Genomic DNA, 55,537 nt, shown 5'->3' with positions numbered 1-55,537 from the left:
CTGGCCGATTCCGCCGAGACCGGACTGAAGGTCGTGATCGTGGGCGGCTTCGGGGCCGGCAAGACGACCCTCGTCCGTTCGGTGAGCGAGATCCGTCCGCTCAACACGGAGGAGGTGATGACCCAGGCGGGGGTCGGGGTGGACGAGACCGCCGGGCTGACCACGAAGACCACGACCACGGTCGCCTTCGACTTCGGCCGGATCAGCCTCACCGACCGCGTGGTGCTGTACCTGTTCGGCGCTCCGGGCCAGGAGCGGTTCTGGTTCCTCTGGGACCGGCTCTTCTCCGGCACGCTGGGCGCGGTCGTCCTGGTCGACACCCGGCGGATGAGCGAGTCCTGGTACGCCATCGACCGGCTGGAGCACCACCGGACGCCGTTCGTGGTGGCGGTCAACCGGTTCGACGACGACGTCTCCGCGTTCTCGCTGGACGAGATCCGGCAGGCGCTGTCGCTGCCCGGCCATGTACCGCTGATCAACTGCGACGCGCGGGTCCGCTCGTCCGGCAAGAGTGTCCTGATCGCCCTCGTGGACCACCTGTACGAACTGGCGATGGCACGGGAGTTGACGCCATGACCGATCCGTATCCCCCGACGACCGATCCGCAGATCCCCTTCGGTGAAGCCCCCGGATCCCCCGGCCCTCCCGACCCCGTCGGCTCCCTCGGACCCCCCGGGCCCCTCGGAACGCCGGACCCTCTCGGGACCCCCGGCCCGCCGGGCCCGTTCCCGGAGGCCGGGCCGCCGTCCGGCTGCCCGGCCGCGCATCCCGACTCGGTGCCGCTGAGCGGTCTGGAGTACCAGCAGACGCCGTCGCAGCTCTACCGCAGCCTGCGCCGTGAGCACGGCCCGGTCGCGCCGGTGCTGCTCGACGGCGGGATCCCCGCCTGGCTGGTGCTGGGTTACTCCGAGGTCGGCTATGTGACCGGCCACGACGAGCTGTTCGCGCGGGACTCCCGCCGCTGGAACCAGTGGGCCGCGATCCCGCCGGGCTGGCCCCTGCTGCCGTACGTGGGCCATCAGCCGTCCGTGCTGTTCGCCGAGGGCGCCGAGCACCGGCGGCGGGCCGGTGTGATCACGGAGGCGCTGGAGGGGGTCGACCAGTTCGAACTGGCCCAGGACTGCCGGCTGATCGCCGAGGAGCTGATCGACGCGTTCGCGGGCGCCGGGCGGGCCGAGCTGATGGCCGCGTACGCCCACGCGCTGCCGATGCGGGCCGCCGTCCAGATGTGCGGCATGCCGGCCGGGAGCGCCGACACCGACGAGCTGGTGCGGGATCTGCGGGTGTCGCTGGACGCGGCGGAGGGCGACGACCCGGTCTCGGCGTACGTACGGGTGGGCGAGCGCATCGGGCGGATGGTGACGGAGAAGCGGGTACGGCCCGGCTCCGACGTCACCTCACGGATGCTGGGCCACCCGGCGGGGCTGGCGGACGACGAGATCGTGCAGGATCTGATCTCGGTCATCGCGGCGGCGCAGCAGCCGACGGCCAACTGGATCTGCAACACGCTGCGTCTGCTGCTGACCGACGACCGCTTCGCGCTCAATGTGTCGGGCGGGCGGCTGAGTGTCGGGCAGGCGCTCAACGAGGTGCTGTGGCTGGACACCCCGACGCAGAATTTCATCGGCCGGTGGGCGGTCCGCGACACCCAGCTCGGCGGGCGGCACATCCGGGCGGGCGACTGTCTGGTCCTGGGGCTCGCGGCGGCCAACACCGACCCGGGGATCTGGCCCGAGGGCCATGTGGGCGCGGAGAACTCGGCGCATCTGTCGTTCAGCAACGGCGAGCACCGCTGCCCCTATCCGGCGCCGCTGCTGGCCGACGTCGTGGCCCGTACGGCGGTCGAGACGCTGCTGGAGCGGCTGCCGGACGTCGTTCTGGCCGTGGAACCGCACGAGTTGAGATGGCGCCCGTCGATCTGGATGCGGGGACTGACGGCGCTGCCGGTGGAGTTCACGCCCGTGGTGGGGTGAACCCCGTACGGCGGCCGGGGCCCGGCCGCCGTACACCCGCGCACCCCTGCACCCGTGCACCCGTGCCCATGACGCCCCGAGCCGGGGTTGGCCGGCAGCGGCACCGTACGAGCGGGTCAGCCGCTGACCGGGGAGAACTCCACCGGCAGCGACCGGGGACCGCGCGTGAACACCCCGTGCTCGGCCGGTTCGAAACCGTCCGCCAGCCGCAGATCGGGCATGGCGTCGAGGAGTTGCCCCACCCCGGTCCGGACCTCCGCCCTGGCCAGCAGCGCACCCACGCAGAAGTGCCGTCCGAGCGCGAACGCCAGATGGTCGGCGGCTGCGGAGAACGCGGTGGTGGTCGTGAGGTCGTCCCGGAACAGGTTGAAGGTGTCCGGGTCGGTGAAACGGTCGCCGTCCCGGTTGGCGGCGCCGATCAGACAGGTGACGGTGGCGCCCGGCGGGATCGTGCCACCGCTGAGCGTGACCTCCTCGGCGGTCTGCCGCATGATCATGTGCACCGGCGGGGTGTACCGCAGGGTCTCGGCGAACGCCCGGTCGATCAGGCTCCGGTCCTCCCGTACGGCGGCGAGCTGTTCCGGGTGCGTCAGCAGATTGGCGAAGATCGAGGCGATGGCCTTGTCGGTGGTCTCGCCGCCCGCCGCGAGGAGCAGGCTGCAGAACGCCTTGATGTCCTCGTCGCTCATCCGCACCCCGTCGACCTCGGCGGCGCAGAGCGTGGAGAGCAGGTCGTCGCCCGGGTTCTCCCGGCGGGCCCGGATGATCGGGATCATGTACTCGGCGAACTCGGTCCGGGTCCGCGCGCCGGCCGCGGTCACCTCGGGGTCGCCGGAGAGATTGCCGAGGAACGCGATGACGGCGCTGTACCACCGGTGGAAGCGGGCGTGGTCGGCCTTGTCGAGCCCGAGCATGTCGGCGATGACGTCGACGGGGAAGCGGGTCGCGAAGTCGTCCACCAGGTCGGCGCGTCCGGTGTGCCGGAAGGTGTCGATGAGCCGGCGGGCGTTGCTCTCGATGACCGGCAGGAACTTCTTCTCCAGGTCGGTACCCCGGAAGGCGGGCGCGACGAGGGCGCGGCGTACGGCGTGGTCCCGGCCGCTCAGCTGGAGGATCGTCTTCCCGTGCACGGGCTCGACCTGCCAGTGGTAGTTGTCGGTGGTGAACGCCGACGCCCTGTCCTTGAAGGCCCGCTCCACGTCCTCGTACCGCGAGATGAGGTAGCTGCGGGTGGCCTCGTGCCAGATGAGCGGGGCGCTCTCGCGCATCCGGCGGTAGGCGGGATACGGGTTCCCGGCGAACTCGGCCGAGAGGATGTCGGGGACCTGTGGTGCCGTGGACATGGAGCTCCCTCGGTCGATGCGACGGCAACGTGCGGGAGCCACCAGGTTATTGAATGCCCGTCAGTTCCGAGGGGCGGGTTCTGGCCGACCTGCCGCCGGGGCGCGGCGGTCCGTCGCCTACGGTTCCGGTACGCGCGGATCCCGCGCGCGCCGGGCGGACGGAGGAGAGACGGATGACGGATCGGGCGCTGGTCGCGGCGGTGGGCGGGAAGGAGCCGGTGGTGCATCCGGCGGCGTTCGTGGCACCGACGGCGGTGGTGCTGGGCGAGGTCACCCTGGCGGCCGGTGCGAGCGTCTGGTACCACACGGTGCTGCGGGCGGACGGCGGGCCGGTCGTCGTCGGGGCGGACAGCAACATCCAGGACAACTGCACCGTCCATGTCGACCCGGGCCGCCCCGTCACCATCGGCGAGCGCGTGTCGGTGGGTCACAACGCGGTGCTGCACGGCTGCACCGTCGAGGACGACGTGCTGGTCGGCATGGGGGCCACCGTCCTCAACGGGGCGCACATCGGGGCCGGTTCACTCGTCGCGGCCCAGGCGCTGGTGCCGGAGGGCATGCGGGTGCCGCCGGGCTCGCTGGTCGCGGGGGTGCCCGCCCGGGTGAAGCGGGAGCTGACCGAGGAGGAGATCGAGGGCATCAGGCTCAACGCGGCGGTCTATCTGGACCTCGCGGAGCGCCACCGGTCCGTACGCGGATCCGAGCCGGGCTCCTCACCCGGGTCCGTGCCCGGCTCCGAACGCGGGTCCGTGCCCGGTTCGGTGCCCGGCTCCGTGGGCGCGAACGACCGCCCGGCGGGCTGACGCCCGGCGAAGGAGTCTGCGGCGGTGGTCAGTCGGCGACGGTGACGGTGTCGGGACCGGGCGTGCCCGCCCCGGCGGCCGACGCCTGCTCCCGCTCCTCGGCCTGGGTCGCGGCCTTCTTCGCCCGGTTCTTGAGGACCAGCATCGAGGTCAGCCCGACGAGAACGGCGAGGACGAGGCCCAGCCAGGAGAAGCGCTTCAGCCACGCCTCGGCGACGACGCCCACCGAGTAGATCACCGCGGTCGTGCCGCCGGCCCAGAGGATTCCGCCCAGGACGTTGGCGATGAGGAACTTCCAGTACGGCATCCGCAGCACGCCCGCGAGGGGCCCGGCGAAGATCCGCAGCAGCGCGACGAAACGGCCGAAGAAGACCGCCCACATGCCCCACTTCTGGAACGACCGCTCGGCCATGGCGATCTGCGCCTCGCCGAAGTGCTTCGGGAACCGGTTGCCCAGCCAGGTGAGCAGCGGCCGGCCGCCCCGGCGGCCGATGGCGTAGCCGATCGAGTCGCCGATGATCGCGCCGGCGGTGGCGCAGGCGCCGAGGATGTACGGGTCGATGTCGCCGTGCTGCGAGGCGAGCAGCGCCGAGCTGACGAGAACGATCTCGCCCGGCAGTGGGATACCGAGGCTTTCGAGCCCGATGACCACCCCGACCAGCACATAGACGCTGACCGCCGGTACGGTCTCCAGCCATTCCTGGACGTGCACGACCGGTTCCTTTTCTGTCGGATGCGCCGCTGCCCGGCGAGCGCCTTCCAGGCGCTCGCCGGGCAGCCTACCTGGGCGCGGCTCCCCCGGCCGACCGGTGCCGGGCGTCCGCCGACGGGGCATGGCGCGAACCGAGTACCGAGACACGGCCCTTTGTCCGCTTTCCGCCCCGGCGGCGTCGGTGGGTGGGCTGTCGACGGGCCGTACGGCCGGACCCTCCCACCGGCGGGATCAGTTGCGATCCTGCGACAGGGCGGCCGTGGCGGTGCGGGGAAGGCCCCTCTATCGTTACTCGCCATGTGGCCAGGACAGCAGCCGCCCGGGGGCGAGCAGAACCCGCAGGATCCGAATACGAACCCGTACCAGCAGCCGGGGTACCAGCAGCCGAATCCCTATCAGCAGCCGGAGCAACAGCAGCCCGGTCAACCGCAGCAGGGGTATCCGCAGCAGCCCGGCTACCCGCAGCAGCAGGGTTATCCCCAGCAGCCCGGGTACCAGGCGCCCAACCCGTACCAGCAGCCGACCGTGCCCCAGTACGCGGTGCCGGGCGGACCGGGCGGACCGGGCGGCCCCGGTCCCTCGAAGGACGGGAAGAGCACGCGGACGGTCGCGATCGTCGCCGTGGCGGCGGTCGTCGTGGCCGCCGCCGCGACGGGCTTCTTCGTACTGAAGGAGGACGGCGAGAGCGCGAACGTCGCCGACGACCCCAAGACGTCCGCCACCCCGTCGGAGGAACCGGACGCGACGGCCTCGCCCGGGGACAACCCGCGCGACGGTTCGAGTGCGGGCAAGCCGACCGTCGCGGGCTGGAAGGTCGTGACCAACCCCAACCACGGGACGCGGTTCGACGTCCCGGCCGACTGGGCGGTCTCCAAGCCCGGTGTGTTCTACGGCTTCGAGGACGTGAAGAAGGGCGACGGCTCGCCGGCCATCACGTTCTCCGCGCCCGCCTTCCTGAAGGAGAAGTGGTGCGAGCAGGACACCGACCAGGACGGTGAGGTCGAGGACGTCAGCCTGGGCGGCACCGGCTCCAAGGGCGGCAAGGGCGCCAAGGACACGGCGACCGCCGCCAGCAACGAGTCCGGCAGCTGGGTCTGGGCCGCGTACGCCCAGGAGGTCACCGACGCGGAGTCGAAGCGCGCGATCAAGGTCGAGCCGTCCAAGGCGTACACGAGCAAGGCGGGGCTCAAGGGGCACTACTCGACGGCGGCGAGCACGGGTCTGCCGAAGAAGAACAAGTGCGACACCGACGGCAAGTCGATCGCCTTCACCTTCACCAACGCCAAGGGCGACTTCACGACCTGGGTCCTGTTCGGCGCCAAGGGCGTGCCCGACGAGATCCCGGACGCCACGCTGATGAAGATCATGAGCACCGTACGGCTGGCCGAATAGCCCCGTCCCGGCCGGTCGGCCGGCCCGGTGCCCCCGGTGACGCCGGTCGCCGCCGCTCGGGTCCCCCGGGTGCGCGGAAGCTCAGCTCGTCCACGTCGGACTTCGTCGGCCTGGACAGCGGATCCCCCGGGTGCGCGGGGGCTCAGCCGATGCCGAACGCTCCCTCGGGCGGTTCGGGCGACGCCACCGCGCCGTCGTCGCGCACGAGCGGCGCGGCCCCGGTGAACCGCCGCAGGGCCGCGCCGTGTTCGACCCGCGCCGGAAAGGCGTCGGACGCGGTCCGGCGGGCCAGGGCCGCCGTGTCGATCGGCGCGTGCGAGGCGAGGAGTACGGCGTTGCCGAACCGCCGTCCGCGCAGCACCCCCGGCTCGGCGACGAGTGCCAGCTCCTCGAACACCGAGCCGAAGGTGGCCAGTTGGGACCTGAGGAAGGTGAACGGCGCCCCGTCGGCGAGATTGGCCGCGTAGAGCCTGCCGGGGCGCAGCACCCGCTCGGCGAGGCGCGCGTACTCCACGGACGTCAGATGGGCGGGCACCCGTGAGCCGCCGAACACGTCGGCGATCAGCAGATCCGCCGAGCGGGCCGGCGCCGCGGCGAGCCAGTCGCGGGCGTCGGCGCCGTGCACGGTGATCCGGGTGGAGTCCGGGAGCGGCAACTCCTCGGCGACCAGGGCGAGCAGAGCCGTGTCGGCGTCGACCACGTCCTGGACCGATCCGGGCCGGGTGGCCTCCACGTAGCGGGGCAGGGTGAGGGCGCCGCCGCCGAGGTGCAGCACGGTCAGCGGCTCGCCCTCGGGTGCGGCCCGGTCCACGACGTGCCCGAGGCGCCGGGTGTACTCGAATTCGAGATGGGCCGGTTCGTCCAGGTCGACGTAGGACTGGGGTGCGCCGTCGACGGTCAGCAGCCAGGCCCGTTCGCGGTCCACGTCGGGCAGCAGCCGGGCGGTGCCGTGGTCGACGGCGCGTATGACGGGGATGGCTTCGCTCACCGTCCCATTGTGCGGGCCGGTCCGGCGGGCACCGACCGGGCTCGTCTCCCCGTACGACCGGGGCGGCCCCTTCCCTACCTCCGTCTCCCCCGTACGACCGGGGCGGCCCCTTCCGTACGACCGGGTCCGTCTCCCCCGTGCGGAGGAGACGGCCCCGGTGCGTCAGACGACCTCGACGACCGTGCCCGCGCCGACGGTGCGCCCGCCCTCGCGGATCGCGAAGCCGAGCCCGGCCTCCAGCGGCACGTCCCGGCCCAGCTCCACCGTCACGGTGACCGTGTCACCGGGCCGGGCGACGGCCGCCTCGCCGAGGTCGATGTCGCCGACCACGTCCGCCGTCCGGATGTAGAACTGCGGCCGGTAGCCGCTGGTCACCGGTGTCGTACGTCCGCCCTCGTGCGCCGACAGGACGTACACCCGCGCGGTGAAGCGCCTGCGCGGGACGACGCTGTCCGGCGCGGCCACCACATGGCCCCGGCGGATCGCGTCGCGCGGCATGCCGCGCAGCAGCAGCGCCACGTTGTCACCGGCCTCGGCGGACTCCATCGGCTTGCCGAAGGTCTCCAGCGAGGTGACCGTGCTGGCCCGGGGCCCGGAGTCGTCGCCGAGCACCTCGATCCGGTCGCCCACGCGTACCGTGCCGCGCTCGACGGCGCCGGTGACGACCGTGCCGCGCCCGGTGATGGTCAGGACGTTCTCCACCGGGAGCAGGAACGGCGCGTCGGTGTACCGGACCGGGACCGGCACATACGTGTCGACGGCGTCGAGCAGCGCCCGTACGGCCTCGGTCCAGCGCGGGTCGCCCTCCAGGGCGCGGAGCCCGGAGACCCGGACGACGGGGGCGTTGTCCCCGCCGTACCCGTGGGAGTTGAGCAGTTCACGCACCTCCAGTTCGACCAGGTCGGTCAGTTCGTCGTCGCCCGCGTCGGCCTTGTTGAGGGCGACGACGATGTGGTCGACGCCGACCTGGCGGGCGAGCAGCACGTGCTCGGAGGTCTGTGGCATGACCCCGTCGAGCGCGGACACCACGAGGATCGCGCCGTCGAGCTGGGCGGCGCCGGTGACCATGTTCTTGATGTAGTCGGCGTGGCCGGGCATGTCGATGTGCGCGTAGTGCCGGGTGTCCGTCTCGTACTCGACGTGCGCGATGTTGATGGTGATGCCGCGCGCGGCCTCCTCCGGCGCCCGGTCGATGCGGTCGAACGGCACGAAGGTGCCGGTGCCGTGCTCGCTGAGGACCTTGGTGATGGCGGCGGTCAGCGTCGTCTTGCCGTGGTCGACGTGGCCCATGGTGCCGATGTTGAGGTGGGGCTTGGTGCGCACGTATGCCGTCTTGGGCATGGCTGGGTGTGTTCCTTCCCGGAACGCGAAGCGGTGCGGGACCCCGAATCCCTGCCGACCCTCCCCCTGCGGGGTCCGCCGGACGTTCCGGGAAGGGTCAGCTTCGGGCGCCGTCGAGGGGCGCCGGTGCGGCGGCGGCCGCCGCCGCTGCCGCGTGCGCCGCGAGGAAAGCGGCAGCCTTCGGCGCGTCCGCGGCTGCGGACGGCGCTGCGTGGAAGGCGTACCGGACCATGCCGCCGATGATGCCGGACCGGGCGGCGGGGCGTCGACAGGTTATGGGCGGGGGCTCGTGGCCGGGGTCCCGGCGGTCCCGGCCGGGGCTCGCGGACGCGTGGCCGGGGCCCGCAGACGCGCGGCCGGGCTCGGAGTCACGTGGCGGGAGCCTCAGAGGTGCTTGAGGGCCTCGCGTACGGAGAGCGGGGAGAGCCGGTCGCGGGCGCCGGTCACGAACTCCCGTACCGCGTCCGGGTCCGTCTTGGCGTATTCGCGCAGGGCCCAGCCGATCGCCTTGCGGATGAAGAAGTCGGGGTGGCCGGACCGGCGCAGGCAGTGGTCGAAGAGGCGTCCGGTGTCGGTGACTTCTTTGTAGGTGAGCTGGTGCAGCAGGGCGGTGCGGGCGATCCAGAGGTTCTCGTCCCCGATCCAGTCGTCCATGTCGTGCCCCAGCGCCCGGTCGGCGGCGACCAGTCCGCCCGCGACATGGGCGGCCAGCAGGTCCACGGTGTCCCACCAGGGGACGGTGGAGACGAGGTGCCGGACGGCGGGCAGGAAGCCGGAGGACAGCCGCCCGACGTGGCGGCGCAGATAGTCCACGGCGAAGTACTGGTACTCCCGCTCGGGCAGTTCCCAGCAGCGCAGCGCGACAGCCAGGCAGTCCGTCTCGCCCGGCGGCGGCAGTGAGTCGAGCACCTTTCGGGACAGGGCGCGGCGTTCGGGGGTGCGAATACCCAGAAAGGGTGCGATTCCCTTCATGTACGCGGCGGCGCCCTCGGCCCGTCCGAGATCGGCCGCTGTCGGGTAGAGGGCGGTGAGCCGTTCCAGAACGGTGTCGGCGAGCGGGCTGGGCGGCGGTACGAGGGTCATGACGTGCAGGTTAGGCGCCGCCACTGACATACGGCCGGTGTCCGGGGTCCGCTTCCGGAGGGGCCGCTGGGCCGTCCGAGTGGCGCTTGTCTCCCGGCTGTTGACGGCGTCCGGTCCGTGGCGTCGGTTAGTCTCCCCGCATGCTCGACCTTGACGACAGGCCGTCCGCCGGCCTCACGGTCCGCTGTACGAGGGTGCTGCTCTCGCCCTGGTCCAGGCTCTCCCTCCTCGTGCTCCTGCTGGCGTGCGCGGGGGTTTCGGTGCTGGTCTACGAGCCGCAGAGATACATCTCGGCCGGCTGGCCGGAGCTGACCGGCGGCGCCGCCGTCGTGCTGTTCGCCGTGGCGTACGGCGTGGCCACGGCCGCCTTCGTGCCGCGTCCGCTGCTGAATCTCGCGGCGGGCGCCCTGTTCGGCGGCTGGCTCGGTCTTCCGGCGGCGATCGCGGGCACGGTGCTGGGCGCGGGCATCGCCTTCGGGCTCGGGCGCTTCCTGGGTCAGGAGGCGCTGCGTCCGCTGCTGCGGGGCCGCTGGCTGACGGCGGCGGACGGGCAGTTGAGCCGGCACGGGTTCCGGTCGATGATGGCGATCCGGCTGTTCCCCGGTGTGCCCTTCGTGGCCGCCAACTACTGCGCCGCCGTCTCACGGATGGGCTGGGCCCCGTTCCTGCTGGCGACGGGTCTCGGGACGATCCCCAACACGGCGGCGTACGTGGTCGCGGGGAGCGAGGCGGGCTCCCCGACGTCTCCGGCGTTCCTGGTGGCGATGGGGTTCATCGTGCTGACGGGGGCGGGGGCGGCGGTGCTGGCCTGGTTCAAGCGCCACCGGCTGCGTCCGGGACCGGCGGAGCGCGAACCCGCGCAGGAGCGCGAGTGGGAGCCGGTCGCGTGACGGAGGGCCCGGTCGGCGTACGGGCGGCGTGAGCAGCCTGCTCGCGTGGGCAACCGCGTACGCCCGTACGGAAGCGGCGTACGGGATCCCGTTACCGCCCGCGCGCCCGTACCGGACCGTGTCAGGCCCGCCGGGACAGCCCCAGGTCGCCGCCCTCGGGGACCTCGGAGAAGCGGGCCACGTCCGCGTCCGTGACCAGTCCCAGCTCCGCGGGCACCCACTTCGGCGTCCGGTCCTTGTCCACGACCTGGGCCCTGATGCCCTCCACCAGGTCCGGTGTCCGCAGCGCGGCGCAGGACGCGCGGTACTCCGCGTCCAGGACCTCCTCCAGCGTGGCCGTCCCCCGTGCCCGCCGTACCGCCGCCAGCGTGGCCTTGAGCGCGGTGGGCGACTTGGACAGGATCGTCTCCGCCGTCTGCTTCGCCGCCTGGTGCCCGTGGGCGGAGAGCCGGTCCACGATCTCCTCGACGGTGTCCGCCGCGTAACAGCCGTCGATCCACTCGCGGTGGGCGGCCAGCTCCCCCTCGGGCGGGGCCGTGGCGTGGCGCCGTAGGGCCACCGACGCGTCCGTGGTGGCGAGTTCGGCCGCCAGCAGCGGCAGCCGCCCGGAGGGCACCAGGTGGTCGGCGAGTCCGCAGAGCACGGCGTCCGCCGCCCCCACGGCCGCTCCGGTCAGCGCGAGATGCGTGCCGAGTTCACCGGGCGCCCGGGACAGCAGCCAGGTGCCGCCGACGTCCGGGACGAGGCCGATGCCGGTCTCGGGCATGGCGACCCGTGAGCGTTCGGTGACGATCCGGACGCCGCCGTGCGCCGAGACTCCGACGCCGCCGCCCATCACGATGCCGTCCATGAAGGCGACGTACGGCTTGGGGTAGCGCGCGATACGGGCGTTGAGCCGGTACTCGTCGCGCCAGAACGCGGGCGACGCCGTGCCGCCCGTCCGCGCGTCCTCGTGGATCGCCCGGATGTCGCCGCCCGCGCACAGCCCGCGCCCGCCGGCGCCGTCGATGACGACCGTCGTGACGGCGGGGTCGTCCCGCCACGCGGTGAGCGCCGTGTCGAGGCGCCGCACCATGGCGTGGGTGAGGGCGTTGAGCGCGCGCGGCCGGTTGAGCGTGAGCCGTCCCGCGCGCCCGTCACGCCGTACGAGAACCGTCTCGTCCTCCGTAGGAGGCGGTGACCCGGTCATCGGCCCGCTCCCCCGGGGCCGGCCGGCGGGTCCAGTGCCTCGACGATCCGCTCGGCCGCCAGGGTGGCCGTCAACGTGCCCTCCCGGACGGCCTGTTCGAGGGAGGGGGCCAGCGCCCGTACACCGGGATTGCCGCGCAGCCGGTCCAGCAGATGGTCGCGGACCATCGACCAGGTCCAGTCGACCTGCTGGTCGCCGCGCTTGCGGGCGAGCCGGCCGCTGGTGTCGAGGACCTTGCGGTGCTGCTCCAGCCGCTCCCAGACGGCGTCGAGCCCGGTGCCCTCACGGGCGCTGCAACTGAGCACCGGCGGTGTCCAGGCGGCGTCGGCCGGGTGCATCAGCCGCAGCGCGCCGGCGAGTTCACGGGCGGCGGACTTCGCGTCGCGCTCGTGCGGCCCGTCGGCCTTGTTGACGGCGATGAGGTCGGCCAGCTCCAGCACGCCCTTCTTGATGCCCTGGAGCTGGTCGCCGGTGCGGGCGAGGCTCAACAGCAGGAAGGAGTCCACCATGTTGGCGACGGCGGTCTCCGACTGTCCGACGCCGACGGTCTCGACCAGCACCACGTCGAAGCCCGCCGCCTCCATGACGATGATCGTCTCGCGGGTCGCCCTGGCGACACCGCCCAGGGTGCCCGCCGTGGGCGAGGGCCGGACGAACGCCGCCGGGTCGACGGCGAGGCGTTCCATCCGGGTCTTGTCGCCGAGGATGGAGCCGCCGGTCCTGGTGGACGACGGGTCGACGGCGAGGACCGCGACGCGGTGCCCGAGGCCGGTGAGCATCGTGCCGAGGGCGTCGATGAAGGTCGACTTGCCGACTCCCGGCACGCCGCTGATGCCGATCCGGCGCGCCGTGCCGGAGTGCGGCAGCAGCGCGGTCAGCAGCCGCTGGGCCTGTTCCCGGTGGTCGGCCCGGGTGGACTCGACGAGGGTGATGGCGCGCGCGACGGCCGAACGGGAGCCGTCCAGCACGCCCTTGGTGTACGCGTCGATGTCCACGACGCTCCGAGGGGCCACCGGCTCACCGCTCATGACCGAGAGCGGCGGTCAGGGTCGTCAGCAGGTCGAGCGCGGCGTCGGGGATGACCGTGCCGGGCGGGAAGACGGCCGCCGCACCCGCGCGGCGCAGCTCGTCGATGTCGCCGGGCGGGATCACCCCGCCGACGACGATCATGATGTCCTCGCGGCCCTCCGCGGCGAGTTCCTCGCGCAGCGCGGGCACGAGCGTGAGGTGCCCGGCGGCCAGCGACGACACCCCGACGATGTGCACGTCGGCCTCGACGGCCTGCCGCGCGACCTCGCCGGGCGTCTGGAACAGCGGGCCGACGTCGACGTCGAAGCCCAGGTCGGCGAAGGCGGTCGCGATGACCTTCTGACCCCGGTCGTGGCCGTCCTGGCCCATCTTGGCGACCAGGATGCGGGGGCGCCGCCCCTCGGCCGTCTCGAACTCCTCGACGGCGGCCCGGGTCCGCTCGACCGCCGGTGACGTACCGGCCTCGTTCCTGTACACACCGGAGATCGTACGGATCTGGCCGGAGTGGCGCCCGTACACCTTTTCCAGCGCGTCGGAGATCTCGCCGACGGTGGCCATGGCGCGCGCCGCGTCCACGGCGAGGGCCAGCAGATTGCCGTCGAGGCCGGGTGACGAACCGGCCTCGGCGGCGCGGGTGAGGGCGCGCAGCGCGTCCTGGCAGGCGGACTCGTCGCGTTCGTCGCGCAGCCGGCGGAGCTTGGCGATCTGCCGGGTCCGTACGGAGGAGTTGTCGACCGATCGGACCTCGATCCGCTCGTCCGTCTCCACCAGGTACTTGTTGACGCCGATGACCGGCTGGCGCCCGGAGTCGATCCTGGCCTGGGTGCGGGCCGCCGCCTCCTCGATCCGCAGCTTGGGGATGCCCTCCGCGATGGCCCGCGCCATGCCGCCGGCGGCCTCGACCTCCTCGATGTGCTGCCAGGCGCGGCGCGCGAGGTCGTACGTCAGTTTCTCGACGTACGCGCTGCCGCCCCACGGGTCGATGACACGGCAGGTGCCGGACTCCTGCTGGAGCAGGAGCTGGGTGTTGCGGGCGATGCGCGCGGAGAAGTCGGTGGGCAGGGCCAGCGCCTCGTCGAGGGCGTTGGTGTGCAGCGACTGGGTGTGGCCCTGGGTGGCGGCCATGGCCTCGACGCAGGTGCGGGGGACGTTGTTGAAGACGTCCTGCGCGGTGAGCGACCAGCCGGAGGTCTGCGAATGGGTGCGCAGGGACAGGGACTTGGCGTTCTTCGGCTCGAACTTGTTGACGAGCCGGGCCCAGAGGAGCCGTGCGGCGCGCAGTTTCGCGATCTCCATGAAGAAGTTCATGCCGATCGCCCAGAAGAAGGAGAGCCGGGGGGCGAACGCGTCGACGTCGAGGCCCACGTCGAGTCCGGCGCGCAGGTACTCCACGCCGTCGGCGAGGGTGTAGGCGAGTTCCAGGTCGGCCGTCGCCCCGGCCTCCTGGATGTGGTAGCCGGAGATGGAGATGGAGTTGTAGCGCGGCATCTTCCGCGAGGTGTACGCGAAGATGTCGGAGATGATCCGCATCGAGGGCTCGGGCGGATAGATGTAGGTGTTGCGGACCATGAACTCCTTGAGGATGTCGTTCTGGATGGTCCCGGCGAGCTTCTCGGGCGGTACGCCCTGTTCCTCGGCCGCCACGATGTAGAGGGCGAGGACCGGCAGGACGGCGCCGTTCATGGTCATGGAGACGGTCATCCGGTCGAGCGGGATGCCGTCGAAGAGCTGGCGCATGTCGTAGATCGAGTCGATGGCCACCCCGGCCATGCCGACGTCACCGGTCACGCGCGGGTGGTCGCTGTCGTAGCCCCGGTGGGTGGGCAGGTCGAAGGCGACGGAGAGGCCCTTCTGCCCGGCGGCGAGGTTGCGCCGGTAGAAGGCGTTGGACTCCTCGGCGGTGGAGAATCCCGCGTACTGGCGGATCGTCCAGGGCTGGTTGACGTACATCGTGGGGTAGGGGCCGCGCAGGTACGGCGCGATGCCGGGGTAGGTGCCGAGGAAGTCGAGGTCCGCGAGGTCACCGGGGGTGTAGAGCGGTTTGACGTCGATGCCCTCGGGGGTGTTCCAGAGGAGGTCGGCGTCGCTCCTGCCGGTGCTCTCCTTGACGGCGGCGCGCCACTGGTCCTCGTGGGCGCCGGTGGGCGTCGCGGGCCCGAGGTCGATGCCGGTGTAGTCGGGGACGGTCATCGCGCCACTCCCATGTGGTCGAGGGCGGCCGTGAGTACGGCGACGGCGTCGTCGCCCGCGGCGACGAACGCGTCCACTCCGGCCCGGGTGAGGGTCTCGCGCAGGTCGCCGGGGCGCCCCGCGAGGTAGACGCGGGTGGCGCCGGCGGATTTCAGTGCCGCGGCGACCTGTTCGGCCTGTTCGGCGTAGAGCGCGTCGCTGGAGCAGAGGCAGGCGACGGTGGTGCCGGCGCGGGTGAGTGCGTCGGCGGCGGTGGCGGTGTCGACGGTGACCGGGTCGTGCACCGGTTCGATGCCGCCGGACTGGAAGAGGTTCGACGCGAAGGTCGCGCGTGTCGTGTGCGCGGCGGCCGGGCCGAGGGCGGCCAGCAGGACCCGGGGGCGGGCGCCGGTCGCGGCGAGGTGCGCGTCGGAGCGGGCGCGCAGGGCCTCGAAGGCGTCGTCGCGGTGGACGGTGGGCAGTCCGCCGGTCGCGGCCGGGGGCGGTGTGTCGCGGACGACGGGGGTCTCGGCGAGGAGGGGGAACTCGCTGACGCCGGTGACCGGTTCGCGGCGGCGGGCCAGCTTCTCGGAGCGGGCCGCCCAGGTCGCGGCGAGGCGTTCGGCGACGAGGCCGTCGCGCAGCGCGGCGCGCTGGCCGCCGGCCCGTTCGATCTCCTGGAACCAGGCCCAGGCGGCGTGCGCGAGGTCGTCGGTGAGCCGCTCGACGTACCAGGAGCCGCCCGCCGGGTCGATGACCCGGCCGAGGTGGGACTCCTCGATGAGGATGGTCGAGGTGTTGCGGGCGATCCGCCGGGCGAAGGAGTCCGGCAGTCCGAGTGTGTGGTCGAAGGGCAGCACGGTCACGGCGTCGGCGCCGCCGACGCCGGCGGCCAGCGAGGCGACGGTGGTGCGCAGCATGTTCACCCACGGGTCCCGGCGGGTCATCATCACCGGGGAGGTGACGGCGTGCTGGCGCTGGGCGGCGCCGGCGGGTCCGGCCCCGGCGACCTCGGCGACCCGGGCCCAGAGCCGGCGGGCGGCGCGCAGTTTGGCGATGGTGAGGAACTGGTCGGCGGTGGCCGCGTACCGGAACTCCAGCTGGCGGCAGGCCGTTTCGACGGGGAGTCCGGCGGCGTCGAGGTCCCGCAGGGCGGCGACTCCGGCGGCGAGGGAGCAGCCGAGTTCCTGGACGGCGGAGCCGCCGGCCTCGTGGTAGGGCAGCGCGTCGACGACGAGGGCGCGCAGTCCGGGGTACTCCCGGTCGCAGAGCGCGGCGAGTTCGGCCGCGGCGTCCTGGAGGCCGGGGGTCTCCTCGCCGGTACGGGCGAGGCGGCCGAGCGGGTCGGCGCCGAGGGTGCCGCGCGCTTCCGGGCGTGCGACGCCGCGCTCGTCGATCAGGGCGAGCAACGCGCGTGCGGCGTCCGGGAATTCGTCGCCGGCGTCGAGGGCGACGGGGGCGAGGTCGAGGTACACGCCGTCGAGGGCGTCGGCCAGGCCGGAGACGGGTACACCCGCCGCCCCGACCGCCAGCCACAGCGAGGTGGCGCCGCCCGTCAGGTCTTCCAGGACGGCCTCGTTGGTGCGGGCGGCGTCGGTGCGGGCGTGGCGCTGGCGTACGTCCCAGCCGCCGGGCGCGGGGCCGCCGGGGGTGGCGGCCCGGGTGAACGGCGCGAAGCCGGGGAGGCCGCCGTCGCCCGGGTCGTCGGCGGCGGTGTAGAGCGGACGGGTGGTCAGTCCGTCCTCGATCGTTGTCGACAGTGCGTCCTCGGCGGCGGTCCCCGAGACGTCCCGACCGGATTTCCGGAGGACCCCTGCGACCAGACCCTGCCACTGTTCATGGGTCGGCTCGGGGAACTCGGCTGCCAGCGAAAGCCCTCTGTCGGGCAGGAGCGTCATGCCGAGATGCTAGGGCAGCGCGCCGGAGCGTCAGCAGGGCGAACCGATGTGACCTTGGCCTCCCCTCCGTACGCCCCCCGACTGCCCCCCTGTGCGCCCCCCTGTCGCCCCCTCATCACCCCGGTACGGGCCCGCCCGTGCGTGTCCCGTGCCCGGGAAGGGGGGTGGCACCGGCCCGTAATCCGCAGCGGCTACGCTGCCCCAGACCGGCGCGTGATGGCCCCTCCACACACCCGAGCAGACGAGCGATTACGCGCGCTTATTTTTTGTCCGCAACCCGCCACTGCCCCGTGTTCACACCGGCCGGTGCACGATCTTTTCTTGGATGGCGTAGCACCCAATGTCTTGGTTCGAATCACTCATCCTCGGACTCGTCCAGGGGCTGACCGAGTTCCTGCCCATCTCCTCCAGCGCGCATCTGCGGCTCACGGCCGCGTTCGCGGGCTGGCACGATCCGGGCGCGGCGTTCACCGCGATCACCCAGATCGGCACCGAGGCGGCCGTCCTCATCTACTTCCGCAAGGACATCGCGCGGATCGTGTCGGCCTGGTCCCGTTCGCTGACGAACAAGGCGATGCGCTCCGACCACGACGCCAAGATGGGCTGGCTGGTGATCGTCGGTTCGATTCCCATCGGTGTGCTCGGGCTGACGTTCAAGGACCAGATCGAGGGGCCGTTCCGGGATCTGCGGCTGATCGCGACGACGCTGATCGTGATGGGCGTGATCCTCGGCATCGCGGACCGGCTGGCGGCGCGTGACGAGGCGGGCGGGAAGCACCGCGCGGTCAAGGAGCGCAAGTCGCTGAAGGAACTGGGTGTCAGGGACGGTCTGATCTTCGGTTTCTGCCAGGCGATGGCGCTGGTGCCGGGTGTCTCGCGCTCGGGTGCGACGATCAGTGGCGGTCTGCTGATGGGCTACACCCGCGAGGCGGCGGCGCGGTACTCCTTCCTGCTGGCGATCCCGGCCGTACTGGCCTCCGGGGCCTTCGAGTTGAAGGACGCCGGCGAGGGGCATGTCTCGTGGGGCCCGACGATCTTCGCGACGATTGTGGCTTTCGTGGTGGGATACGCCGTTATCGCGTGGTTCATGAAATTCATCACCACCAAGAGCTTCATGCCGTTCGTGATCTACCGGATCCTGCTCGGCATCGCCCTGTTCGTGCTCGTCGGTACGGACACGCTGAGCCCGCACGCGGGCGAGTCGGGCGGCTGACCGCACCGGACGGAGACCTTCCGGTTTCTCTCCGGGAGCGTTCGAGCACCCGGTGTGCGCAAGGACACGTTTGCCCGCCGCCCGCTCCCGAAGCGTCCGGCGGCGGTCAGAACCCTTGGGAACACTGGGATCGGAGCTGACACACCGTGGGGTTGCACGCTCCGTGTGTGAGGTATGCCGCTCCCCGGACGGCACGGGAAGGTCACGGCGCGCCGTACCGTTGGCGCATGTCCACCACTTCCTCCTCCGCTCCCGCGGCGTCCGGCGCCGTCGCGGCCAACGAGCGCATCCGCGCGCTGGTCGACGCGGCCGGCGGCACGTGGCCGGCCGAGGAGTACGAAGTCCTGCTGCGGGAATGGGCCGCGGCGCTGGACGGCTCCGTCGACGAGGCCGCGTAGCGCGCCGCCGGTCCCCGACGCGGTACGCGCGGTCGCTTCAGCCGGCCTGCGCCCGTACCTCCCGCACCACGTGTTCGCACAGCTCGTGCGTCAGCAGGGCGTCCCGGGCGCCGAGTGTCTTCCCCGCGCGAACGGCGTCCAGGAACGCCAGCACGCACTGTTCGATGCCGCGCTGCCGGGGCACCGGCACCCAGTCGCCCCGTCTGCGGACACTGGGCTGGCCCTTGTGGTCGACGATCTCGGCGAGATGGTGGACGGCCCGCTTGGTGTCCTGGCCGGAGACTTCGAGGATCTCCTCGGTGGAGCCGTTCATGCGGTTCATCGTGCCGAGGGCGGTGAAGCCGTCGCCGGACAGCTGGAGCACCACGTGATGGGTCAGGCCCTCGCGGGTCCGGGACCGGACGTCGATGTGCTCGACCGGGCCGGGGACCAGGAACCGCAGGGTGTCCACCACGTGGATGAAGTCGTCCAGGACGAGCGTGCGGGCGTCCTCGGGCAGTCCGACCCGGTTCTTCTGCATCAGGATCAGCTCGCGCGGGTGCTCCAGGCACTGCGCGTACGCGGGCGCGTAACGCCGGTTGAAGCCGACGGCCAGGCTGGTCCCGCGCTCCTCGGCGAGCGCGACCAGCCGCTCGGAGTCGCCGAGTTCGTACGCGAGGGGCTTGTCCACGAAAGCCGGCACCCCCGCCTCCAGGAGCCGGGTGACGATCTCCGCGTGCGCGGAGGTCGGCGCGTGGACGAACGCGGCGTCCAGCCCCTGCGCGATCAGTGAGCCGAGATCGGTGTGCAGCCGCTCCCCGGGGACGTGGTGGGCCTCGCCGACCCGGGTGAGGGTGGCCGGGGTGCGGGTCTGGAGATGCAGTTCGGTCCCCGGCAGTGTGGTGAGCACCGGCAGATACGCCTTCTGCGCGATGTCGCCGAGCCCTATGCACCCGAGTTTCACGTGAGTCTCCCTGTCGCCTCGCGGCGGCCCCGTCCCCCGCGCGGTCGCGCGCGGGTCCGTCCCGGGGCCCCTGGCCCGCAGCATACGGGCGCGCGAGCGGCGCCCGGGGCGGTCCGGCGGCCCCGGCGGACACGGTCCGGTCGTGGTAGCGGGCCCGCCTTCACGGGGTCCGCCCGTGGTCCGGGGACGGGCCGTGTCACCCGTGCGGGTTACGCCGTGCGGTTCAGGCTCCGGGACGCCGCCCCGGCCAGCAGAGTGGGCGGCGTGACACGGCGAACGAGAACGACAGCGGTGCTCCTGCTCGGTGTGGCGGCGGTCGGCGGTGTCCCGGCCTGTGTGGCCGTGGCGCCCGGGGAGGGGCCGGGGACCGGTTCCGTACGCGGGGCTCCCGCGCGGGCGGACCCGGGGCCGCGGATCACCCAGCCGCCGGCCCACGCGGTCCTGGAGGCCACGGGCCCGTCACGGCGGCCGGTGCCCGGCCCCGTACCCCCGCCGTCCGATCCGCCCCGCCGTCCGGCGGCCGCACCGGTCCCCGCGCGGCCCGCACCGTCCGCCGCGCCCGCGCCCTCCGTGCCGCGTGTCCCGGCGGTCCTGCCGGGGCTGCCCGCGCTGCCCCCGCTCCCGGAGCCGGGCGCCGGGCCCTGCGCGCTCGGCGAGCGGTACGGGGACTGGGCGCCGGACAGCGCGCAGAGCCGTCTCTGCGACCGGGTGTACGGCCGGTGACCGGGCCGTTCCTACTCCTCCAGCAGTCGCCGCTCCAGCCGGCGGATCGCCGCCCGTACCCCGTCGCCGTACGCGTCCTCCCTGCCGGGTGCGGCGTCCCCGTCGTCCCCCAGGGCGTGCGCGGCCTCGCGGGCCAGGGAGAGATGGAGCCGGGCCGTGTCGGGACGGTGGAGTTTGAGGTAGTCGGCGGCCAGGTTCAGGTGGAGCGAGGGGTAGAAGGCCCGTAGTTCGGGGGAGGGCGGGGAGGTGCGCGCCGTGGACGACGGTCCCTCCGCCGCCGTCAGGGCGCGCAGGTCCCAGGCCAGCTCGTCGCCGGGGTCGTCCTGGGTGTCCGCCATGTAGTGCGCGAGCGTGCAGCGGTGGAGCGGCTCGCCGCACTCGGCGATCTCGGCCCACAGCTCGCCGAACCGGTTGCGCGCCTCCTCGCGGTCACCGCCGTGGAGCAGCATGACCGCCTGGCCGATCCTGGTCGGGACGGAGCCCTCCACCCTCTCGCGCCGCTCCATGTCTGCCGCCTCCCGCGCCCGTCCGGTCCGATCCCGTCCGGCCCGACGCTAACCGCCCCGGCCGGCGATCCCGCTCAGGCTCACCTGCCCGGCGCGGACCACCGGGCGCGGCGGGGAACGGTCAGCCCAGGTCCGGGACCCGCCAGTCGATCGGGGAGTGACCCTGCGCGGCGATCGCGGCGTCGATCTGGGTGAACGGTCGCGAGCCGAAGAACTTCTTCGCCGACAGCGGCGACGGGTGCGCGCCCTTGACGACGACATGCCGTGTCTCGTCGATCAGCGGCAGCTTCTTCTGCGCGTACGCGCCCCAGAGCACGAAGACCGCCGGGTCGGGCCGGGCGTCGACCGCGCGGATCACCGCGTCCGTGAACGTCTCCCAGCCCTTGCCCTTGTGGGAGTTGGCCTCGCCGGAGCGGACCGTCAGCACCGCGTTGAGCAGCAGGACACCCTGCTCGGCCCACGGCATCAGATAGCCGTTGTCCGGGACCGGGTGGCCCAGCTCCTCCTTCATCTCCTTGTAGATGTTCCGCAGGGAGGGAGGCGTGCGCACGCCGGGCCGCACGGAGAAGCAGAGGCCGTGGCCCTGGCCCTCGCCGTGATACGGGTCCTGGCCGAGGACCAGGACCTTCACCCCGTCGTACGGAGTGGCGTCGAGCGCGGCGAACACCTCGTCGCGCGGGGGGTACACCGGCCCCTTCGACCGCTCTTCCTCGACGAACTCGGTGAGCTCCTTGAAGTAGGGCTTCTGCAGTTCCCCGCCGAGGACGCCGCGCCAGGATTCGGGCAGCATGTCGGTGTCGGTCACGTGAACAACCTCCGGTAAGCGATCAGTTGGACCACTGCTGAACCTACCGGTGACCACTGACAATCGTGTCCGCCAGCCCTGCCGCCCCGGGCCCGGCCGAGGACCCGGCCCGGGGGCGCGGCCGATCCGGCGGCCGCCCGCGACCGGAGCCGTCGGCGGGCCCGGGGACCGGACCCGCCGCTCCGTGCTCCTACCAGCTGGCCTTCCGGCTGAACTCCCACAGCTGCATGACCGTCTGCGGGTCCAGCGCCCGCTCGCTGCCGTTGATCTCCTGGGAGGCGGCGACGTAGAGCTTGCCCTGCCACAGCGGCAGCAGCCGTACGTCTTCCAGCAGGATCTCCTGGGCGCGTTCGAACTGCTTGACGACCGCGCCACGGTCGCTCTCGCGCCGTGACTGGGGCAGCAGCTCCGTGGTGATCTCGGGGCTCTCGTAGGGGGTGCTGAGCGCGTTGTTCTTGCCGACGAACGGCGCGACGAAGTTGTCCGGGTCCGGGAAGTCGGGGAACCAGCCGCGCCCGAAGACCGGGTACTCGCCCTTCTGGTAGCCCGCCTGGAAGTCCTTCCAGGGCTTGCTCTTCAGCGTGATCTCGAAGAGGCCCGACGCCTCCAGCTGGCGCTTGAGCTCCGCGAACTCGGCGACCGTGCCGGAACCGTAACGGTCGGTGGTGAACCAGAGGGTCAGCGGTACGGGTGTCTCGACGCCGCCCTCTTCGAGAAGGGCGCGCGCCTTGTCGACGTCCGGCTCGCCGTACTCGTCGAAGAAGCTGGTGGCGTGCCCGGAGATGCCCTTGGGGACCATGGAGTACAGCGGCTCGGCGGTGCCCTGGTAGACCTTGGCCACCAGTGCGCCCCGGTCGACCACCTGGGCCACCGCGCGCCGTACGGGCAGCTTCGCCGCCTCCTTGTCCTTCGGGTTGAAGACCAGGTAGCGGATGTCGGCGCCGACCGTCGCGGTCAGCTGGAGATGGTCGTTCTCTTCCTTCTTCTGTTCCAGCTCGACGACTTCCTCCGAGGTCAGCCCTCGGTAGATGACGTCGATCTCCTTGCCCTTCAGGGCGTCGAAGAGGTTGTCCGAGTCCTGGAAGTACTTGATCGTGACGGCCTTGTTCCGGCGGTCCGCGAACCCCTTGTAGCTGGTGTTCTCCCCCAGTTCGGCGGTGCTGCCGGGCGCGTAGGACTCCAGCGTGTACGGGCCGGAGCCGGTGAGCTTGCCGTCCTCGCGCAGTTTGTCCGCCGGGTACTCCGCGGGGTCGACGATCGACATGGCGGGGGCGGCGAGGACGAAGGGGAAGGTGGCGTCGGGCTTGTTCAGCCGGAAGCTGACCGTCCGGTCGTCGTCCGCGGTGACGCTGTCGAGCGAGGCGAGAAGTCCGTTGGGACCGCCGTTGACGTTGATCTTCACGATGCGGTCGAAGGAGTGCTTGACCGCGGCGGCGTCGAGTGCGTTGCCGTTGGAGAACGTCAGGCCCTCGCGCAGCCGGCAGCGGTAGACCTGGTTGGCGGGGTCGGTGAACTCGCACTCCTCGGCGGCGTCGGGCTGCGGCGACGTACTGCCGGTCGGGAAGGCCACGAGGGTCTGGAAGACGTTGCGGTACAGCTCCCAGGAGTTGTCCCACGCGGCGGCCGGGTCGAGCGTGCTCGGCTCACTGGTGGTACCGACGATGATCTTCTGCTCTTCGGCACTCTCCGAAGAGAACAAGCCACATCCAGCGAGCAGGGATATGGACGCGAGGGCTGCAGCGGCCTGCAGACTGGTCCGGTTGAACACGTGCGCACGCTCCTTGTTCAGCCACGAGTCGGCCGACCATACCGCAGCGCCCCATCGGTTCAATATGCACGTCCGATGGGGCGCTTGAAGCATTTGCCAACAAAATACGTCAGTGCACGCCGGCGTTGAGAAAAATTCCGCCATCCACGACGAGGGTCTGCCCGGTGATCCAGTCCGACTGGTCGGACGTCAGGAAGGCGGCGGCGCCCCCCACGTCCTCCGGCATCCCGAGCCGGCCCAGCGGGTACGAGGCGGCGGCCTCGGCCTCCCGTCCCTCGTAGATCGCCTGCGCGAACCGGGTCTTCACCACGGCCGGGGCGATGGCGTTGACCCGCACACCGGGCGCGAACTCGTGCGCCAGCTGGAGGGTCAGATTGACCATGGCCGCCTTGCTCATCCCGTACGCCCCGATGAACGGCGCGGCGGAGACCCCCGCGATGGAGGCGATGTTCACGATCGCACCGCCGTGCTCCTTCTGCCACGCGCGCCAGGTCAGCTGCGCGAAGCCGAGGGCCGAGATGACGTTGGTCTCGTACACCTTGCGCGCCACGCCCAGATCGAGCTCGGCGATCGGTCCGAACACGGGATTCGTTCCCGCGTTGTTCACCAGATAGTCGATCCGGCCGAACGCCTCCATCGCGCGGTCGACGGCGGCGGCCTGGTGCGCCTCGTCGTGCGCCTTGCCGGGGAAGCCGATCACCCGGTCCGCGCCCAGTCGCTCCACCGCCTCCTTGAGCGCGTCCTCACCGCGCCCGGTGATGCACACCCGGTCGCCGCGCGCGACGAACGCCTCGGCGATGCCGTATCCGATGCCCCGGCTGGCCCCGGTGATCAGGGCGACCCTGCCGCTGTCGGGCCGGGCGCCCCCGGCGCTGTCCTTCGGCTGCTGCGTCATGTCCGTCACTCTCCCGTTCAGTTGAGGGGTCCGCCGGCGACGTACAGGACCTGGCCGGAGACGAATCCGGCGTTCTCACCCGTGAAGAAGGCGATCGCGTTGGCGATGTCGTCCGGGAACCCGACCCGCCGCACGGGGATCTGGGAGGCCGCCGCCGCCTGGAACTCCTCGAAGCCCATGCCGACGCGGGCGGCGGTCTGGGCGGTCATCTCGGTGACGACGAACCCGGGGGCGACGGCGTTGGCGGTGACGCCGAACTTGCCCAGCTCCTTGGCCAGGGTCTTGGTGAAGCCCTGGAGTCCGGCCTTGACGGCGGCGTAGTTGGCCTGGCCCCGGTTGCCGAGCGCGGAGCTGGACGAGAGGTTGACGATCCGGCCGAACGACGCGTCCACCATGTGCGACTGGCAGGCGCGGGCCATCAGGAAGGCGCCCTTGAGGTGCACGTTCATCACGGTGTCCCAGTCGGACTCGCTCATCTTGAACAGCAGGTTGTCGCGGAGCACGCCCGCGTTGTTGACGAGGACGGTGGGCGGGCCCAGTTCGGCGGCGACGCGCGAGACGGCGGCCTCCACCTGTGCGGCGTCGGAGACGTCGCAGCCGACGGCGAGCGCCTTGCCGCCCGCCGCGGTGACCGCGCCGACGGTCTCCGCGCAGGCCGCCTCGTCCAGGTCGAGTACGGCGACGGACCGGCCCTCGGCCGCGAGCCGTACCGCGGTCGCGGCGCCAATGCCCCGCGCCGCGCCGGTCACCACGGCGACACGCTGCTCGGTGGTCGACATGCTGCTTCTCCTCGTCCTCGGGTCGCGGCGTCGGCACGAGGTGCGTCTGAGCGACCGCTTAGTATCGGCTGCCGTGACGCTAGAAGCCCGGACACCCGGTGTCAACGGCCCACGGGGGCGCCCCGCGTATGTCACACCGCGACCGGCGGCCCGCCGCCCCTCAGCGCACCAGCAGGTCGAGGAGCCGCTCGATCTCGGCCGACGGGTCGAGTGTCAGGCCCGTGTGGACGGGGCCGGGCTGGACGACCGTCGAACGCGGGGCGATCAGCCAGCGGAACCGCCTGCCCGCGTCGTCGCCCGCCGCCTGCCCGGCGGGGTCGCCGCCCGCGCAGACCCCCTCGACCGCCCGCAGCGCGGCCCGTACGCCCACCACGTCGGCGCCGGGCGCCAGGGCCCGGAGCCGGGACTCGTCCAGATGCGTACGGGCGGCCACGAAGGACCGGGCGCGGCAGTAGACCAGCACGCCCGCGTTGATGAACTCCCCGCGGTCGACCCTCGGCACCACGCGCAGCGGCGCGTACTCGAACACGTCGCGTCCGTTCATCGGCCCTCGCCCCCTCGGCGGTCGGTCAGCCAGCCGGGAGCACCCGATGAGCGCGGCGCGGCGGGCGCGGCGAAGGTGATCCGTTCCGCGACGGTGGCCGCGCGGGGCAGCAGAGCCGCCACATACGCCCGGCGCACGGCGTCGGAGGAGTCGAACCCCGGCTCGTCCACGAGCCATTCGTCGGGCACCTCGGCGGCGATACCGGTCAGCAGTTCCTCGGTGACCTGCGGCGCGAGGTCCGCCGCCGCGGCGGCGATGTCCGGGCGGAACGACGCGAGGACATGGTCGGACGCGTCGTACGCCTTGCCGGCCGAGGCCGCCGCCCCGGGCCAGTTGTGGTGCCAGATCATGGTGGCACCGTGGTCGATGAGCCACAGATCGCCGTGCCACACGAGCATGTTGGGATTGCGCCAGGACCGGTCGACGTTGTTGACGAGCGCGTCGAACCACACGATCCGCCCGGCCTCGGCGGACCCGACCTCGTACGCGAGCGGGTCGAACCCCAGCGACCCGGGCAGGAAGTCCATCCCGAGGTTCAGCCCGCCGCTGGCCTTCAGCAGCTCCTGCACCTCCTGGTCGGGCTCCCCGAGACCGATCACGGGATCGAGCTGCATGGTGACCAGCTCCGGCACCCGCAGCCCGAGCCGCCGCCCCAGCTGCCCGCAGATCACCTCGGCGACCAGGGTCTTGCGCCCCTGCCCGGCACCCGTGAACTTCATGACGTACGTCCCGAGATCGTCGGCCTCGACGATCCCCGGCAGCGACCCGCCCTCACGCAGGGGCGTGACGTAGCGGGTCGCGATGACCTCGTTCAGCATTTTCCCAGGCCACCCATCTCTTCAACCTTGCAAGCCACGGCCACCTTTGGAAGGGCGTAGCAGCGGGAATCGCCCGCGAACGGACCTGGGGAGAATGTGGAGAGTTCTCGGCCGGCCTGCCGATCTCCCCGCTTCCCGAGCGGTCCGTCGATGGCGGTGCGCCCCTTGCTCCCGGCCTCCGGCATGAAGTGAGCATAGTAACCGAGGGTGATCGCGGGCGGGGGCAATCATGGGGGGCCGATCTCGGTATTCGGCTCCCCAAGTCCAGCAGGACGAGGGTCCCGACGACAGTGGGGTCGTCCTGGCCCGGTTGTCAGAGCAGGTGCAGGTGGGGGGCCTGCGCGGCGTTCGCGCAGTCGCGTCAGGGAGGACGCTGATGGTTCCTGTGGCGTCCGGCGTGTCAGGTGTTGTCGTGGCGGAGGTGGTCGGTGTGGCGGGTAATGGTGTCGACGCGGTCCGCGAGGTCGGGGTGGTCTGCCCGTAGGTGGGGGTGGGCGGCGGTGAGCGGGGCCAGGAGGGTGGTGGGGTCGTCGTCGGCGAGGGCGGTGGCGAGCAGGGCGAGGCGTGCTCTGGCTTCGGTGGGCAGTCCGGTCAGCGCGGTGATCTGGCCGGCGAGTTGCCGGAGGTCGGCGGAGTTGTCGCGGGCCCAGTGGCTGACGTTGCGCTCGCCGGCGCGGCGGTCGCGGGTGCTCTGTACGCGTTGTTCGCCCGTGGTGCCTGGTGCGCCGGGGCGTACGCGGAGGTAGCGGCGTTCGGCGGCCTGGCGGCTGGCGACGCCCAGGGGGCCGGCGAGGTCGGCCCAGCTGGCTCCGGCTCCCCTCGCGGCCTCGATCAGGCCGGGTTCCCAGGCGGCGAGCCGTTCGCGTACTTCGCGAAGCAGGAGCAGAGCGGCCAGGGCCTGGTCACTGCTGGTGCGCGGCGCACCGGTTTCGTCGGGTGGTTCGGGGGTCTGCGCCTTCCGTACGGCCTGGTCGATCGCGTCCAGGGCGGCCGAGGCGGCGAGGAAGGTGGCGGGAGGCGCGGTGGTTCCGGGGTGTGGCGCGGGCTGGTCCGCTGCGGTCACTGTCACTCCTTCCGAGTGTCATCCTTTCGGCGACACCCTGATTGTCATCCTTCCGACGACATGTTACAACGGTGTCAGCCACAGCGCACCGGCAGTCTCTGCCAAACCCACTGGAGGTGTTTCACGTGTTGATGCGTACCGAGTCCTTCCGTGAGCTGGACCGTCTCTCCCAGCAGCTCCTGGGCGGAGCCGGTACCTGGTCGAGGCCGTCCACGATGCCGATGGACGCCTACCGGGACGGCGACGTCTACGTGATCGCACTGGACCTGCCCGGTGTCTCACCGGAGGCGATCGACATCGACGTCGAGCGGAACATGCTGACCGTCAAGGCCGAACGGCGGCCCGCCACCGGCTCCGACGACGCGCGCATGGACCTCTCCGAGCGGCCCCTTGGGGTCTTCTCCCGCAGGGTCGTCCTGGCCGACACCCTGGACACGGCCCGCATCGAGGCCGACTACGACGCGGGAGTCCTGACCCTGCGGATCCCTGTCGCCGAACGCGCCAAGCCCCGCAAGATCACCGTCGGCACCGGAGCAGGACGCAGGGAACTCCGAACCTGATCCCGGCCCACGATCACCGTCTCCCCCCCGACTCCCTGATGAAGAGAGGCATCCACACCATGTCCGCCCAGGTACAGACACCGCCGCAGGCACCCGTCATGACGTACGACCAGCTGCTGGAACGGGTGCGGTACGACGGGGCGTACCCCACAAGGGACCGGGCGGAGCGAACGGTCCGGATCGTGCTGGCGGCCCTCGGCAGGCAGCTCACCGGTGACGAGCGCAGCGAACTCGCCGCGTACCTGCCCGCCGAGGCCGCCCGGATCATGACGGACGCCAACCCCGGCGCCGAACGTCTCACCGGCTGGGGCTTCGTCAAAGACCTGGCCACACGCACCGGCGGCACACCCGCCACCACCCGGTGGGACGCGGGCACCGTCCTGGCCCTCGTCGCACACCTCGCCGGCAACGACCTCCTCGACCGTGTCCTGGCCCAACTCCCCCCTGGCTACGCCCTCTTGTTCGGCCGCGCCGAACTGATCCAAGCCGCCTGACACAGCTGGACAGGGGACGACCCCCGTCCCCACGCCGCGGCGGCGACCCGGGAACGGGGCGCCGCCAGGGCCTCGGCCGAACGTGCCGGGGTGTCCGGTCCGTTGTGGGCCGGGTCATGTGTCTGGCGCGCGGGTGTTGTCCCGAGGGGGTACGAGGCGCCCTCAGGCGCGGACGAGTGCCTCATATCGCATCCGGCCCTCGCGGCGAACGCGTCACACCGCCGGCGCGGTCAGCCTCGGCGCATCGGCATACGCAAGATTCTCCCGCTTCTTCGAGTGTGGGAAGCCGTTTGGGGGCATCGGCGTCTCGCCTGCCAGCTCTTTACGGAAGGATGGATTCCATGCCAGTCAGACACTTCGCGCACAAGGCTCCGGACGCGCGGAGTGGCGAAGTTGCGCCGGGCGGCCTGCCCTGGATCGAGGACGCGGAGAAGATCACGCCGAAGGATGCGCGGGCGTTGTCAAAGCTGTTCTTCGACCGGCTCCCGGAACTGGAGGAGGGCACCCCGGAGTACCAGTACGCGCGGAACACGTTGATCGAGATGAATGTGACGCTGGTGAAGTTCGCGGCCCGCCGGTTCCGCAACCTCGGCAGCGGCGACATGGAAGACGTCATCCAGGTCGGCACAATCGGGCTGATCAAGGCCATCGACCGCTTCGACCTCTCCCGCGAGACGGAGTTCAGCTCCTTCGCTGTCCCCTGCATCGTGGGCGAGATCAAGAGATTCTTCCGCGACACGACCTGGTCCGTGCACGTCCCGCGCCGACTGCAGGAGCTGAGCCGCGACATCTACAAGGCCAGGGACGAACTCTCGCGCCGGCTCGACCGCGATCCCGACGTCACCGACATCGCCGGTCACCTGAACCTCACCGAGGACGAGGTCACCGAGGGCCTGGTCGCCGCCGCCGGTTACACCGCCGGCTCCCTCGATACGCCGACCGGCGACGACGGACAGATCACCGGCGACCTCACCTTCGTCCACACCCTCGGCGACTGGGACCCGGGCATGGAACTGGTCGAGAACCTCTACGCCCTGGCACCGCTGCTGCACCAGCTCGACGAGCGCGAGCGGCGCATCATCGAAATGCGTTTCGGCCAGGAGATGACCCAAGCACAGATCGGCAGAGAGCTGGGCGTCTCGCAGATGCACGTCTCCCGCATCCTCTCCGGCACGCTGGCCAAACTCCGCACCGGACTCCTGACCGACCACTGACCACCGGCGCGGACAAACAACCGAAGGCGAGGGCCTGCCGCCCCGGGTCAGGGGTCGCGGGCCCTCGCCTTCATGCCGCCGCCGTACGGCGCCCGGGCTGTGGAAGCCCCGGCCGATGCCGGCGTGCCGCGTACCTTCGGTCAGATCGGCATACGGTCACGGGCCTTACGCCCGCCCGAGCCGCTGCGGCTCACTGCCTTCGAACTCGTGCTGAACGGCTTGCGTAGCCACCGCCCCAAAGGACCCGGGGCCTTCCCTGCCACCCGCGATCCAGCACCCGGCGTGCGCTGCGTGCCGCGCTCGGGATGCCGGGAGAGCCGCGGCAACAGGAACGCCAGCACCAGAATCACAGCACAAACCGCGACAATGCCGACAACCATCACGACAGGCTGCTGAGCTGGAGGACGATACGCACCACGGGTTCCCCCTCCGTGGGGGTAGCCCACGCGCACGGGGTCGGGCATGGTCCGTGACCCACCAGAGCAGAGGGTGCGGCCGTGTATCCGGCCGGGTTCGAGGATCAGGTGTCCGAGCCGGGGTGGGTGGCGGTCAGGACGAGTACGGCCTGGTCGTCGTCGATGGCGCGGCCGTCGGTGAAGGCGTGGACGGCGGTGGTCAGCAAGGCCAGGATGTCCGAGGCCCGCTGCGGTGCCGGGGTGAGGGCCTGGGTGAGGCGGTCCTCGTCGAATTGTTCGTCCGCGCTGTCGCGGGCTTCGGTGATGCCGTCGGTGTAGAAGACCAGGCTTTCCCCGGGGGCGAGATGGACTCGGCGGGATTCGAGGAGGGGGTCCGGCAGGACGCCCAGGAGTGGGCCGTCGCTGTTGACGGGGCGGGTGCCGTCGGCGGTGAGGTGCAGCGGGAGGGTGTGGCCGGCTCGGACGAGTTCGATGTCCAGTCCGGCCTTGGCGCTGGTGAAGTGGCCGTAGACGAGGGTGACAAAGCCGGTTCCGTGACTGCCGTGCCGCTTGATCAGAGCGTGGTTGACGGCCTGGACGACGGCATGTGGGTCGGGCAGGAATGAGGCGACGGCCCGCACGGTGTGACGGACCAGGGCGGTGGTGGTGGCGGCAAGCGCACCGCGGCCGCAGACGTCGCCGAGCATGAAGGCCCAGCAGCCGTCTTCCAGGGGGAAGACATCGTAGAAGTCCCCGCCGATTTCCAGCCCTTCACCGGCGGGGTGGTAGTAGGTGGCCAGTTCCGCGCCGGGCAGGGTGGGCAACTCGGGCAGCAGGAGGCCGGCCTGCAGGTCGCGGGCGAGGGCGGCACGCTGGGTGTACTGGCGGGCGTTGCGGGCGGCGGTGGCGGCGCGGCGGGCGAGTTCCTCCGCCAGGGCCACCGCGTGCCCGTCGAACATGTGGTCGCCTGTGGTCAGCAGGGTCAGGGTGGCGAAGGTCTGTCCGCGGTCGGTGAGCGGAACGCACAGGTAGCCGGTGACGTTCAGGTCCTGCCAGGGGCCGGGCCCGGTGGGGGTGCGGCGGGCGACCTCGGTCAGCGAGGAGGCCAGTACGCGGGCGACGGCGTCGTCGGCGGCGTCGTAGACAGGAATGTGCGCGGCCAGCAGCTGCTGTGGGTGCTCGGTCGGGGCGGCGGTGGCGATTCGGCGCACCCGCCCCTCTTCGACGACGTCGACGGCGCACAGCGGGGCCAGGGCCGGCACGCACAGGTCGGCCAGCCGCTGGAGGGTCTGGGCGTAGTCGAGGTCGGTGCTCAGCGCGGTGCTGGCCTTGAGGAGGAACGCCAGGTCGTCCTGGGCGGCCTTCTCCCGGGCCTCGGCGGCCAGGCGGGCCTGTTCGGCATGGTGGCGTTCGATGGCCAGCGCGGCGGTGTCGGCGAAGACAGCGGCGAGCGCGAGGTCGGCCTCGACGGGGGTACGCGGGACACGGTGGTACATCGCGAAGGTTCCCAGCAGCTGTCCGTCGCAGCCCAGGATGGGAGTGGACCAGCAGGCGGCGAGGCCGGCGCGCTCAGCTAGGTCGCGGAAGTCATCCCAGTACGGGTCGGTGGCAATGTCGGAGACGACGACCCGCTGCCGGCGGTACGCGGCGGTGCCGCAGGAGCCGACGCCGTCACCGGTGGCGATGCCGTCGATGGCCTGGTTGTAGAAATCAGGCAGACCCGGGGCGGTCCCGTGGCGAAGGTGGAGGCCGTCGTCGTCGGCGAGGAGAACCGAGACCAGGACTCCGGGCGACAGGTCCTCGATGGCCTTCGCCATACCCTCCAGAACTTCTCCCAGGGGCGCCTGGCGGGCGATCTGCTCCAGCAGGGCACGGTGCTCGGCGGTCAGCCGCTGGGCGTGCTTGACCTGGGTGGTCTCCACCCCGATCATCCGCACCCCCATGACGTTGCCGCCCACGTCACGGCGAGGCTCGTAGGTGAAGTCGAAGAACGCCTCGCGCAGCTGCGCGCTCTCGCCCAGCAGAATCCGTGCGTCGCGTCCGGTGCAGGGCCGGCCGGTACGGTAAACCCGGTCCAGGAGCGCGGTGAAACCCTGCTCGGCGAGCTCGGGTATCAGCTGCCCGACCGGCAGCCCAGTACGTGTCGAGGTACGCCCGACGGCGGTGAAGAACGCCGGGTTCGCGGTCTCCAGCAGGTGGGCGGGGCCGGCCAACGAGGCGAACAGCGTGGTCGACTCGCCGAACAGCGCACGCAGATCTGCCTCCTCGGCAGACGCCACCCCGGGCCCGGGTCCCTCTAGTACGGCTGGCTGCTCCGGTGTGTTGGTCATCCCACCCCCCTCTCCCGAACGCTGGTCTCCGCATGGGCATCGGCCCCCCTGTCACGCCCGCTCCACGCGACAGCGAGGGCGTCCTCGGTACTGGTGTGCACCGGAATCACCGAATCCAGTCCAGTCCGCGAGAGCACCGGCCGCGCCGGGATGAGACCGCACGGGTCCGCATCCACCGGTTCAGATACCCGCTCGCTCGCGCCCGGGAAGGCTCTCCACCACGTCCGCCAGCCGGGCGAGCATGGAGCGGTGTCGAAGCTGGATCAGGGCGTCCACAGCCGTGTTGTTGAGCAGCCCGCCCGGTCCACGCAGCGGATGCTCGTCGACGACGACCAGGGCGTTCTCGCCCCAGGGACGGATCTCGACGGCGATCCGCGCGGTGCCGAGCCATCCGCTGTCCGCCTCCAGCTCCAGCACCCCGGGCTCCTCGCACCGCCGGACGATCGTGCTGCCCGAGGCCGACCACCGTCCCAGCCGAACCGTGTACGTGATGCTCGAACCGACCTCCGGCCAGGCCCCCTCCCGGGGTTGCGTCTCGGACGTGCCGACCACCCGGTCGCCGTACCGCGAACCGTCAGCGAGCACCGCCCGAACGTCCCCCGCGGACCGTTCGATCAATCGGTGTCGTACGGCCATTGGCCCTCCAGCGTTGGTGCCCGAGCCCCGAGTGGGCCGGGCACCAGGTACCCGGCACGCCCGGCCACATGCCTCTTCCCATCGACTACCGGGGGCCCGAGGCGGGGCGGGGTGCGCCGAGGCCGACGGCGGGGACCGCCCCTGACCGCGCCGGCGTCTCGGAGCTCACGTCCGAAAGAGGCATGACTGCGCCGAGCGGGGAGACCAGGTGGTCCGGCACATCAGCCCCGCCGGTGCGCGAGCCGTCCCGGCCACGGTCCCCTCCACGGGTGCCGCCGGGGCGCGCCCTGCGGCTGCCCCGCCACAGAATGAGAACACAACGCACTCGCACGGTTGCTTGAAGTAACCACCCGGTCGATGTGCCTACGCCAAGGAGCCCCGGATGTCTCACGTTTTCTCCCCCGACCGGGCCGAGTCCGCAGGGGCGCGCCAGCGTCGCGGCTTCTCTGCGGAGGAGTCGCGCCGTCTGACGGCAGAGACGTTCACCGCGCAGGTGTCGGCACTGGACGGCGTTTTCCCGCTGCCGGGAGGCGGCCGGACACAGGAGCGGTTCGAGGCGCTGGCGGCGGCGGGCGAGCGGGACGTGTGCGTGGCGCGTCTGCTGGAGGGGCATGTGGACGCCGCGGCGATCCTGGCGGAACTGGGGGCGCCTCCGCCGGGGCCCGGCGAACGATGGGGGGTCTGGGCGGCGCAGCCGCCCGGTGAGGGGCTGACCGCCGAGCGGTCCGGCGCCGGATGGGTGCTGCGTGGACTGAAGCGGTACTGCTCCGGCGCCCACTCCTGCACTCATGCGTTGGTGACGGCGGAGGCGCCCGACGGGGGCCGTCTCTTCCGCGTCCGGCTCGGCGAGGGCACCTGCCCGGTGCCCGAGACGTGGCAGGCGCTGGGCATGGCCGGCAGTGACACGCCCGATGTCCGTTTCGACGCCGTGTCCGCCGAATCTCTCGGGGGTGTCGGGTCGTACGTTCAGCGGCCGGGTTTCCAGCACGGCGGCGTCGGCGTGGCCGCCTGCTGGTACGGAGGGGCGCGTGCGGTCGCCCGTACCCTGGCGGAGGCTGCGGCCCGGCGCTCGGAGCCCTTCACCGATGCTCACCTCGGCGCCGTCGACATGCGCCTGCACGCCGCCGGTGCGGTGCTCGAACAGGCCGCCCGCGAAATCGACCGTGATCCTCTCGACACGGCGGGCGCCGCCCGGCTGCGGAGCCTGCGCGTGCGCTCCTTCGTCGAGTCCGTCTGCGCCGATGTCCTCACCCACGTCGGGCGGGCCACCGGTGCGGGCCCGCTGTGCCACGACGAACGCCACGCTCGTGCGGCGGCCGACCTCACCGTCTACATCCGGCAGCACCACGCCGAGCGCGACCTCGCCGAACTCGGCACGCTCGTCGCCCGTCAGGGGTCACTGTGACGCCGCACGCCGAAGGCCGGCCGGTGTACGCGGACCCCATCCAGGCGCCGGGCACCGACGAGGAGCTCTGGCGGTCGTGGCCGGGCTGGGAGGGGCTCCCCGACTTCCGGCTTCCCACCTCCGGCCGGGTGGTGGTCGTCGCGGCCCATCCGGACGACGAAGTGCTCGGCGCGGGCGGCACCATCGCCCTGCTGCGCGGCGCGGGCGCGGAGGTGACCGTGGTGTCCGTGACCGACGGCGAACGTTCCCACGCCGCGTCCGGCAGGGTGACCCCGGCGGGCCTGGCGGGCATCCGGAGCGGGGAGCTGAGGGACGCGCTCTCCCATCTGGGTGGGGCCGATGTCGTCGCCCTGAAGGTGCCCGACACGGAAGTGGCTCGGCACGAGGACCGGGTGAGGAGCGCCCTTGGGCGCGTACTGGCAGGGGCCCGGCTGTGCCTCGCGCCGTGGACGGGAGATGTGCACGGCGACCACGAGGCAGCCGGACGGGCCGCGCTGGCCGCGTCGCGGGACCTTGGGGTGTCGTGTGCGATGTATCCGGTGTGGATGTGGCACTGGGCGCGACCGGGTGACCCGCGCGTGCCGTGGGGGGCCGCCGCGCGCGTCCGGCTGTCCCCCGATGTGCTGCGCCGCAAGCGCCTGGCCGTCGGCTGCTTCGTGAGTCAGACCGAACCGTTGGGCCCGCTCCCCGAGGACGCGGCCATCCTGCCCCCGGACGAACTCGCCCACCATCTGAGGCCCTTCGAGGTGGTCCTCACGTGACGGAGCAACGGCCCGGGACTCCCGGCTCCTACTTCGAGGACATGTACCGGCGGGCGGACGACCCGTGGCACCTTTCGGAACGGTGGTACGAGCAGCGGAAATACGACCTGACCGTCGCCGCGCTGCCGCTCCCCCGCTACCGGCGGGCGTTCGAACCGGCCTGCTCGGTCGGCGAACTCACCCTGCGCCTGGCGCCGCGGTGCGACTCACTGCTGGCATGCGACCGCGTGGCCTCCGTCGTGGCGGGCACCGCAGGACGTTTCGCCGGGCTGCCACGGGTGACGGTCCGGCACATGACGATCCCCGAACAGTGGCCGGCCGGCACCTTCGACCTGATCGTGCTCTCCGAGGTCCTCTACTACCTGGACGAGCCGGGCTTCGACCGAGTCCTGCATCACGTGGCGGCCACGCTCGAACCCGGCGGCACGCTGGCCACGGCGCACTGGAACCATCCCGTACGGGAGCACCTGAGCACCGGTGAGGCCATCGCCACGCGCCTGTCCCAGGTCTCCGGTCTTTCCCTGCTCGCCGACCACCGCGAGGACGACTTCGTCCTCCAGATCCACACACGTGCCGGTACGGACGGCCGTACCGCCGCGAGTCCCGCGCGGCGCGAAGGACTCGTATGACCGTCAAGGCCGTCGCCGTCGTCATTCCCGCGCACAACGAGGAGAGGCTGCTGCCGAGGGCGCTGGACGCCGTGCGGCGTGCCGCGGCCCATCCCGGTCTCGCCGGAGTGCGTATCGCGACGGTGGTCGTCACCGATTCGTGCGTCGACCGCACCGCCGAGATCGCCGCGCGTGCCCAAGCCGTCGTCGTCTCCACCGACTGTCAGAACCCGGGCACGGCCCGGGCCGTCGGTGTCGCGCACGCCCTGGACCTCCTGGGCGCCGACGGTACGTGGATCGCGTCCACGGACGCCGACAGCGCTGTCCCGCCGCACTGGCTCAGCTTCCAGCACACAAAGGCACACGAGGGATGGGCCGCGGTCGTCGGAACCGTACGCCTGCCGCCCTCCGTCGTCGCCTTCAGGCACTCCCTCCGCTACCACGCCGACCGCCCGGCCCCGCCGGCGCCCTGGGATCACCCTCATGTCCACGGCGCGAATCTCGGCGTCAGCGCCAACGCCTACCGTGACGTCGAAGGGTTCCAGCCGCTCGCGGTGGGCGAGGACCGTGCCCTGGTCCGCGCACTCCTCCGACGGGGCCACCGCATCCTGCGAACGGACGAATGCCCTGTCCTGACCTCCGACCGGCTCCACGCCCGCGCCACCGGTGGATTCGCCCATGACCTCGCGGTCATCTCGACACACACCACAACGCCCCGACCGTCACAGGAGGGGAACAGCTCGAACCGGGCGGACCGGGCATCGATCAGGCAGACGAGAGCTTTGGCGGACGAGGCCGGCATCGAGCAGCGCGACGGCCACCGGCCGTCGCTGGGCGGTGAGCCTTCCGTACAACAGCCGTAACACCAGGCATCTGTTCTCCGGCGTTCCCGGCACGGATGCCGACGGACCGCAACCGATTCGCGGCGTGCGGCGGGGACGGCGAAGTCGTCTCCACCGCGCCCGCCGGACAGGGGCGGCATTCCTGCGGGTGCACGCGGAGGGCGTGCCGGATTCGACCGCGCGGTTCCGGGAACAGATGAGTGCCCCGTTCTCCAGCGACAGGAGTCACATGATGGCCGAGGACACCCAGAAGCCCAGGGACCCGGTGAGCAAGCACCCCCAGCCGGAATTTCCTCAGCAGGAGCAGGCGCATCCGGGGTGGAGCGGTCCGATGGACCCGCCGCCGGACCACGGCGAGGACTCGTACGAGGGCCACGGCCGGCTCGCGGACCACAAGGCGCTGATCACCGGCGGCGACTCCGGCATCGGACGGGCCGTCGCTCTGGCCTTCGCACGCGAAGGGGCAGACGTGATGTTCAGCCACCTGGACGCCGAGGAGGAGGACGCCCGCGAGACCGTACGGCTGGTCGAGGAGGCCGGGCGCAGGGCGGTCGCCGTCGCGTGCGATCTCCGCGAGGAGTCCCGGTGCCGGGACCTCGTCGGACGAGCCGTCACGGAGTTCGGGCGCATCGACATCCTGGTCAACAACGCCGCCTTCCAGATGTCGCAGCCCGACGGTATCCAGGCCATCTCCACCGAGCAGTTCGACCGGGTCGTACGCACCAACCTGTACGCCATGTTCTGGCTCTGCAAGATGGCGCTGCCGTCCATGCCGAAGGGCGGAAGCATCATCAACTCGGCCTCCGTGCAGGCGTACAAGCCCAGTCCGCACCTGCTCGACTACGCCATGACCAAGGGCGCGATCGTCACCTTCACCCAGGGGCTCGCCCAGATGGTGGCGCAGGACGGCATCCGCGTGAACGCGGTCGCCCCCGGCCCCGTCTGGACCCCGCTGATCCCGGCGACGATGCCCGAGACCGCCGAGTTCGGGAAACAGTCCCCCCTCGGGCGGCCCGCCCAGCCCGCCGAGATGGCACCCGCCTACGTCTTCCTCGCCTCGCCCCAGGCCAGCTACATCACCGCCGAGATCATCAACGCCACCGGCGGCACGCCCCTCCCCTGAGCGCCGGCGAACCAATGGGAAGACGCCAGAAAGGGTCAGGTATTCGCTGATCATTCGCACCGGCCGCCGCGGACGGGTTGCTCAGTCGGCACGCTCGGAATTGTCCCCGGCCCCGGATCCACAGGCGGACGCCGAACGGCACGTCACCGCCTTCCGCATCCGGCAGGAGACCTGGGCCGACCGGTGTTCAGCCCCTCGCGCCGTCGTCAGGAGCGCGCGAGCCGGGCCGCGAGGTAGGGCGCGGTGGCGCTGCGGCGGGCCCTCGCCACCTTGGCCGGCGGCCCCGCCGCGACCACCCGCCCGCCCGCGTCGCCACCGGCCGGCCCGAGGTCGATGACCCAGTCGGCGGTAACGATCGTGTCCAGGTCGTGCTCGACGAGGACGACCGTGTTGCCCGCGTCGACGAGCCGGTGCAGTTGTCGCAGCAGCAGTGCGACGTCCGAGGGGTGCAGCCCCGCCGTCGGCTCGTCGAGCAGGTAGAGCGCGTGGCCGCGGCGGGCTCGCTGCAGTTCGGTGGCCAGTTTGATGCGTTGCGCCTCACCACCGCTGAGCTCCGTCGCGGGCTGCCCCAGCCGCAGGTACCCCAGTCCCACCTCGCGCAACGTCTCCAGACTGCGGGAGGCGGCCGGGACGGCGGACAGGAACGTGGCGGCGGCGTCGACGGACAGCCCCAGTACTTCCGCGATGTTCTTGCCGCGGTAGGTGACTTCCAGCGTTTCGGCGTTGTACCGGGCGCCCCGGCAGGTTGGGCACGGCGCGTAGGTGCCAGGCAGGAAGAGCAGTTCCACCGCGACGAATCCTTCGCCCTGGCAGGTCTCGCACCGCCCTTCGGGCACGTTGAAGGAGAAACGCCCGGCCGAGTAGCCGCGCGCCCTGGCCTTGTCGGTCGCCGCGTACAGCTTGCGCACCGCGTCGAACATCCCCGTGTACGTGGCCAGGTTGGACCGGGGCGTTCGGCCGATGGGCCGTTGGTCGACCCGGACCAGCCGGTCGAAGGACTCGACCCCCGACGCGTCCTGGACGTCGACCTCCAGCTGCGCCTCGTCGGGCTCCTCGGGTTCGAGTCCGAGGTGGCCGCGCACGACCTCGGCGAGCACCTGCGTCACCAGCGTCGACTTTCCGGAACCGGACACGCCCGTCACCGCCGTCAGTACGCAGAGCGGTACGTCGACGGAGATGTGGTGCAGATTGTGGCGGGAGACGCCGCTCAGGCGCAGCCAGCCGTGCGGCGTACGCGGGCGGTGATCGAGCGGCTCGGCACGCCCGAACAGGTGCCGGCTCGTGGCCGACTCCCCCACCCGCTCAAGACCGGCGACCGGGCCGCTGTACAGCACGCGCCCGCCGCCCGCCCCCGCGCCGGGGCCGATGTCGACCACCCAGTCCGCCCGCCGTACGACGTCCATGTCGTGCTCCACGACGAACAGCGAGTTGCCCGCCGCCTTGAGGCGGTCCAGCACGTCCAGCAGCGGTTCCGCGTCAGCCGGGTGCAGGCCCGCGGAGGGTTCGTCGAGGACGTAGACGACGCCGAACAGCCCCGAGCGCAGCTGGGTGGCGATCCGCAGGCGCTGCGCCTCGCCGGGCGACAGGGTCGTCGAGCGGCGCCCGAGGCTGAGATATCCGAGGCCCAGATCGAGCAGTACGTCGACCCGCGCGACCAGATCGCCGCAGATCCGGACCGCGACCTCGGTCGTCTCCCCGGACCGGGCGGTCGACGTGGTGGCGTCGGCCTCGGACCGCCCCGCGACGGGCCGCAGCAGCACCACGACCTCGGTGAGCGGCATCGCGTTGATCTCGGCGATGGAACGTCCGGCGAAGGTCACGGCGAGCGCCTCGGGCCGCAGTCCGCTGCCGTGACACTCCGGGCAGGGCACACTCCTGACGAACCGGAGCGCCCGTTCGCGCATCTTCTCGCTCTTGGAGTCGGCGAGGACGTGCATGACGTGCTTGCGGGCGCTCCAGAACTTGCCCTGGTAGCCGTAGTCGACGCGGTCCTCCTCCGGCTCGATGTACACGGAGGGCTGGTCGTCCGTGTACAGCAGCCAGTCCCGGTCCTTCTTCCTGAGCCTGCGCCACGGTCGGTCGATGTCGATCCCCAGGCCGCTCACCACACTGCGCAGGTTGGCGCCCTGCCAGGCTCCCGGCCAGGCGGCGATCGCCCTCTCACGGATGCTCAGCGAGGGGTCCGGGACGAGCAGGTCCTCGGCGACGTCGTGCACGACGCCCAGTCCGTGGCACTCCGGGCAGGCGCCGGCCGCGGTGTTGGGTGAGAACGACTCGGCTTCCAGCCGTGCGGCCCGGGGCGGATAGGTACCGGCGCGGGAGTACAGCATGCGCAGCAGATTCGACAGCGTGGTGATGGTGCCGACCGTCGAGCGGGAGCTGGGCGACCCGCGTCGCTGCCGCAGGGCCACGGCCGGTGGCAGTCCGGTGATTTCCCGCACGTGCGGTGCGCCGACCTGTTGCAACAGCCTTCGGGCATACGGTGCTACGGACTCGAAGTAGCGCCGCTGGGCCTCGGCGTAGAGCGTGCCGAACGCGAGCGAGGACTTGCCGGAACCGGAGACGCCGGTGAAGGCGACCATCGCGTCCCGCGGAACGTCGACGTCGATGTTCCGCAGGTTGTTCTCACTGGCGCCCCGGACATGCACGAAGGGGTCGGTCGCGTCCTTGTTCACCATTCCTGACTACCTGATCGCGCCGGGAACCGCGCGACGGGCGCCCTCACCGGGCCTCGGCCACCCGAGCCTCCTGACTGTCCCGGATCTGTTCTCGATACACCTAGCCGCTCGTGCCGTGACGGCGGAGACGGCGGCCCGGGATCCGCTTCGGCTCCGGAAGATTTTCGGAGCAGGCGGCCCGCAGGCTCGTGACTCGTGGCTCGTTCGCCCTCCGGCCGGGCGCCTGGCCGGGATCATGCTCGTGCTCCCCGATGCGCAGACGGTCCGGGTCCGTCTGGATGGGAGGCAGTCAGCTGCGGACGTTTCGCAGTGGCGCCATCTCATCGGTGTGCCCGCTTGGGTGACGAAACGGGAGGGCGTCGAGGCGGCCGAGTATCCGGTGTGGCTCACCGCCGACCAACTCCGGCCGATCAGCGGTGTGGACGTGCCCACCGTCGTGACACACAGGCTTCCCGCGCAGCCTCCAGCGGGCGCTTCCGGGTGGACGGTGGTGCCGGGTGAACGTAAAGGGCAGAGCATGGTCCATGACATCGACTGCCGGAGCGCGCCCCCTCTCGCGAACGAGCTGACCACCCTGGAAGCCGACGTCACCCAGCTCATACCCCTGGTCCAAGCCGTGCCGCCCGTCAGAGGCGAGCGCGGGCGTCCCCGCCGACGCCCTACCGCTCTGTACGCCGGCCGCGGCTACGAGTACGACTCCTACCGCCGCGAACTGGGCGTCCGACCGGTCATCGCTCGCCGCGGGACCGAGCAGGCTCCGGCCTGGGCGTCCACCGCTCCGTCGTCGAAGCCGCCTTCGCGCTCCCGCACTGGTTCCGCCGTCCGCGCACCCGCCGGGAGATCCGCGACGACCTCCACGAAGCCTTCCTCGCCCTCGGCTGCGCCATCATCTGCCGACGCCACCTGAAGACCTTTGCTTGCTAGGAGTCCTCAGGCGGTTCCCGCAGGCGGGCAGCCTGGTTCCGCAGGGCTGTCACCATCGCCCGTGTCTGAGCGGAAGGGTGCGGCCGGGTCACGGCGACGGTCGCGCGGCCGGGCCAGTAGGTGTCGGTGACGGCCACGGCTCGTACGCCCGTCGGCAGGGCCGGTACGGCCAGGTCGGGGATGACTGTGATGCCCAGTCCGGCCGCGACCATGCTGAGGCGTGTCGACCAGCTGCGCGCGGTGTGGGCGATGTGGGGGTCCGACAGGGTCGGCCAGGCTCCGAACTGCGGCTCACCCGCCGCGCCGTCCCCGGCGATCCAGTGCTCCTGGGCCAGGTCCGGCACGGTGATGCCGGCGTGGCCCGCGAACCGGTGCGTGTCCGGGACGACCACCAGAAGATCGCCTTGGAGCACGGTGGTCTGCCGGAGTTCGCTCAGGTCGTAGTCCGGCAGGCCGTGGCCGACCCCGATGACCACCATGTCCAGCCGGCCCGTCCGTAGCCGCCGGAGCAGGGCGGGCGTAGCGGCCTCCTCCAGGAGCACGGCGAGACCTGGATGGCCGGAGGTCACCTGCGCCATCGCTCGCGGGACCAATGCCATGGCGGCGGTGGGGTAGGCGCCGATCGTGAGACGCCCCGCGAGCCGGTCACGCAGGCCGGCGAGCTCCAGCTCGGTCGCCGCCACGTCGGCGAGAACCTCCGTCGCGCGGCGGACGAGCACCTGGCCTGCCGGTGTGAGCGCTACGCCGCGTCGTGTGCGGTCGAAGATCGGCGCTCCGGCTGCCGCCTCCATGGCGGCGACCTGGCGGGAGACGCCCGACTGTGTGTAACCGAGCATCTCGGCGGCCCGGGTGAACGATCCCGCGGTGGCGACCTGGTGAACGACGCGGAAGCCAGTGAGGGTGAACTCTGCCATGACCCGAACCTAACATGCGCTTCTGTCATGGAAATGGTGCCGAATCATCGTTTGACCGCATGACCGGGGGCGGGCAGGCTGGTGGCATGACACAGCAATTCACTCGTGACGAACTCGTGGCCCGCCTGGTCCGGGCCGGCGAACTGGAGGTGTCGGGCGAGGACCCGGACGAGGCCTCGACGTACTTCGACACCGAGAAGTTCCGCTTCCACGGGCCGGACGGCTTCGAGTCCGACTTCGCCGGGCTCAACGACTACTTCGCGTCGGTGCGCGAGGCATTCGACGACCGGTCGATACGGCGCGGCATCGTGGTGGCCGAAGGTGACCACCTGGCCTGCCAGACGTGGATCGAAGGCACATTCGCCCGTGAGTTCACCCAGTCACCGGTCGGCCCGCTGCCGCCCAACGGCAAACGCGTCGTGTTCGACCTGATCAATATCTTCCGCTTCGACGACCGGGGACGCCTCGTCGAGGAGTGGGTGCGCGTCGACAATCGCGGACTCTTGCGCCAGCTGGACGCCGAAGGAAGCTATTAGCCGGACGGCCCCGAGGGGTGAGGCCGGCGGCGACATCGCACAGCAGAAGCAAGAACACCGCCACCAGCGGCGTGACCGTGGTGTGGGTGAGCATCGCAGGTGTGGGTGAGCATCGAGGCGAACAGTCGGACGGTGCGAACCTCGGCGTCCAGAGGGACCAGGGGTGTCTACAGGGCCGTCTGCCGTCTTCACCCTCCCGCGCTGGTCCCGCCGCCTGCGCACCCGCCGGAAGATCCGCGAAGCTTTCCTCACCCTCGGCCGCGGCATCATTTGGTGGCGCCGCCTGAAGACTTCTTTTCGCAAGGAGCCCTGAGCACCCGCCGGCTCGGGCAGTAGGAAACCAGACAATCCAGCCGGTTGACGCGCGCGCCACGTTGCTGCGTTGGCAGTCGCCCAGGCCGGCAGCGATCTCTCCAGTCGGGCGTTCGATGTCGCGCGCCCGGAAGGCATGAGCTGGGACGAGTTCATCGGATCTTCCGCAGCTGGCAGCAGCAACTCCCCTGGCAGGAAACGCATGCGTTCGCGCCGAACGATCGCATGCCCTACCTGTACGGCCCCGGTCTCTACGCCGGCACCCGCGGCGACCACGCCGCTGACTTCCACCGCGGACACGAATAGGGCTTCTTCCGCCGCAACGCACCTGAAGTCAGCAGGTTTGGTTTCATCCGCCTGTTCAACAACACTGACGTCACGGCCCATCGCATCTTCGTCGCCGTCGGGCCTTAACCTGACCGTCGTGATTGCCCCGGCATGAACTTACCGGCCGAAGGTCTTCCGATAAGCGGTCGGACTGGTGGCAGTGGCTTTACGGAAGCGGGCACGGAGATTGGCGGCGGTGCCTAGCCCGGCACGCCGGGCCACTTCGTCGATGCTGTGATCGCAGGATTCGAGAAGATGTTTGGCGAGATCGATCCGGGCGGTCAGCAGCCACTGTGTCGGTGAGACTCCCGCCTCTTCTACGAAGCGGCGCGCGAACGTGCGCTCAGAAAGGCCCGCATGCTTGGCCAGCCGGCGGACGGGCAGTTCCTCGCTGAGATGACGCAGTGCCCAATCCCGGGTCCGGGTGAGCGACTGACCGGACGTGTGAGGTATGGATCGCTTGATGTACTGGCTCTGGCCCCCGACCCGGTGCGGTGCGGCCACCGCAAGTCTGGCCGCGGCGTTCGCGGTGGCCGCACCGTGGTCACGGCGGACGATGTGAAGGCAGAGGTCGATTCCCGCGGACGCGCCGGCCGAGGTCAGGATCTGGCCGTGGTCGAAGTAGAGCACGTCAGGGGCCACCGTCACGTCCGGATATCCCCTGGCCAGGTGATCCGCTGCGCGCCAGTGCGTAGTGACGGTGAGCCCGTTGAGCAGGCCGGCCTCGGCCAGGGCGAAAACTCCCGAACAGATGGACACCATCCTGACGCCGGCGGTGTGGGCCCTGCGCAGCGCCAGGAGAGCAGCAGTCGGAAGCGGCCTGTCCAGGTCGTACCCGGGCACGACCAGGGTGTGGCAGCGGTCCAGCTCCTCGAGTCCGCGTTCCGCGCCGAGGGAAAAGCCGTCGAACGTGGGCACTGGTCCCGGTTCGGGCGCGCACACGGTGATGCGGTACCGGTCGGGCAGGGCACCGAAGACCAGGAGCGGGACGCCGAGGTCGAAGGTCACGACGCCGTTCAAGGCCAGGACAGCGACGTTTCTGACCGCCGTGTCGGGGCGCGCGGGAGATACCATGGCGGGAAAATAGCACATGTTGTCAGAACTGCCACTCGATTGTGAGTGCGGCGATCATTACCGTGATTCTCATGAGCCACGAAGCAACTCCAGAACCTGCGCGGCCACTCCAAGTCGCCATGCTTCTCTTCAACGGTCACACCGCACTCGATTTCATCGGTCCGCACACGGCCTTCGCAGGCGCGGGCATGAATTGCCACCTGGTCGCCGAAACCCTCGAACCGGTTCTCACCGACAGCGGGATCGCCATCGCACCGACCACGACATTCGACGACTGTCCCTCCCAGCTGGACGTCCTGTTCGTGCCCGGAGGGTTTGTCGAGGGCCCGATGCTCGACAACAAGACCATCGCATTCCTCGCTGACCGCGGTGCGAGGGCCTCGTACATCACCTCGGTCTGCACCGGATCAATCGTCCTCGCCGCCGCGGGGCTGCTCGACGGCTATCGTGCGGCGACTCACTGGTCCACACGCGCCCAGCTGGCACAGCTGGGCGTCGAGGTATCGACGGAACGCGTCTGCGTCGATCGGAACAGGTTCTCCGGGGGTGGTGTGACCGCCGGCATCGATTTCGGCCTCACACTTGTCGCCCACCTTCTCGGCGAACAGGCGGCGAAGTTCTCCCAGCTCGCTATGGAATACGACCCGAAGCCGCCGTTCGACGCCGGTTCCCCGGAAGGTGCCGGGCCTGAAGCGGTCGCCCTGTTCAATCAGTTCATCGCAGAGGCGGACAAGAACCTCACAAGGGCCGCATCCGACGCACTCGGACAGCGAATGCACCCACACACGCGTCCCAGCGGTCCCCATGCCGAAGTGCCAGCGAAGTAGGCGGTCCGCCACCCGAGGGGCACATCGCAAGAAGAACCTGGAGCCGGACCCCGGCTTCTGGCGACGTCGACCGATCCACATGAAACCGCCTGAACGCGCTTCATTACCGGGCGCCGTAAATCGAGCTCAATGCCGCCTTCTCCAGGCGCCCGTGGGCCCAACCCGAGGAACCGGCGGGCGCCGACACGTAGGCGGGCGTCGACGCCGCACCGCGAGCACCGAGCCGACAGCGTGGAGGCCGACGCGAAGAACAGTCGCGCCGACAACCGGTCACCCCGCGACCCGCCGATTCACCTTGCGTCATCTCGCGCATAGGCCCACCCCTCGAAACCTGAAGTACCAGAGGTCACACCTCAGGCCCACGCCTGCCGGCCCGCCGCCCGACACGAACAGGGAAACCTGCCCGGCACGGTCTCCCGGCGACCAGAGGCAACGATCCCCCGGGGCGCCGCCTGGCTCGGGCGATGGCGACCGCGCGCCTGCCCGCGTGGCTGTTCGTGGCCGACTGTCTCCTCGTCGAACGCGCGAAAATCTGTGTCGGCCGGAGTAGACATTGGGCGGTGGTGTGGTTATGGTTTCTCTCGTAGCCCAGAGAGACAGCAGGGCCTGGCAGAGACGAACTGCCGGGCAGCAGTAAGGAAGTTGCAGTTCGCAGGTCGGTGCGGTGGTGGAGTTCCGAAGCCAGAGCGGTTGCAGGACGGTGACGGGACTGACGGCCGGACCGGGTGGCCCGCAGATTCAGGGGCCGCCACAGCGGTATCGCAGTACACGCAGACAGCAGTGCGGTGTCAGTGGTTCCTCGGTAAAGGCGTCGGCTGCGGGCGCGCGTGCCGGGAGGTTCGGCAGTGGGGTTCCAAGCCAGAGCAGACGCACGACGGGCGACGGGGCTGGCTGCCGGAGAGTGGCGCTTACTCAGGTCACCAGCAGTTCGTATCACCAGAAGTAAGAGCAGTGCGCAGTGCAGCAGTAGGTAAGTGATTGATCCCAGAGGGAAGAAACGAAGGAGGCGAGCGCCATCAGGATCGCCCGGGTGGAGTCAGTGAGCCCGGGTACCGCAGGACATCGATAGTGAGGTGGTCTCCGGTCAAGCAACCGCGATCCCCGCATTCCCCGTCCTCTCCCGGACGGCCGTGCGGACACAGAAGGCCGACGCAGGAACAAGGTCGGCAGATGGTGTAGCAGTTCCTTCGGGGCCTTGGTGCCGTACGGCACCAAGGCCCCTCCAACGCGTTCCGCAGAGAGGTGCAAATGACAGCAGACGACTCGTTCAGCCGTCTGGATGACGACGACTACCCCGCCTACACGATGGGCCGGGCCGCCGAGATGCTCGGCACCACCCAAAGTTTCCTCCGCGCCATCGGCGAAGCCCGCCTCATCACCCCCCTGCGCTCCGAAGGCGGCCACCGCCGATACTCCCGCTATCAGCTGCGCATCGCCGCCCGCGCCCGGGAACTCGTCGACCAGGGCACCCCTATTGAGGCTGCCTGCCGCATCGTCGTCCTCGAAGACCAGCTTGAGGAAGCCCTGCGCATCAACGCCGAACACCGGCGCACCGCCGCACCGGCAGACCCGACGGCCACCGCCTGAGACCCGCAGCTTCTTCACGATCCTCGCGGCAGCGGCCCGCGCGTGCTGCCCGGAACTCACAGCGTTCCGGGCAACTTCGTTTTCACGGCCGTTGGATCAGAGAGAACCGAGGAGATGGTTCTCCGGAGTCCGGGAGTGGCGTCACGACGCCGGAGAGCGGCCCACCGTATCCCCATCCCACGGTTCGGACGCCACCCTGTCAGCCGACGGATGCGCACAGAAGCCCGTCCGGTGCTTCCATGCAGCGCCCGGCGCGCGATCGGTGACGTGAAGCGGAGGTCGCCAGGGAACGCGGCGCCAGGGTGGTGCGGAACACGGGCCGAGAACGGCGAGCATGGGTTCGGCCCGTGTCTTCCACCCGGCCGAGTCCGCTTCGTCACGTTTCCGCAGGGCCAGGGGGCGCGGCGCTCGCGCGCAACGGGAGTCACAGTCGCCGCCCCGCCGGGCTGCATCACCCCACGGGGGCGTTCCCTCAACCGGGATCCGGCTTCTCGACGGATCGGTCCGGCCGGCGTTCCGGCGGCGCGGGGGGGTGTCAGGAGGGAAGGATGTTCTCGGCGTGTGGCCCCTTCTTCCCGTGGATGAGGCTGAAGCTCACCCTCTGCCCCTGCCGCAGGTCGAGAGGACTGCCGGCGGTGATGTAGGCGTAGTGAGCGAACACGTCAGCTCCGCCGTCTGTGGGTTCGATGAAGCCGAAGCCTTTCGCCGGATCGAACCACTTGACGGTTCCTGTGGTCATGGCGAACTCCTCCTGCGGTAGTGGCGCTATGAGGTCGTTCTCCTCGGTCGCCCGCCCGTGTTCACCGCGCTGGCGGAAGGTGCGCAACGACCTGTCTACAGCGCGGCGTCGGTCACATGCCTGTCGGCGTTCCGGGGGCGAAGGGGAGGGGCGGGGCGGCTGCGGAGATGGTGCGGCACGTGAAGCCGAGGCGGGTCATCGCCCTGGTCACTTCGCCGGCGGAGAAGTCGCGCCGGTCCTGCCTGGTGATCACTTCTCCCACTTGTTTCACGGGGTAGGTACGGCGGCCGATGATCACGGACTCACCCGTGACAGGCTCGGGCTTGACGCCTTTCATCGAACGCAGGACCTCGCTCTTGACCAGTTCGAAGGGAAAGCGGGCGATGACGCAGTGCATAGTTCCTCAGCTGAGTCGAAGGGGGAGCCGGAGAAGTCGTGACCTGCGGGCAGGTAACCCCTGCCTCAAGCAGCGCTGTTGACGGAAGGCCGACTCGGTGACGTGCCGGTCCGTGCCTGAGGCGCGGCGGAAGCGCGTCGCGTGCGCGCCGGCCTCCTGCGCCCCCCGCGTGAGGAGCCGCCGGTGCTCTTGCGGCGCTCCGAGAACTCCGAGACGGGGGTGGTGATGATGACCGGTACGCCTGAGGGTGCTTGGGCGCCGGTGATTCTGCTCAGTTCGGCTTCGCCGGAGCGGACCTGTGCGATCTGCGGGACGATGCCGGCGTCGGACATCAGGCGCGTCATGTCGCGGCGCTGGTTGGGCAGGACGAGGGTGACGACGCTGCCCGACTCCCCGGCGCGCGCGGTACGTCCGCCTCGGTGCAGGTAGTCCTTGTGGTCGCTGGGCGGGTCGACGTTCACGACGAGGTCGAGATTGTCGATGTGGATGCCGCGTGCGGCGACGTTCGTCGCCACGAGTACCGTCACATGGCCCGTCTTGAACCGGGCGAGTGTCCGGGTGCGCTGCGGCTGGGACTTGCCCCCGTGGAGCGCGGCGGCGCGTACTCCGCTGTTCAGCAGGTGCTCGGTGAGCCGGTCGACGGCGTGTTTGGTGTCCAGGAACATCAGTACCCGGCCGTCGCGTGCCGCGATCTCCGTGGTGGTGGCGTACTTGTCGGCGTTCTGTACGTGCAGGACGTGGTGCTCCATGGTGGTGACCGTGCCGACGGCCGCGTCCACGGAGTGGACCACCGGGTCGTGCAGGTAGCGGCGTACCAGCAGGTCGACGTTGCGGTCGAGTGTCGCGGAGAACAGCATGCGCTGGCCGTCCGGCCGTACCTGGTCGAGGAGCTCGGTGACCTGGGGCATGAAGCCCATGTCGGCCATCTGGTCGGCTTCGTCGAGGACGGTGATGGCCACCTGGTCCAACGCGCAGTCGCCGCGCTCGATCAGGTCCTTGAGCCGTCCGGGTGTCGCCACGACGATCTCGGCGCCGCCGCGCAGCGCGCCGGCCTGGCGGCCGATCGACATGCCGCCGACGACGGTGGCGAGCCGCAGCTTCAGCGCGCGGGCGTAGGGGGTGAGCGCGTCGGTGACCTGCTGGGCCAGCTCACGGGTCGGTACGAGGACGAGCACCAGCGGCTGCCTGGGCTGGGCGCGCTGGCCCGCCGTGCGGACCAGGAGTGCCAGACCGAAGGCGAGGGTCTTGCCGGAGCCGGTGCGCCCGCGGCCCAGGACGTCGCGGCCCGCGATCGAGTTCGGCAGTGTCGCGGCCTGGATGGGGAAGGGCTCGCTCACGCCGAGGCCGGCGAGTGTCGTCATGACGGGGTCGGGCAGTTGGAGCTCGGCGAAGCTCGACACGGCGGGCAGGGCGGGGGTGAGGGTGACCGGCAGGGCGAACTCGCCCTGGAGGGCGGCGGGCCGGCGGCCGTAGCCGCCCCCGGACCGGCCGGAGGAGCCGGGGCGTCCGGAGCCGGACGACGACCCGGGGCGGAAGCGGCTGTTGCCTCCGGTGGAGCCGCCGGAGCGGGTACGGGAATAACGGTCGTTCGTGCGAGGCGTGCGGTTCAAGCTGAACCTCTCTCGATGCGGCACGTATCGAGGAACTCTTGGGCAGAATGACCGCGCAAGGAATCGCAAGAACGAGCCGGGAACGGACAAGCAAGAAGTTAAATAGCGGCAAGTCGGCCGCCCAGGAAATCAACCACAGTGCAGTGAATCCACTGGCGAGGGCGGGCGCAGCACGGCTGGAATTCATTGCCGGAGAACTGGCCACAGGACCACTCGGGGGCAGAGCCTCCACGAAGGGAACCCGAACGGGGCGAGCGGGCCGGAAGACGGCGTGGAGCATGGGGAAACAACAGTTGGGGCCCGCACCCCAAGGTGCGGGCCCCAACAAGTCGCGATGCCGGCGATCAGGCGGGAGTGATGTTCTCCGCCTGCGGGCCCTTCTGGCCCTGCGTGACGTCGAAGTTCACCTTCTGGCCCTCCTGGAGCTCACGGAAACCGGAGGCAGAAATGTTCGAGTAGTGGGCGAACACGTCAGCGCCGCCACCATCCTGCTCGATGAAGCCGAAACCCTTTTCCGCGTTGAACCACTTGACGGTGCCACTAGCCATTTTGATCTCCTTCGGGGGCAAAGCCCTGAATTCCACACTGTGTGGAACTCACGTCGCCGCGATGATCACCCGTCCGGAAGCTTGGCCGGAAATACAAAAGCGCATCCACCGACGGAAAAGCCGGAGGGTGCACTTGAAGTCTTTGGGATCCACAACTGCAACTGAGAACGACAGTAGCACGGGGGGAAGCACCGCACAGAACATTCCATGTCACTACGCCAGTCGCCCCATAAACCCTCGCCGCCAGGTTGATTAATACCTGCTCCTGCCGCAACAGATTCACATCGGTGCTCAGTGTAGAACCTCGAATTCGTCTACTGCGGGCGGCTTTGTTCTACCGGCTGTCTGGTCCGCGGCGGATCGGAGGTGTTTGGCGCGGGGTACGGGTTCCGTTCGACTGGGCGGCCGCGGATGCCCGCTACGGCAAGGGCTGGCGCTTCGAGCTGGAGCAGGCCGACGCCTTCCCCGTGGTGCTGACTCGCGGCCAGACACCGCCGTCCCCGCCGGTCCACCGGCGATCTCCCGAACAGCCACCATGTGTCAGGTCCCGCTCGGGGCGTCATGTCCGTGAGGGCTTGGCGTGGGTCTCCGCTTCGTCGCGCATCCGGTACCGGTAACGCTGGGGCGACTCCCCTGCCTCCCGTTTGAACGCTGTACTGAACGTGCTTTCCGATGCGTATCCCAGGACGGAGGCGAGGGAGGCGATGCGGTCGTCTCCCTCGCGGAGGGCGCGCCGCGCCAGCAGTATCCGCCAGCGGCTGAGGTAGGTGAGCGGTGGCGTTCCCGCCATGATCCGGAAACGCGCGGCGAAGGTTGTCCGGGACATCGACGCGGCGCGCGCCAGTTCCTCCAGCCGCCATGGGTGCCCGGGTTCGGCGTGCATGAGGTTGAGCGCCGGACGCAGCCGTTCGTCGGCCAGTAGCCGCAGCCGTCCCGGGGGAAGTTCGGCCTGATCGATGCAGGCGCGGAGCATGTCCAGCAGCAGGAGCTGACCGTGCTGTCGGACGGCGAACGCGGAGCCCATGAGGTTGCCGGCCACCTCGTCGAGGATCCGGTCGAGGCTGCCGCACAAGCGGGGTGCTGCGGCGGCCGACGCGCGGACGTGCCCGACTGGTGGAAGCGCCTCCAGCAGCAGGGCCTCTCCTGCCGGGTTGAGATCGATATGTCCGCCGAGGACGATGTCGTCGGTGTCGACCAGGTTGGCAGCGTCATCGTGGAAGGCGGAGCAGCCGACCGGCACCTCGATCTCGCGGGGCGGCCCCTCTCCCGTGCCGCCCTGGAGCTCCAGCCAGGAGCGGCTGTTCAGGATTACCTGCCCGTGCTGCTGGCCGAGCGGGGGATCGGCGACCCGGCGTCCTACGTCCTGGAGAACGGCCTCCACACGGAGGTGCTGCCCGGGTCCCAGGCCCATTTCGAGGCTCTGGAGATCCCGGCCGAGCTGCTCACCCGTGTCGAGGAGCTGTGCTTCGACGCCGGGGCGGACGTCTTCCGGCACTGTGCCCCCGCCTGGGACGGCGAGGACGACCTGTTCGACGTCCGCTCGCTCGACGACCTCGCCCCGCTGCCCAACCTGCGGGAGATCACCTTCGTGGAGGACGGCGTCCTGGCGGTGCCGGACGCGGCGACGATATTCGCCGCGCGCGGCATCGACACCGACTGAGCCCCGGCACCCGTTCGCCACCCTCCGCCTCACCGACAGGCGCCGAACGGCGCGGAGCGGGCGCCGTTCGGCCCGGGAGGGTCACCCGGCGAGGGAGGCGTCCTGGAAGATGGAGAGGACGCCGACCCTGATGGGCGCACCGAGCTGTTGGGTGCAGGCGATCCTGCTCTGCTCCGACCAGCTGAAGCCGACCACCGCGGCAGGGCGGTCCCCCGCCCTGCTGTCCACCTTGTTGAGGTCGGTGACCAGGCGCTTCACAAAGCTGGACGCCTTCTCCCTGCCGGTCTCGACCTTCATCTCGATCAGGAAGCGGTTGTCGACGTAGAGGTCCGCGCGGGAGCCCCCGGTGGTGTCCACCGTGAACGGCGGCTGTCGGGTGACCTCCACGCCGGCTGCCCTCAGCGCGAGATAGAGCTCGACCTCCAGCCAGGATTCCCAGCCGCCCGGCGTGTCGCAGATCGCGTCGACGCGATCCTGGTTGGCCCTCGCCCAGGTCACCACGACCCGGATGAACCGCCCGTAGGACGCCAAGTCCGCCGTGGTGCCCTGCGAGCTGTCCGATTCGTCGCTCGATCCGGACGGTGAGTAGGTGCCGGTGGGCTGACCGCGGTACTCCTCCTCGGAGGACCGTTCCTTGTCCTCGCTGTCCTCGTCGTCCTCGCTCCCGTCGACGTCGGTCACTTCCGTCCGTGCGCGCTTGGGCGGAGCCTCCTTGCCGCTGCCCTGCTGGTACTTGCGCTTCCCCTTCGACGTACCGGACGTGCTCGTCTCCTCTTCGGATTGCTCGCCGTCCTGCCCGAAGTCGTCAGACACGGGGTCCCCTCCCTGGTTGGTGCTGTGATCCTCCCGGCAACCGGCATGTCCTGTAAGGACCGTTACAGGACAGATAGTGAGACTTGCGCATGACGTTACTTTTTGCATAGATAGTGCTCGACTAGCTGATTTTCGATCAAAAAACGATCGAAGAAGATCAGATGCCTGATGCGAAGCCATTTCCCCGTGCCGTGCGATAGGCGCACACCCTCACCGCCCTGGCTTGAAACCGACGTACGGGCCGACGTTCGGGGGCGGTCGCCGTCGTGGGCAGCCGAGGGTCTGCTCGGTCGCCGCCCGCACCCCGACCGGCAGGACGACGGCTCTGGGCACGGTCCTGGACACCGCCGCCGGCCTCGGGCACGGTCACCCTCACGGCGCTCAACGGCGAGGCAGGCGCGGGTGGTTCGAGCGGGAAGCCGAGCGTCGACGGCGGCACGGCCGGTGCCGCGAGCCGTGGCACAACGATCAACGCGGGAGACACGATCTCGCCGCGCCGCGGCGGCCGAGCCTGACGGCGGGCCTTGCCGGGGACCGGCCCGGGGCCGTCCCGCTGTCGCCGGGGAGGGCGAGCCCCGGACGGGAGCCGGGTCTCGTCCGGTCCGCCGCTTCCGGTCGGTCCGGCGCCCCGGGAGAGCGCGCCGGTTCGGCGAGCGCGGCGGCGCGCGGGTGCGCGGCGAGCGCGGCCGTCGCCTCGGCGGTCGGCGAGGCGTCCGCCTTCGCACCCCAGGCCGGCAGGTGCGGGCGGCGCTCCCACGGTTCCCGCAGTTCACACACGTCGACACGCCGGCCGGGCCCGACCGCGCGACGCGGTACGACGGCGAGCCCCACCCCGGCGGCGGCGAGGGTGAGGCGGGTGTCGAGGCCGGCGACCGTGGTCGGTGGCGCACGACCGGGGCGTGCGGACCGAGGCACGGCGTCGAGGTCTCCGGACTCCCTACGGCGGGCCCACGGGGACGGCGCCAGTGTGGGGAGGGCACGTCCTCATCTCGTGGGGGCCCGGACCGATCTTCGCTCGATCACCGGCATGGGGATCAAACGGCCGCCGGAGGGTCCGCCGGGGGCGAGCAGCATCTCGACGGAGGCCCGGCCCATGGCCTCGTGGGGCAGCCCGACGGTCGTGAGGCCGGGCCTGAGGTAGGAGGCGAGTTCGTCGTTGTCGAACGAGACGACGGAGACGTCACGGGGGACGGACAGGCCGTGGTCGGCCAGCGCCTGGTACGCGCCGAAGGCGAGGCGGTCGTTCATGCACAGCAGGGCACGGATGTCGCTCCGGCGTTCGAGGAGGGCGTGGGTCACCTCGTAACCGTGCTGCGGCTCCCACTCCAGGCACGACTCCTCGGCGGCGAAGCGCAGTCCCCGCTCACCCATCGCGGCGCGGATCCCGGCGATGCGGCGCGCGACGGTGGTGGAGTGGAAGAGTTCCTTCTCGGCCGCCGCGTCGTGTCCGATGAGGGCGATTCCCTCCCGGTGACCGGCGTCGGCGAGGAGGCCGACGGCCGAGGCGCCGCCGGCGAGTTCGTCGGGAAGCACCGACGCGGGGTGCTTGGCGTCCGTGGCGTTGAGCGTGACGACGCGGGTGGCCGACGGGATCTCGGGCACGAACAGTTCCCGGGCGCGCATGACGGCGAAGATTATGCCGTCGACCTGACGGTCGAGCACGGCCCCGATCGCCTCGGACTCCCGCTCCGGGTCGCCGCCGGTCTCCAGGACGAGCACGACGTGCCCCGCCCGCTGGGCGGCGTCCAGCGCTCCGCGGATCAGGCCGCTGGCGAAACGGGTGGTGGCGACGACATCGGAGATGAAGCCGATGGTGAGGGTCTTGTCGGTACGCAGGCCACGGGCGGCGACGTTCGGCCGGTAGCCGAGCTCGGCGGCGGCCTCGTTGACGCGGGCATGGGCGTCGGCGGAGAGCCGGGAGTCCGGCCTGCCGTTGAGGATCATCGACGCGGCGCTGGTGGACAGCCCGGCGCGCCGGGCGACGTCGGCGAGCGTGACGCGCTTGCGCCCCATGGTTTCCCCTCCCCTGCGGCGCCGCGTGTGGGTGCGCGCGCCGGTCTCCACACAATCACGGCACTCCACCCGCTGAGAATTTCTTCTTGACAGGGATCGTCCCGCGTCCGACTATGAGCACCGCTAAATGCTTTTAGCAAGCAGTTTAGCCCCATCTTCGCATGGGCTGCTGCTCCCGCACCCTCCTCCCGCAGGTCGATCGCCGTACTCGACGGCACCCGCCCGCGCCCCTGGAAGTACCTTCCACGGAGCACGCTCAGACAACGGAGTCACGCAGATGGCACTCAATTCGATCCGTCCCCGCGAGGGACGAGGCACCGCGATACCCGCGCACCGAAGGGCCGTTGCGGTCGCCGTCGCGGCGGGGGCACTCGCCCTGGCGGGATGCGCTCCCGGATCACCGGCCGCGACCCCGAAGGGCTCGGGCGAGGTGGACCTGAAGCTCACGTCCGACAAGATCACGATCAAGATCCAGGACGAGACGGGCTTCCCCGTCTCCGGCGATCTGGCCGCGGAGTTCACCAAGCAGCACCCGAACGTCACGTTCAAGATCGTTCGCGACAGCTTCCAGAACCTCACCGCCAACGCGCCTCGTCTCCTCGCCGGCGCCGACGCCCCGGACCTCATCCGCCTTCCCACCATGGGCGACACCGTCAAGGACGGGCTCCTGACCAATCTGGACCCGTATTTCAAGGGCTACGGGTGGGACAAGTTCTCCGTCGGTCAGCTCGCGGCCTCCCGCATGAGCGCCGAAGGGGTGCGCGGTGAGGGCTCGCTGTACCAGATGGGCCTGGGCTACAGCGTGACGGGCGTCTACGTGAACGAGAAGTACGCCAAGCAGCTGGGGCTCTCCGGCGCGCCGGCCACCGTCACCGAGCTGGAGGAGTGGATGGCCAAGGCCAAGGCCGCCAAGATCCTCCCCGTCCAGATCGGTATGCAGGACGG

General features: G+C 71.0%; 53 protein-coding genes (2 of these 53 only partly in view). 21 read left to right on the top strand and 32 right to left on the bottom strand.

What is annotated here, in order from left to right:
• Both OG875_RS27890 and OG875_RS27885 read left to right on the top strand, forming a co-directional pair.
• A protein-coding gene (locus OG875_RS27890) for a GTP-binding protein (protein ID WP_330176986.1) crosses the window boundary here: on the top strand, positions 1-576 show its 3' portion. It extends 39 nt beyond the left edge of the window; the window shows 576 of its 615 coding nt (coding positions 40-615); its start codon lies off the left edge, out of view; it ends in the stop codon at positions 574-576.
• Entirely contained in the window at positions 573-1,973 is a 1,401-nt protein-coding gene (locus tag OG875_RS27885; RefSeq protein ID WP_330176985.1) for a cytochrome P450, read from the top strand. Before OG875_RS27890 ends, OG875_RS27885 begins: the two co-directional genes overlap by 4 nt.
• A gap of 116 nt (positions 1,974-2,089) precedes the next feature.
• Here the strand turns inward: OG875_RS27885 and OG875_RS27880 are convergent, their stop codons facing one another.
• Complete coding sequence (locus OG875_RS27880; RefSeq protein ID WP_330176984.1) at positions 2,090-3,316, bottom strand: cytochrome P450; 1,227 nt, start codon at positions 3,314-3,316, stop codon at positions 2,090-2,092.
• 173 nt (positions 3,317-3,489) lie between these two features.
• Between OG875_RS27880 and OG875_RS27875 the strand changes: the two genes are divergently transcribed.
• On the top strand, positions 3,490-4,119 hold the full coding sequence (locus tag OG875_RS27875) for a gamma carbonic anhydrase family protein (protein WP_330176983.1): 630 nt from the start codon (positions 3,490-3,492) through the stop codon (positions 4,117-4,119).
• A gap of 28 nt (positions 4,120-4,147) precedes the next feature.
• Here OG875_RS27875 and OG875_RS27870 read toward each other — a convergent pair whose 3' ends face one another.
• Positions 4,148-4,831, bottom strand: coding sequence for a DedA family protein (locus OG875_RS27870; RefSeq protein WP_330176982.1), 684 nt, complete (start codon positions 4,829-4,831; stop codon positions 4,148-4,150).
• A gap of 297 nt (positions 4,832-5,128) precedes the next feature.
• Between OG875_RS27870 and OG875_RS27865 the strand changes: the two genes are divergently transcribed.
• On the top strand, positions 5,129-6,223 hold the full coding sequence (locus tag OG875_RS27865) for a hypothetical protein (protein ID WP_330176981.1): 1,095 nt from the start codon (positions 5,129-5,131) through the stop codon (positions 6,221-6,223).
• Positions 6,224-6,365: 142 nt separating this feature from the next.
• Here the strand turns inward: OG875_RS27865 and OG875_RS27860 are convergent, their stop codons facing one another.
• The 3 genes from OG875_RS27860 to OG875_RS27850 form a co-directional block, all read right to left on the bottom strand.
• A complete protein-coding gene (locus tag OG875_RS27860; protein WP_330176980.1) occupies positions 6,366-7,211 on the bottom strand; it encodes a spermidine synthase in 846 nt (281 codons plus the stop codon).
• 162 nt (positions 7,212-7,373) lie between these two features.
• Entirely contained in the window at positions 7,374-8,552 is a 1,179-nt protein-coding gene (tuf, locus tag OG875_RS27855; RefSeq protein ID WP_330176979.1) for an elongation factor Tu, read from the bottom strand.
• Positions 8,553-8,936: 384 nt separating this feature from the next.
• Positions 8,937-9,635 (bottom strand): DNA alkylation repair protein, encoded by a 699-nt coding sequence (locus OG875_RS27850; protein WP_330176978.1) that lies wholly within the window; start codon positions 9,633-9,635, stop codon positions 8,937-8,939.
• A gap of 140 nt (positions 9,636-9,775) precedes the next feature.
• Between OG875_RS27850 and OG875_RS27845 the strand changes: the two genes are divergently transcribed.
• Positions 9,776-10,525 (top strand): TVP38/TMEM64 family protein, encoded by a 750-nt coding sequence (locus OG875_RS27845; protein ID WP_330176977.1) that lies wholly within the window; start codon positions 9,776-9,778, stop codon positions 10,523-10,525.
• A gap of 121 nt (positions 10,526-10,646) precedes the next feature.
• On the opposite strand, the gene OG875_RS27840 is transcribed toward OG875_RS27845, so the two are convergent.
• The 4 genes from OG875_RS27840 to OG875_RS27825 are packed head-to-tail and all read right to left on the bottom strand — an operon-like array spanning position 10,647 to position 16,810.
• Positions 10,647-11,714, bottom strand: a complete 1,068-nt coding sequence (locus tag OG875_RS27840) for an enoyl-CoA hydratase/isomerase family protein (protein WP_330176976.1) — start codon at positions 11,712-11,714, stop codon at positions 10,647-10,649.
• Entirely contained in the window at positions 11,711-12,742 is a 1,032-nt protein-coding gene (meaB, locus tag OG875_RS27835; protein WP_330176975.1) for a methylmalonyl Co-A mutase-associated GTPase MeaB, read from the bottom strand. Before meaB ends, OG875_RS27840 begins: the two co-directional genes overlap by 4 nt.
• Positions 12,732-14,933, bottom strand: coding sequence for a methylmalonyl-CoA mutase (scpA, locus tag OG875_RS27830; RefSeq protein ID WP_330176974.1), 2,202 nt, complete (start codon positions 14,931-14,933; stop codon positions 12,732-12,734). Before scpA ends, meaB begins: the two co-directional genes overlap by 11 nt.
• Positions 14,930-16,810 carry a methylmalonyl-CoA mutase family protein gene (locus tag OG875_RS27825; RefSeq protein ID WP_330176973.1) on the bottom strand — a complete coding sequence of 627 codons (1,881 nt, stop codon included), beginning with the start codon at positions 16,808-16,810 and terminating at the stop codon, positions 14,930-14,932. The genes scpA and OG875_RS27825 overlap by 4 nt, the downstream gene beginning before the upstream one ends.
• Before the next feature lie 340 nt (positions 16,811-17,150).
• Here OG875_RS27825 and OG875_RS27820 point away from each other — a divergent pair, with 340 nt between their 5' ends.
• Both OG875_RS27820 and OG875_RS27815 read left to right on the top strand, forming a co-directional pair.
• Complete coding sequence (locus tag OG875_RS27820; protein ID WP_330176972.1) at positions 17,151-18,023, top strand: undecaprenyl-diphosphate phosphatase; 873 nt, start codon at positions 17,151-17,153, stop codon at positions 18,021-18,023.
• A 227-nt stretch (positions 18,024-18,250) separates the two neighbouring features.
• Positions 18,251-18,421 (top strand): hypothetical protein, encoded by a 171-nt coding sequence (locus OG875_RS27815; protein ID WP_330176971.1) that lies wholly within the window; start codon positions 18,251-18,253, stop codon positions 18,419-18,421.
• Between the two features lie 37 nt (positions 18,422-18,458).
• Here OG875_RS27815 and OG875_RS27810 read toward each other — a convergent pair whose 3' ends face one another.
• Positions 18,459-19,364: a Gfo/Idh/MocA family protein gene (locus tag OG875_RS27810; RefSeq protein ID WP_330176970.1), complete on the bottom strand. Its 906-nt coding sequence runs from the start codon at positions 19,362-19,364 to the stop codon at positions 18,459-18,461.
• A 264-nt stretch (positions 19,365-19,628) separates the two neighbouring features.
• Here OG875_RS27810 and OG875_RS27805 point away from each other — a divergent pair, with 264 nt between their 5' ends.
• Positions 19,629-20,087 (top strand): hypothetical protein, encoded by a 459-nt coding sequence (locus OG875_RS27805; protein WP_330176969.1) that lies wholly within the window; start codon positions 19,629-19,631, stop codon positions 20,085-20,087.
• Between the two features lie 11 nt (positions 20,088-20,098).
• Here the strand turns inward: OG875_RS27805 and OG875_RS27800 are convergent, their stop codons facing one another.
• From OG875_RS27800 to OG875_RS27765, 8 genes are all read right to left on the bottom strand, one after another.
• Positions 20,099-20,593 carry a hypothetical protein gene (locus OG875_RS27800; protein WP_330176968.1) on the bottom strand — a complete coding sequence of 165 codons (495 nt, stop codon included), beginning with the start codon at positions 20,591-20,593 and terminating at the stop codon, positions 20,099-20,101.
• A gap of 121 nt (positions 20,594-20,714) precedes the next feature.
• Positions 20,715-21,398, bottom strand: a complete 684-nt coding sequence (ung, locus tag OG875_RS27795; RefSeq protein ID WP_330176967.1) for a uracil-DNA glycosylase — start codon at positions 21,396-21,398, stop codon at positions 20,715-20,717.
• 190 nt (positions 21,399-21,588) lie between these two features.
• Positions 21,589-23,166 (bottom strand): ABC transporter substrate-binding protein, encoded by a 1,578-nt coding sequence (locus tag OG875_RS27790; RefSeq protein ID WP_330176966.1) that lies wholly within the window; start codon positions 23,164-23,166, stop codon positions 21,589-21,591.
• Positions 23,167-23,275: 109 nt separating this feature from the next.
• Positions 23,276-24,061, bottom strand: coding sequence for an SDR family oxidoreductase (locus OG875_RS27785; RefSeq protein WP_330176965.1), 786 nt, complete (start codon positions 24,059-24,061; stop codon positions 23,276-23,278).
• Between the two features lie 17 nt (positions 24,062-24,078).
• Complete coding sequence (gene fabG, locus OG875_RS27780) at positions 24,079-24,840, bottom strand: 3-oxoacyl-ACP reductase FabG (protein ID WP_330176964.1); 762 nt, start codon at positions 24,838-24,840, stop codon at positions 24,079-24,081.
• A 160-nt stretch (positions 24,841-25,000) separates the two neighbouring features.
• The gene (locus OG875_RS27775; RefSeq protein WP_330176963.1) at positions 25,001-25,384 is read right to left on the bottom strand and encodes a DUF3037 domain-containing protein; all 384 of its coding nucleotides are present in this window, start codon (positions 25,382-25,384) and stop codon (positions 25,001-25,003) included.
• Entirely contained in the window at positions 25,381-26,202 is an 822-nt protein-coding gene (locus OG875_RS27770) for a HipA family kinase (protein WP_330176962.1), read from the bottom strand. Before OG875_RS27770 ends, OG875_RS27775 begins: the two co-directional genes overlap by 4 nt.
• A 400-nt stretch (positions 26,203-26,602) precedes the next feature.
• Positions 26,603-27,265: a type III effector protein gene (locus OG875_RS27765; protein ID WP_330176961.1), complete on the bottom strand. Its 663-nt coding sequence runs from the start codon at positions 27,263-27,265 to the stop codon at positions 26,603-26,605.
• Between the two features lie 125 nt (positions 27,266-27,390).
• Here OG875_RS27765 and OG875_RS27760 point away from each other — a divergent pair, with 125 nt between their 5' ends.
• The 3 genes from OG875_RS27760 to OG875_RS27750 all read left to right on the top strand — a co-directional run bounded on the left by OG875_RS27760 (position 27,391) and on the right by OG875_RS27750 (position 29,533).
• Positions 27,391-27,825 carry an Hsp20/alpha crystallin family protein gene (locus tag OG875_RS27760; RefSeq protein WP_330176960.1) on the top strand — a complete coding sequence of 145 codons (435 nt, stop codon included), beginning with the start codon at positions 27,391-27,393 and terminating at the stop codon, positions 27,823-27,825.
• 59 nt (positions 27,826-27,884) lie between these two features.
• Complete coding sequence (locus OG875_RS27755) at positions 27,885-28,319, top strand: DUF2267 domain-containing protein (RefSeq protein WP_330176959.1); 435 nt, start codon at positions 27,885-27,887, stop codon at positions 28,317-28,319.
• A gap of 332 nt (positions 28,320-28,651) precedes the next feature.
• A complete protein-coding gene (locus OG875_RS27750) occupies positions 28,652-29,533 on the top strand; it encodes an RNA polymerase sigma factor SigF (protein WP_443079209.1) in 882 nt (293 codons plus the stop codon).
• 140 nt (positions 29,534-29,673) lie between these two features.
• Here OG875_RS27750 and OG875_RS27745 read toward each other — a convergent pair whose 3' ends face one another.
• The 3 genes from OG875_RS27745 to OG875_RS27735 form a co-directional block, all read right to left on the bottom strand.
• Complete coding sequence (locus OG875_RS27745; protein ID WP_330176957.1) at positions 29,674-29,916, bottom strand: DUF6411 family protein; 243 nt, start codon at positions 29,914-29,916, stop codon at positions 29,674-29,676.
• Positions 29,917-30,053: 137 nt separating this feature from the next.
• Positions 30,054-32,258 carry a SpoIIE family protein phosphatase gene (locus OG875_RS27740; RefSeq protein ID WP_330176956.1) on the bottom strand — a complete coding sequence of 735 codons (2,205 nt, stop codon included), beginning with the start codon at positions 32,256-32,258 and terminating at the stop codon, positions 30,054-30,056.
• 180 nt (positions 32,259-32,438) lie between these two features.
• Positions 32,439-32,894: an SRPBCC family protein gene (locus OG875_RS27735; RefSeq protein WP_330176955.1), complete on the bottom strand. Its 456-nt coding sequence runs from the start codon at positions 32,892-32,894 to the stop codon at positions 32,439-32,441.
• A gap of 382 nt (positions 32,895-33,276) precedes the next feature.
• On the opposite strand from OG875_RS27735, the gene OG875_RS27730 reads away from it, so the two are divergent.
• From OG875_RS27730 to OG875_RS27710, 5 genes are all read left to right on the top strand, one after another.
• Positions 33,277-34,299: an acyl-CoA dehydrogenase gene (locus OG875_RS27730; RefSeq protein WP_330176954.1), complete on the top strand. Its 1,023-nt coding sequence runs from the start codon at positions 33,277-33,279 to the stop codon at positions 34,297-34,299.
• On the top strand, positions 34,296-35,060 hold the full coding sequence (locus tag OG875_RS27725) for a PIG-L deacetylase family protein (RefSeq protein ID WP_330176953.1): 765 nt from the start codon (positions 34,296-34,298) through the stop codon (positions 35,058-35,060). Before OG875_RS27730 ends, OG875_RS27725 begins: the two co-directional genes overlap by 4 nt.
• A 41-nt stretch (positions 35,061-35,101) precedes the next feature.
• Positions 35,102-35,689 (top strand): class I SAM-dependent methyltransferase, encoded by a 588-nt coding sequence (locus OG875_RS27720; protein WP_330177927.1) that lies wholly within the window; start codon positions 35,102-35,104, stop codon positions 35,687-35,689.
• Positions 35,686-36,531: a glycosyltransferase gene (locus OG875_RS27715; protein ID WP_330176952.1), complete on the top strand. Its 846-nt coding sequence runs from the start codon at positions 35,686-35,688 to the stop codon at positions 36,529-36,531. The genes OG875_RS27720 and OG875_RS27715 overlap by 4 nt, the downstream gene beginning before the upstream one ends.
• A 211-nt stretch (positions 36,532-36,742) precedes the next feature.
• Positions 36,743-37,633, top strand: coding sequence for an SDR family oxidoreductase (locus OG875_RS27710; RefSeq protein WP_330177926.1), 891 nt, complete (start codon positions 36,743-36,745; stop codon positions 37,631-37,633).
• A gap of 206 nt (positions 37,634-37,839) precedes the next feature.
• Here OG875_RS27710 and uvrA read toward each other — a convergent pair whose 3' ends face one another.
• Together uvrA and OG875_RS27695 are read right to left on the bottom strand one after the other, a co-directional pair.
• Positions 37,840-40,311 (bottom strand): excinuclease ABC subunit UvrA, encoded by a 2,472-nt coding sequence (gene uvrA, locus OG875_RS27705; protein ID WP_330176951.1) that lies wholly within the window; start codon positions 40,309-40,311, stop codon positions 37,840-37,842.
• Positions 40,312-41,231: 920 nt separating this feature from the next.
• Positions 41,232-42,149, bottom strand: a complete 918-nt coding sequence (locus OG875_RS27695) for a LysR family transcriptional regulator (protein WP_330176950.1) — start codon at positions 42,147-42,149, stop codon at positions 41,232-41,234.
• A gap of 86 nt (positions 42,150-42,235) precedes the next feature.
• On the opposite strand from OG875_RS27695, the gene OG875_RS27690 reads away from it, so the two are divergent.
• Positions 42,236-42,685 carry an ester cyclase gene (locus tag OG875_RS27690; RefSeq protein WP_330176949.1) on the top strand — a complete coding sequence of 150 codons (450 nt, stop codon included), beginning with the start codon at positions 42,236-42,238 and terminating at the stop codon, positions 42,683-42,685.
• A 756-nt stretch (positions 42,686-43,441) separates the two neighbouring features.
• Here OG875_RS27690 and OG875_RS27685 read toward each other — a convergent pair.
• The gene (locus OG875_RS27685) at positions 43,442-44,398 is read right to left on the bottom strand and encodes a helix-turn-helix domain-containing protein (RefSeq protein WP_330176948.1); all 957 of its coding nucleotides are present in this window, start codon (positions 44,396-44,398) and stop codon (positions 43,442-43,444) included.
• A gap of 71 nt (positions 44,399-44,469) precedes the next feature.
• Here OG875_RS27685 and OG875_RS27680 point away from each other — a divergent pair, with 71 nt between their 5' ends.
• Positions 44,470-45,225 carry a DJ-1/PfpI family protein gene (locus OG875_RS27680; RefSeq protein WP_330176947.1) on the top strand — a complete coding sequence of 252 codons (756 nt, stop codon included), beginning with the start codon at positions 44,470-44,472 and terminating at the stop codon, positions 45,223-45,225.
• A gap of 1,248 nt (positions 45,226-46,473) precedes the next feature.
• Entirely contained in the window at positions 46,474-46,812 is a 339-nt protein-coding gene (locus tag OG875_RS27675; RefSeq protein ID WP_330176946.1) for a helix-turn-helix domain-containing protein, read from the top strand.
• 535 nt (positions 46,813-47,347) lie between these two features.
• Here OG875_RS27675 and OG875_RS27670 read toward each other — a convergent pair.
• The 5 genes from OG875_RS27670 to OG875_RS27650 all read right to left on the bottom strand — a co-directional run bounded on the left by OG875_RS27670 (position 47,348) and on the right by OG875_RS27650 (position 51,487).
• The gene (locus OG875_RS27670; protein WP_330176945.1) at positions 47,348-47,551 is read right to left on the bottom strand and encodes a cold-shock protein; all 204 of its coding nucleotides are present in this window, start codon (positions 47,549-47,551) and stop codon (positions 47,348-47,350) included.
• Positions 47,552-47,663: 112 nt separating this feature from the next.
• Entirely contained in the window at positions 47,664-47,948 is a 285-nt protein-coding gene (locus OG875_RS27665) for an SCO5918 family protein (RefSeq protein WP_330176944.1), read from the bottom strand.
• Positions 47,949-48,013: 65 nt separating this feature from the next.
• A complete protein-coding gene (locus tag OG875_RS27660) occupies positions 48,014-49,558 on the bottom strand; it encodes a DEAD/DEAH box helicase (RefSeq protein WP_330176943.1) in 1,545 nt (514 codons plus the stop codon).
• A 344-nt stretch (positions 49,559-49,902) separates the two neighbouring features.
• Positions 49,903-50,106 (bottom strand): cold-shock protein, encoded by a 204-nt coding sequence (locus OG875_RS27655; RefSeq protein WP_330176942.1) that lies wholly within the window; start codon positions 50,104-50,106, stop codon positions 49,903-49,905.
• A gap of 559 nt (positions 50,107-50,665) precedes the next feature.
• Positions 50,666-51,487 (bottom strand): helix-turn-helix transcriptional regulator, encoded by an 822-nt coding sequence (locus OG875_RS27650; RefSeq protein ID WP_330176941.1) that lies wholly within the window; start codon positions 51,485-51,487, stop codon positions 50,666-50,668.
• Here OG875_RS27650 and OG875_RS27645 point away from each other — a divergent pair.
• Positions 51,425-51,766 carry a DUF6892 domain-containing protein gene (locus OG875_RS27645; RefSeq protein WP_330176940.1) on the top strand — a complete coding sequence of 114 codons (342 nt, stop codon included), beginning with the start codon at positions 51,425-51,427 and terminating at the stop codon, positions 51,764-51,766. The genes OG875_RS27650 and OG875_RS27645 overlap by 63 nt on opposite strands.
• A gap of 81 nt (positions 51,767-51,847) precedes the next feature.
• Here the strand turns inward: OG875_RS27645 and OG875_RS27640 are convergent, their stop codons facing one another.
• The 3 genes from OG875_RS27640 to OG875_RS27630 form a co-directional block, all read right to left on the bottom strand.
• Positions 51,848-52,579: a hypothetical protein gene (locus tag OG875_RS27640; protein WP_330176939.1), complete on the bottom strand. Its 732-nt coding sequence runs from the start codon at positions 52,577-52,579 to the stop codon at positions 51,848-51,850.
• A 468-nt stretch (positions 52,580-53,047) separates the two neighbouring features.
• The gene (locus OG875_RS27635; protein WP_330176938.1) at positions 53,048-53,494 is read right to left on the bottom strand and encodes a hypothetical protein; all 447 of its coding nucleotides are present in this window, start codon (positions 53,492-53,494) and stop codon (positions 53,048-53,050) included.
• Positions 53,495-53,563: 69 nt separating this feature from the next.
• Complete coding sequence (locus tag OG875_RS27630; protein ID WP_330176937.1) at positions 53,564-54,592, bottom strand: LacI family DNA-binding transcriptional regulator; 1,029 nt, start codon at positions 54,590-54,592, stop codon at positions 53,564-53,566.
• Positions 54,593-54,869: 277 nt separating this feature from the next.
• On the opposite strand from OG875_RS27630, the gene OG875_RS27625 reads away from it, so the two are divergent.
• Positions 54,870-55,537, top strand: the 5' portion of a protein-coding gene (locus OG875_RS27625) for an ABC transporter substrate-binding protein (RefSeq protein ID WP_330176936.1). 712 nt of this gene lie beyond the right edge of the window; the window shows 668 of its 1,380 coding nt (coding positions 1-668); it begins with the start codon at positions 54,870-54,872; its stop codon lies off the right edge, out of view.

It is taken from the genome of Streptomyces sp. NBC_01498, assembly GCF_036327775.1.
Lineage (GTDB): Bacteria > Actinomycetota > Actinomycetes > Streptomycetales > Streptomycetaceae > Streptomyces.
Note: the sequence above shows the minus strand (reverse complement) of the source record. Positions and strands in the feature narration are given on the sequence as shown.

Bases quoted from the DNA above. Each gene is read 5' to 3' on its own strand.
- OG875_RS27885 (WP_330176985.1), top strand. From the start codon at position 573: ATGACCGATCCGTATCCCCCGACGACCGATCCGCAGATCCCCTTCGGT.
- OG875_RS27880 (WP_330176984.1), bottom strand. From the start codon at position 3,316: ATGTCCACGGCACCACAGGTCCCCGACATCCTCTCGGCCGAGTTCGCC.
- OG875_RS27875 (WP_330176983.1), top strand. From the start codon at position 3,490: ATGACGGATCGGGCGCTGGTCGCGGCGGTGGGCGGGAAGGAGCCGGTG.
- OG875_RS27865 (WP_330176981.1), top strand. From the start codon at position 5,129: ATGTGGCCAGGACAGCAGCCGCCCGGGGGCGAGCAGAACCCGCAGGAT.
- tuf (WP_330176979.1), bottom strand. From the start codon at position 8,552: ATGCCCAAGACGGCATACGTGCGCACCAAGCCCCACCTCAACATCGGC.
- OG875_RS27850 (WP_330176978.1), bottom strand. From the start codon at position 9,635: ATGACCCTCGTACCGCCGCCCAGCCCGCTCGCCGACACCGTTCTGGAA.
- OG875_RS27845 (WP_330176977.1), top strand. From the start codon at position 9,776: ATGCTCGACCTTGACGACAGGCCGTCCGCCGGCCTCACGGTCCGCTGT.
- OG875_RS27840 (WP_330176976.1), bottom strand. From the start codon at position 11,714: ATGACCGGGTCACCGCCTCCTACGGAGGACGAGACGGTTCTCGTACGG.
- meaB (WP_330176975.1), bottom strand. From the start codon at position 12,742: ATGAGCGGTGAGCCGGTGGCCCCTCGGAGCGTCGTGGACATCGACGCG.
- scpA (WP_330176974.1), bottom strand. From the start codon at position 14,933: ATGACCGTCCCCGACTACACCGGCATCGACCTCGGGCCCGCGACGCCC.
- OG875_RS27825 (WP_330176973.1), bottom strand. From the start codon at position 16,810: ATGACGCTCCTGCCCGACAGAGGGCTTTCGCTGGCAGCCGAGTTCCCC.
- OG875_RS27820 (WP_330176972.1), top strand. From the start codon at position 17,151: ATGTCTTGGTTCGAATCACTCATCCTCGGACTCGTCCAGGGGCTGACC.
- OG875_RS27815 (WP_330176971.1), top strand. From the start codon at position 18,251: ATGTCCACCACTTCCTCCTCCGCTCCCGCGGCGTCCGGCGCCGTCGCG.
- OG875_RS27800 (WP_330176968.1), bottom strand. From the start codon at position 20,593: ATGGAGCGGCGCGAGAGGGTGGAGGGCTCCGTCCCGACCAGGATCGGC.
- OG875_RS27785 (WP_330176965.1), bottom strand. From the start codon at position 24,061: ATGACGCAGCAGCCGAAGGACAGCGCCGGGGGCGCCCGGCCCGACAGC.
- fabG (WP_330176964.1), bottom strand. From the start codon at position 24,840: ATGTCGACCACCGAGCAGCGTGTCGCCGTGGTGACCGGCGCGGCGCGG.
- OG875_RS27775 (WP_330176963.1), bottom strand. From the start codon at position 25,384: ATGAACGGACGCGACGTGTTCGAGTACGCGCCGCTGCGCGTGGTGCCG.
- OG875_RS27770 (WP_330176962.1), bottom strand. From the start codon at position 26,202: ATGCTGAACGAGGTCATCGCGACCCGCTACGTCACGCCCCTGCGTGAG.
- OG875_RS27755 (WP_330176959.1), top strand. From the start codon at position 27,885: ATGTCCGCCCAGGTACAGACACCGCCGCAGGCACCCGTCATGACGTAC.
- OG875_RS27750 (WP_443079209.1), top strand. From the start codon at position 28,652: ATGGATTCCATGCCAGTCAGACACTTCGCGCACAAGGCTCCGGACGCG.
- OG875_RS27740 (WP_330176956.1), bottom strand. From the start codon at position 32,258: ATGACCAACACACCGGAGCAGCCAGCCGTACTAGAGGGACCCGGGCCC.
- OG875_RS27735 (WP_330176955.1), bottom strand. From the start codon at position 32,894: ATGGCCGTACGACACCGATTGATCGAACGGTCCGCGGGGGACGTTCGG.
- OG875_RS27730 (WP_330176954.1), top strand. From the start codon at position 33,277: ATGTCTCACGTTTTCTCCCCCGACCGGGCCGAGTCCGCAGGGGCGCGC.
- OG875_RS27720 (WP_330177927.1), top strand. From the start codon at position 35,102: ATGTACCGGCGGGCGGACGACCCGTGGCACCTTTCGGAACGGTGGTAC.
- OG875_RS27715 (WP_330176952.1), top strand. From the start codon at position 35,686: ATGACCGTCAAGGCCGTCGCCGTCGTCATTCCCGCGCACAACGAGGAG.
- OG875_RS27710 (WP_330177926.1), top strand. From the start codon at position 36,743: ATGGCCGAGGACACCCAGAAGCCCAGGGACCCGGTGAGCAAGCACCCC.
- uvrA (WP_330176951.1), bottom strand. From the start codon at position 40,311: ATGGTGAACAAGGACGCGACCGACCCCTTCGTGCATGTCCGGGGCGCC.
- OG875_RS27695 (WP_330176950.1), bottom strand. From the start codon at position 42,149: ATGGCAGAGTTCACCCTCACTGGCTTCCGCGTCGTTCACCAGGTCGCC.
- OG875_RS27690 (WP_330176949.1), top strand. From the start codon at position 42,236: ATGACACAGCAATTCACTCGTGACGAACTCGTGGCCCGCCTGGTCCGG.
- OG875_RS27685 (WP_330176948.1), bottom strand. From the start codon at position 44,398: ATGGTATCTCCCGCGCGCCCCGACACGGCGGTCAGAAACGTCGCTGTC.
- OG875_RS27680 (WP_330176947.1), top strand. From the start codon at position 44,470: ATGAGCCACGAAGCAACTCCAGAACCTGCGCGGCCACTCCAAGTCGCC.
- OG875_RS27675 (WP_330176946.1), top strand. From the start codon at position 46,474: ATGACAGCAGACGACTCGTTCAGCCGTCTGGATGACGACGACTACCCC.
- OG875_RS27670 (WP_330176945.1), bottom strand. From the start codon at position 47,551: ATGACCACAGGAACCGTCAAGTGGTTCGATCCGGCGAAAGGCTTCGGC.
- OG875_RS27665 (WP_330176944.1), bottom strand. From the start codon at position 47,948: ATGCACTGCGTCATCGCCCGCTTTCCCTTCGAACTGGTCAAGAGCGAG.
- OG875_RS27655 (WP_330176942.1), bottom strand. From the start codon at position 50,106: ATGGCTAGTGGCACCGTCAAGTGGTTCAACGCGGAAAAGGGTTTCGGC.
- OG875_RS27630 (WP_330176937.1), bottom strand. From the start codon at position 54,592: ATGGGGCGCAAGCGCGTCACGCTCGCCGACGTCGCCCGGCGCGCCGGG.